Annotated in this window: 53 protein-coding genes (2 of these 53 only partly in view); 26 read left to right on the forward strand and 27 right to left on the reverse strand. The window is 63.5% G+C overall.

The annotated features are described in order from the left end of the window. Positions 1-180: the 3' end of an adenylate/guanylate cyclase domain-containing protein gene (locus tag C1A35_RS18790; RefSeq protein ID WP_104665775.1), read on the forward strand. 870 nt of this gene lie to the left of the window's left edge; the window shows 180 of its 1,050 coding nt (coding positions 871-1,050); its start codon lies beyond the left edge, outside the window; its stop codon occupies positions 178-180. 17 nt (positions 181-197) lie between these two features. On the opposite strand, the gene C1A35_RS18795 is transcribed toward C1A35_RS18790, so the two are convergent. Next, entirely contained in the window at positions 198-605 is a 408-nt protein-coding gene (locus C1A35_RS18795) for a DUF2000 family protein (protein WP_104665776.1), read from the reverse strand. Here C1A35_RS18795 and C1A35_RS18800 point away from each other — a divergent pair. Together C1A35_RS18800 and C1A35_RS18805 are read left to right on the forward strand one after the other, a co-directional pair. Further along, positions 604-1,500, forward strand: coding sequence for an AraC family transcriptional regulator (locus C1A35_RS18800; RefSeq protein ID WP_104665777.1), 897 nt, complete (start codon positions 604-606; stop codon positions 1,498-1,500). The genes C1A35_RS18795 and C1A35_RS18800 overlap by 2 nt on opposite strands. A 204-nt stretch (positions 1,501-1,704) precedes the next feature. Further along, entirely contained in the window at positions 1,705-3,063 is a 1,359-nt protein-coding gene (locus C1A35_RS18805; RefSeq protein WP_104665778.1) for an esterase-like activity of phytase family protein, read from the forward strand. Positions 3,064-3,138: 75 nt separating this feature from the next. Here C1A35_RS18805 and ppx read toward each other — a convergent pair whose 3' ends face one another. From ppx to C1A35_RS18825, 4 genes are all read right to left on the reverse strand, one after another. Further along, the gene (gene ppx, locus C1A35_RS18810) at positions 3,139-4,662 is read right to left on the reverse strand and encodes an exopolyphosphatase (protein ID WP_104665779.1); all 1,524 of its coding nucleotides are present in this window, start codon (positions 4,660-4,662) and stop codon (positions 3,139-3,141) included. Positions 4,663-4,673: 11 nt separating this feature from the next. Further along, positions 4,674-6,860 carry an RNA degradosome polyphosphate kinase gene (locus C1A35_RS18815; protein WP_104665780.1) on the reverse strand — a complete coding sequence of 729 codons (2,187 nt, stop codon included), beginning with the start codon at positions 6,858-6,860 and terminating at the stop codon, positions 4,674-4,676. Between the two features lie 65 nt (positions 6,861-6,925). Further along, a complete protein-coding gene (gene hdaA / locus C1A35_RS18820) occupies positions 6,926-7,615 on the reverse strand; it encodes a DnaA regulatory inactivator HdaA (RefSeq protein ID WP_104665781.1) in 690 nt (229 codons plus the stop codon). A 26-nt stretch (positions 7,616-7,641) separates the two neighbouring features. Then, complete coding sequence (locus tag C1A35_RS18825) at positions 7,642-8,763, reverse strand: AI-2E family transporter (protein WP_104665782.1); 1,122 nt, start codon at positions 8,761-8,763, stop codon at positions 7,642-7,644. Between the two features lie 258 nt (positions 8,764-9,021). On the opposite strand from C1A35_RS18825, the gene purM reads away from it, so the two are divergent. Both purM and purN read left to right on the forward strand, forming a co-directional pair. Beyond that, positions 9,022-10,092 carry a phosphoribosylformylglycinamidine cyclo-ligase gene (purM, locus tag C1A35_RS18830; protein ID WP_104665783.1) on the forward strand — a complete coding sequence of 357 codons (1,071 nt, stop codon included), beginning with the start codon at positions 9,022-9,024 and terminating at the stop codon, positions 10,090-10,092. Beyond that, the gene (gene purN, locus C1A35_RS18835) at positions 10,089-10,757 is read left to right on the forward strand and encodes a phosphoribosylglycinamide formyltransferase (RefSeq protein ID WP_104665784.1); all 669 of its coding nucleotides are present in this window, start codon (positions 10,089-10,091) and stop codon (positions 10,755-10,757) included. Before purM ends, purN begins: the two co-directional genes overlap by 4 nt. 45 nt (positions 10,758-10,802) lie before the next feature. On the opposite strand, the gene C1A35_RS18840 is transcribed toward purN, so the two are convergent. The 5 genes from C1A35_RS18840 to C1A35_RS18860 all read right to left on the reverse strand — a co-directional run bounded on the left by C1A35_RS18840 (position 10,803) and on the right by C1A35_RS18860 (position 18,599). Then, complete coding sequence (locus C1A35_RS18840; protein ID WP_104665785.1) at positions 10,803-12,188, reverse strand: virulence factor family protein; 1,386 nt, start codon at positions 12,186-12,188, stop codon at positions 10,803-10,805. After that, on the reverse strand, positions 12,185-14,794 hold the full coding sequence (gene mprF, locus C1A35_RS18845) for a bifunctional lysylphosphatidylglycerol flippase/synthetase MprF (RefSeq protein ID WP_104665786.1): 2,610 nt from the start codon (positions 14,792-14,794) through the stop codon (positions 12,185-12,187). Before mprF ends, C1A35_RS18840 begins: the two co-directional genes overlap by 4 nt. A 103-nt stretch (positions 14,795-14,897) precedes the next feature. Then, positions 14,898-15,494, reverse strand: coding sequence for an NUDIX domain-containing protein (locus tag C1A35_RS18850; protein WP_104665787.1), 597 nt, complete (start codon positions 15,492-15,494; stop codon positions 14,898-14,900). Positions 15,495-15,537: 43 nt separating this feature from the next. Then, a complete protein-coding gene (locus C1A35_RS18855; RefSeq protein ID WP_104665788.1) occupies positions 15,538-16,431 on the reverse strand; it encodes a cation diffusion facilitator family transporter in 894 nt (297 codons plus the stop codon). 32 nt (positions 16,432-16,463) lie between these two features. After that, positions 16,464-18,599, reverse strand: a complete 2,136-nt coding sequence (locus C1A35_RS18860; protein ID WP_104665789.1) for a molybdopterin-containing oxidoreductase family protein — start codon at positions 18,597-18,599, stop codon at positions 16,464-16,466. A 69-nt stretch (positions 18,600-18,668) separates the two neighbouring features. Between C1A35_RS18860 and C1A35_RS18865 the strand changes: the two genes are divergently transcribed. From C1A35_RS18865 to C1A35_RS18880, 4 genes are read left to right on the forward strand one after another with little or no spacing between them, the layout of a single operon-like run. Further along, positions 18,669-19,538: a 23S rRNA (adenine(2030)-N(6))-methyltransferase RlmJ gene (locus C1A35_RS18865; protein WP_104665790.1), complete on the forward strand. Its 870-nt coding sequence runs from the start codon at positions 18,669-18,671 to the stop codon at positions 19,536-19,538. A 51-nt stretch (positions 19,539-19,589) separates the two neighbouring features. Further along, on the forward strand, positions 19,590-20,030 hold the full coding sequence (locus tag C1A35_RS18870; RefSeq protein ID WP_104665791.1) for a hypothetical protein: 441 nt from the start codon (positions 19,590-19,592) through the stop codon (positions 20,028-20,030). A 2-nt stretch (positions 20,031-20,032) separates the two neighbouring features. Further along, positions 20,033-20,749: a ribonuclease T2 family protein gene (locus tag C1A35_RS18875; protein WP_104665792.1), complete on the forward strand. Its 717-nt coding sequence runs from the start codon at positions 20,033-20,035 to the stop codon at positions 20,747-20,749. 59 nt (positions 20,750-20,808) lie between these two features. Beyond that, positions 20,809-21,399: a glutathione S-transferase gene (locus C1A35_RS18880; RefSeq protein WP_104665793.1), complete on the forward strand. Its 591-nt coding sequence runs from the start codon at positions 20,809-20,811 to the stop codon at positions 21,397-21,399. A 60-nt stretch (positions 21,400-21,459) separates the two neighbouring features. Here C1A35_RS18880 and C1A35_RS18885 read toward each other — a convergent pair whose 3' ends face one another. After that, complete coding sequence (locus C1A35_RS18885) at positions 21,460-22,098, reverse strand: outer membrane protein (RefSeq protein WP_077961745.1); 639 nt, start codon at positions 22,096-22,098, stop codon at positions 21,460-21,462. A 369-nt stretch (positions 22,099-22,467) separates the two neighbouring features. On the opposite strand from C1A35_RS18885, the gene C1A35_RS18890 reads away from it, so the two are divergent. The 5 genes from C1A35_RS18890 to C1A35_RS18910 all read left to right on the forward strand — a co-directional run bounded on the left by C1A35_RS18890 (position 22,468) and on the right by C1A35_RS18910 (position 26,695). After that, positions 22,468-23,232: an SDR family oxidoreductase gene (locus C1A35_RS18890; RefSeq protein ID WP_104665794.1), complete on the forward strand. Its 765-nt coding sequence runs from the start codon at positions 22,468-22,470 to the stop codon at positions 23,230-23,232. Further along, positions 23,229-25,250 (forward strand): excinuclease ABC subunit UvrC, encoded by a 2,022-nt coding sequence (gene uvrC, locus C1A35_RS18895; protein WP_104665795.1) that lies wholly within the window; start codon positions 23,229-23,231, stop codon positions 25,248-25,250. Before C1A35_RS18890 ends, uvrC begins: the two co-directional genes overlap by 4 nt. Positions 25,251-25,378: 128 nt before the next feature. After that, complete coding sequence (gene pgsA, locus C1A35_RS18900; protein ID WP_104665796.1) at positions 25,379-25,966, forward strand: CDP-diacylglycerol--glycerol-3-phosphate 3-phosphatidyltransferase; 588 nt, start codon at positions 25,379-25,381, stop codon at positions 25,964-25,966. Next, positions 25,963-26,223: a molybdopterin converting factor subunit 1 gene (gene moaD / locus C1A35_RS18905; RefSeq protein ID WP_104665797.1), complete on the forward strand. Its 261-nt coding sequence runs from the start codon at positions 25,963-25,965 to the stop codon at positions 26,221-26,223. Before pgsA ends, moaD begins: the two co-directional genes overlap by 4 nt. Before the next feature lie 4 nt (positions 26,224-26,227). Next, complete coding sequence (locus tag C1A35_RS18910; RefSeq protein ID WP_104665798.1) at positions 26,228-26,695, forward strand: molybdenum cofactor biosynthesis protein MoaE; 468 nt, start codon at positions 26,228-26,230, stop codon at positions 26,693-26,695. Between the two features lie 17 nt (positions 26,696-26,712). On the opposite strand, the gene C1A35_RS18915 is transcribed toward C1A35_RS18910, so the two are convergent. Continuing rightward, positions 26,713-27,609, reverse strand: coding sequence for a branched-chain amino acid ABC transporter permease (locus tag C1A35_RS18915; RefSeq protein WP_104665799.1), 897 nt, complete (start codon positions 27,607-27,609; stop codon positions 26,713-26,715). A gap of 67 nt (positions 27,610-27,676) precedes the next feature. On the opposite strand from C1A35_RS18915, the gene C1A35_RS18920 reads away from it, so the two are divergent. Then, entirely contained in the window at positions 27,677-28,237 is a 561-nt protein-coding gene (locus tag C1A35_RS18920; protein WP_104665800.1) for a CGNR zinc finger domain-containing protein, read from the forward strand. A 5-nt stretch (positions 28,238-28,242) separates the two neighbouring features. Next, positions 28,243-28,743: a hypothetical protein gene (locus tag C1A35_RS18925; protein WP_440271542.1), complete on the forward strand. Its 501-nt coding sequence runs from the start codon at positions 28,243-28,245 to the stop codon at positions 28,741-28,743. Between the two features lie 91 nt (positions 28,744-28,834). Here the strand turns inward: C1A35_RS18925 and ndk are convergent, their stop codons facing one another. Beyond that, the gene (gene ndk, locus C1A35_RS18930) at positions 28,835-29,257 is read right to left on the reverse strand and encodes a nucleoside-diphosphate kinase (protein ID WP_034803877.1); all 423 of its coding nucleotides are present in this window, start codon (positions 29,255-29,257) and stop codon (positions 28,835-28,837) included. 102 nt (positions 29,258-29,359) lie between these two features. Then, a complete protein-coding gene (locus C1A35_RS18935; RefSeq protein WP_104665802.1) occupies positions 29,360-30,049 on the reverse strand; it encodes a glutathione S-transferase family protein in 690 nt (229 codons plus the stop codon). 136 nt (positions 30,050-30,185) lie between these two features. Here C1A35_RS18935 and C1A35_RS18940 point away from each other — a divergent pair, with 136 nt between their 5' ends. Then, positions 30,186-30,695 (forward strand): DinB family protein, encoded by a 510-nt coding sequence (locus tag C1A35_RS18940; protein WP_104665803.1) that lies wholly within the window; start codon positions 30,186-30,188, stop codon positions 30,693-30,695. On the opposite strand, the gene C1A35_RS18945 is transcribed toward C1A35_RS18940, so the two are convergent. Next, entirely contained in the window at positions 30,681-33,281 is a 2,601-nt protein-coding gene (locus C1A35_RS18945) for an AMP-binding protein (protein WP_104665804.1), read from the reverse strand. The genes C1A35_RS18940 and C1A35_RS18945 overlap by 15 nt on opposite strands. Positions 33,282-33,554: 273 nt before the next feature. Between C1A35_RS18945 and C1A35_RS18950 the strand changes: the two genes are divergently transcribed. Further along, positions 33,555-34,616: a GGDEF domain-containing protein gene (locus C1A35_RS18950; protein ID WP_158665096.1), complete on the forward strand. Its 1,062-nt coding sequence runs from the start codon at positions 33,555-33,557 to the stop codon at positions 34,614-34,616. 10 nt (positions 34,617-34,626) lie between these two features. On the opposite strand, the gene C1A35_RS18955 is transcribed toward C1A35_RS18950, so the two are convergent. The 3 genes from C1A35_RS18955 to C1A35_RS18965 all read right to left on the reverse strand — a co-directional run bounded on the left by C1A35_RS18955 (position 34,627) and on the right by C1A35_RS18965 (position 35,873). After that, positions 34,627-35,079: a MarR family winged helix-turn-helix transcriptional regulator gene (locus tag C1A35_RS18955; RefSeq protein WP_104665806.1), complete on the reverse strand. Its 453-nt coding sequence runs from the start codon at positions 35,077-35,079 to the stop codon at positions 34,627-34,629. Positions 35,080-35,167: 88 nt separating this feature from the next. Then, positions 35,168-35,446 (reverse strand): hypothetical protein, encoded by a 279-nt coding sequence (locus C1A35_RS18960; RefSeq protein WP_104665807.1) that lies wholly within the window; start codon positions 35,444-35,446, stop codon positions 35,168-35,170. 145 nt (positions 35,447-35,591) lie between these two features. After that, entirely contained in the window at positions 35,592-35,873 is a 282-nt protein-coding gene (locus C1A35_RS18965) for a hypothetical protein (protein ID WP_104665808.1), read from the reverse strand. 312 nt (positions 35,874-36,185) lie between these two features. On the opposite strand from C1A35_RS18965, the gene C1A35_RS18970 reads away from it, so the two are divergent. Then, positions 36,186-38,075 carry an ABC-F family ATP-binding cassette domain-containing protein gene (locus C1A35_RS18970; RefSeq protein ID WP_104665809.1) on the forward strand — a complete coding sequence of 630 codons (1,890 nt, stop codon included), beginning with the start codon at positions 36,186-36,188 and terminating at the stop codon, positions 38,073-38,075. Between the two features lie 24 nt (positions 38,076-38,099). Here the strand turns inward: C1A35_RS18970 and C1A35_RS18975 are convergent, their stop codons facing one another. After that, positions 38,100-38,942 carry a GNAT family N-acetyltransferase gene (locus C1A35_RS18975; RefSeq protein ID WP_104665810.1) on the reverse strand — a complete coding sequence of 281 codons (843 nt, stop codon included), beginning with the start codon at positions 38,940-38,942 and terminating at the stop codon, positions 38,100-38,102. A gap of 226 nt (positions 38,943-39,168) precedes the next feature. Here C1A35_RS18975 and C1A35_RS18980 point away from each other — a divergent pair, with 226 nt between their 5' ends. After that, positions 39,169-40,095 carry a Gfo/Idh/MocA family protein gene (locus tag C1A35_RS18980; RefSeq protein ID WP_104665811.1) on the forward strand — a complete coding sequence of 309 codons (927 nt, stop codon included), beginning with the start codon at positions 39,169-39,171 and terminating at the stop codon, positions 40,093-40,095. Between the two features lie 74 nt (positions 40,096-40,169). Here C1A35_RS18980 and C1A35_RS18985 read toward each other — a convergent pair whose 3' ends face one another. After that, entirely contained in the window at positions 40,170-40,619 is a 450-nt protein-coding gene (locus tag C1A35_RS18985) for a DNA polymerase III subunit chi (RefSeq protein ID WP_104665812.1), read from the reverse strand. Positions 40,620-40,660: 41 nt separating this feature from the next. Next, positions 40,661-42,154, reverse strand: a complete 1,494-nt coding sequence (locus tag C1A35_RS18990; protein ID WP_104665813.1) for a leucyl aminopeptidase — start codon at positions 42,152-42,154, stop codon at positions 40,661-40,663. Positions 42,155-42,576: 422 nt separating this feature from the next. Between C1A35_RS18990 and lptF the strand changes: the two genes are divergently transcribed. The 6 genes from lptF (at position 42,577) to rsmA (ending at position 50,160) form a co-directional block, all read left to right on the forward strand. Then, positions 42,577-43,746 carry an LPS export ABC transporter permease LptF gene (lptF, locus tag C1A35_RS19000; RefSeq protein ID WP_104665815.1) on the forward strand — a complete coding sequence of 390 codons (1,170 nt, stop codon included), beginning with the start codon at positions 42,577-42,579 and terminating at the stop codon, positions 43,744-43,746. Further along, positions 43,743-44,822, forward strand: a complete 1,080-nt coding sequence (gene lptG / locus C1A35_RS19005; RefSeq protein ID WP_104665816.1) for an LPS export ABC transporter permease LptG — start codon at positions 43,743-43,745, stop codon at positions 44,820-44,822. The genes lptF and lptG overlap by 4 nt, the downstream gene beginning before the upstream one ends. After that, entirely contained in the window at positions 44,822-47,167 is a 2,346-nt protein-coding gene (locus tag C1A35_RS19010) for an LPS-assembly protein LptD (RefSeq protein ID WP_104665817.1), read from the forward strand. Before lptG ends, C1A35_RS19010 begins: the two co-directional genes overlap by 1 nt. Positions 47,168-47,352: 185 nt before the next feature. Continuing rightward, entirely contained in the window at positions 47,353-48,291 is a 939-nt protein-coding gene (locus tag C1A35_RS19015) for a peptidylprolyl isomerase (protein WP_104665818.1), read from the forward strand. Positions 48,292-48,304: 13 nt separating this feature from the next. Next, positions 48,305-49,333, forward strand: a complete 1,029-nt coding sequence (gene pdxA / locus C1A35_RS19020; RefSeq protein ID WP_104665819.1) for a 4-hydroxythreonine-4-phosphate dehydrogenase PdxA — start codon at positions 48,305-48,307, stop codon at positions 49,331-49,333. Beyond that, a complete protein-coding gene (gene rsmA / locus C1A35_RS19025; protein WP_104665820.1) occupies positions 49,333-50,160 on the forward strand; it encodes a 16S rRNA (adenine(1518)-N(6)/adenine(1519)-N(6))-dimethyltransferase RsmA in 828 nt (275 codons plus the stop codon). Before pdxA ends, rsmA begins: the two co-directional genes overlap by 1 nt. 78 nt (positions 50,161-50,238) lie before the next feature. Here the strand turns inward: rsmA and gmk are convergent, their stop codons facing one another. From gmk to fabG, 6 genes are all read right to left on the reverse strand, one after another. Beyond that, positions 50,239-50,898, reverse strand: coding sequence for a guanylate kinase (gmk, locus tag C1A35_RS19030; RefSeq protein ID WP_104665821.1), 660 nt, complete (start codon positions 50,896-50,898; stop codon positions 50,239-50,241). Positions 50,899-50,901: 3 nt separating this feature from the next. After that, complete coding sequence (locus C1A35_RS19035) at positions 50,902-51,789, reverse strand: YicC/YloC family endoribonuclease (protein ID WP_104665908.1); 888 nt, start codon at positions 51,787-51,789, stop codon at positions 50,902-50,904. Positions 51,790-51,922: 133 nt separating this feature from the next. Continuing rightward, on the reverse strand, positions 51,923-53,122 hold the full coding sequence (mltG, locus tag C1A35_RS19040) for an endolytic transglycosylase MltG (protein WP_104665822.1): 1,200 nt from the start codon (positions 53,120-53,122) through the stop codon (positions 51,923-51,925). A gap of 462 nt (positions 53,123-53,584) precedes the next feature. Beyond that, a complete protein-coding gene (fabF, locus tag C1A35_RS19045) occupies positions 53,585-54,850 on the reverse strand; it encodes a beta-ketoacyl-ACP synthase II (protein WP_104665823.1) in 1,266 nt (421 codons plus the stop codon). Between the two features lie 220 nt (positions 54,851-55,070). Further along, positions 55,071-55,307 (reverse strand): acyl carrier protein, encoded by a 237-nt coding sequence (locus tag C1A35_RS19050; protein ID WP_003531676.1) that lies wholly within the window; start codon positions 55,305-55,307, stop codon positions 55,071-55,073. Positions 55,308-55,640: 333 nt separating this feature from the next. Continuing rightward, positions 55,641-56,319, reverse strand: partial view of a 3-oxoacyl-[acyl-carrier-protein] reductase gene (gene fabG, locus C1A35_RS19055; RefSeq protein WP_034803959.1) — the 3' portion only. 59 nt of this gene lie beyond the right edge of the window; 679 of the gene's 738 nt are visible here — the last part of the coding sequence; its start codon lies off the right edge, out of view — the gene reads right to left on this strand; it ends in the stop codon at positions 55,641-55,643.

The raw sequence follows: 56,319 nt of genomic DNA on the forward strand, positions 1-56,319 counted from the left end.
ACGCTCGGCCACCAAGTGCTGATCTCCACCGAGCTCGCCCGCAAGATGCGCCTGCCGCATTATGTCCGGGTCGAGGATCTCGGCGAGCACGCCATCAGGGGACGCGGGCAGAAGCTCGGCGTCCTGGCGTTGCGCGCTGGCAGCGCAGCGCCGGCTCTCGTCCCCAGCCCGGCCGAGTAGTCGGGTCGAACGACGCCTCAGCCGTGCAGTTTCGCACCCTTGGTGATCTTGTCGACCAGCTTCTTGTCCGCGTGGATGGCGATGCCGGCGACAGCGGCGTCATCGGGACGGGTCTCGGCGAAGACCGCCCGGTTGGCGTGGTCGTGACCGGTCGAGAACATGCCGTCGACATAGATTGAGGCTCTCACCTCTCTTTCGATCGCACGCCGTTGAATGTTGCCGAGCGTCTTCCCATCTGCGGCAAGCACGATGATCGGCTGCACACTCAAGGCGTTGTAGACGTTGCCGGCGCCGTCGCGATAGTCTTCGCCAATGATGCCGGGCTTCTGACCGGCAATACCGGTGGCGAGGAAGGCGGTAACGTTGAGCTTCTGCCAGGTGGCCAGGTCCTCGCGCAAGACGATTGCAAATTTGGTATCGAACATGACGGTCATCTCCATTTCAGCCCGACAGGGCGTGCCGGACGACGCATTATCGGAAGGTGCCGCGGTCGATCTTGAACGATTGTGCGGCGCGCCCGGCGACGGCATCCGGGTCGCACCCGCCGTCGACGGCATCGAACGCATCGAAGCGCGGCTGCATGGAAAATTCTTCGAGCCGCATCGACACGACACCTATGCGATCGGCGTGACGCTCGGCGGCGTCCAGACCTTCCAGTACCGGGGCGAAAGCCGTTTCAGCAATCCCGGAAGCATCATCATCCTCCACCCGGACGAGATCCACGATGGCGGCGCGGGAACGGAGATCGGTCTGCGCTACCGGATGATGTACCTGCAGCCGGAGCGGCTGCTCGCAGCACTCGACGAAACCGACCGCTCCCTGCCCTTCGTCGCGGCACCGGTCGTGGGCGACGAGGCCTTGCGGCAGGCGGTCGGGGAAGCCGTGATGGATCTCGACAATGGCATCGACGAACTGGCGCTCGACGACATCCTCGTGCGCATCGCAGAGGGCCTTTACCGCCATGCCGGCACGAAGCACATCAAGCCGGCAAAGGCCGACAAGCACGCCGTTCTCGAGGCAACCGAGTTCCTTCGCGCCAATCTCGAACGGCCCGTCGGTTCCCAGGAGCTGGAAGCCGTCAGCGGGCTCGATCGGTTCACGCTGGCGCGGCAGTTTCGCAAGGTTCTCGGCACCAGCCCCCACCGCTATCTGCTGATGCGCCGGCTGGAGCGGGCTCGCCAGATGATCGCCAAGGGCGAAAGCCTTGCCGGTGCTGCGCTTGAAACCGGCTTTGCCGACCAGGCGCATTTCACCCGTCATTTCAAGCGCGCCTATGGCCTGACGCCCGGGCGCTGGGCAAGCCTCGCCGTCGCGAGCTAATCCTGTCACCAAAGCTTCATCGGCCTGTAAAGCAAGCATCACCCAACCGTCATCTAAGCCGCCTATCGGATGGCCGACTACAGCGCCGCGCGCATTAAGACGCGCAAAGGTCGCTGTAGCACTTCGAATTGCTGCATGCCTTTCTCCATGGATCTAGGGCGATCCACGGAGACATGCAGAAGGCTCCAACCCAAGGTGAACTTCATGACGAAAACGCTTCTCGCCACCGCGGCTCTTTCTCTTTTGATGACGATGGCCGCCTCGGCCGAGGAAAAGTCCTTTACCGCGACGCTGAAGGGCCACGCGATCCTGCCGGCCAGCACGATCATCGCGGCGCCCGCGGACGCGCCTGCGTACCTGAAGACCTCCGGCAAGTTTACCACTGCGGACCGAAAGCGCGTCGAGGCGCTCGGCACCGTGCCCGGCAAGGACGGCGTTCGCCTGACCGGCCTGTCTCTGCCCTTCGACGGCCAGCCGATGCAGGGCTTTTCCGGCATCAAGGCGATGGACGACGGCACCTTCTGGAGCCTCTCCGACAACGGCTTCGGCAACAAGCTGAATTCCACCGACGCCATGCTGATGTTGCACCATGTGAAGATGGACTGGGACGCCGGCAAGGTCGAAGCGCTGAAGACGCTGTTCCTCACCGACCCGGACCGGAAGGCCCCCTTCCCGATCGTCATGGAAGGTTCCGACAAACGCTATCTGACCGGCGCCGACTTCGACGTCGAATCGATCCAGCCGGTTGCAGGCGGCTTCTGGGTCGGTGAAGAGTTCGGCCCCTACATCCTCAAGTTCGATCTCGACGGCAAGCTGACCGACGTGATTGCAACCACCGTCGACAGCAAGCCGGTGCTTTCGCCCGACAATCCGACATTGACGCTGCAGGGCGATCCCTCGAAGAAGACGCCCGTCTTCAACCTGAAGCGTTCCGGCGGCTACGAAGGCATGGCGCTCTCCAAGGACGGTTCCAAGCTTTACGGCTTGCTCGAAGGCCCGCTCTGGACCGACAGCGAAACGGTCGAGCAGGCCGATGGCCGCCCGGCGCTGCGCATCATCGAACTCGATGTTGCGAGCAAAACCTGGACCGGCCGCAGCTGGCTCTATCCGCTGGCTGAAGGCGGCGAGGCGATCGGCGACTTCAACATGCTCGACGAGAGAACCGCCCTGGTGATCGAGCGCGACAACGGCGCCGGCACGGTCGACAAGGCCTGCGCCGATCCGAAGGACCCGAAGCCGGACTGCTTCGCCACCGGCTCCAAGGTCAAGCGCATCTACAAGATCGCCTTCGACGACAGCAATGTCGGCAAGGCCGTGCGCAAGATCGGCTACGTCGATCTCTTGAAGATCGCCGATCCCGAGAACAAGAAGCGCCAGGGCGGCGGCGAAGGCTTCTACGACATGCCCTTCGTCACCATCGAGAACGTCGACCGCGTCGACGAGACCCACATCATCGTCGGCAACGACAACAATCTGCCGTTCTCGGCCGGCCGCTCGCTCGACAAGGCCGACGACAACGAGTTCGTGCTGCTCGAAGTCGGCGACTTCCTGAAGGCCGAATAAGCGAGCGGAATAAGCAAGAAGGGCGCGCGAACCGAAGTTCGCGCGCCCTTTAATCTGAACCGTATTTTGAAGGTTTCAGCTTTCGAAGTGGAATACGAGCCTTCTGCCGGTCAGCTTGCCAAGCTGCTGCAGGCGACCATCCAGCCGCTCCCCGGCGAACTCCGAATAGGCGGCCGGAACGACGATTTCCAAGTCCACGTCCGGCAGAGACGACTTGCGGAACGTCAGGCTCTGGGCAATGCCCGGCATCGATGCCGAGAAGAGATAGGCGACACGCAAGAGGCCGCCGAGCAGCTTTGCCAGTTCCAGCAGGCGCGGCGTGGTGATGCCGGCGAGCGCGTTCGTGGCACCGTCGTCGTTGAGCCCTTCGAAGCGGTAATAATTGGAAAGGGCGATATAGGCCCGGCCGGCATGGGTAATGCCGGAGAAGGTCGAGTGGGCGATGATGTTCAGCGCCTGCAGACCGCGATAATCCGGATGCGCGCGCCAGCTGATGTCGGCAAGCAGGCACGCAGCCTGACGGTAGCGACTCTCCTCTTCCGTCTCCTCGACGCCGAAGAACGGCACCATGCGGCCGGTCCAGTCGGCGAGCTCGCGCGCGTGCTCGGGCGAACGGGCGCGCAGGATGGCGATTTCGTTCGCCGCCGTCAGCAGCGGATCCTGGGCGCGCTCCTCGTCCTGCAACAGCGAGAACAGGTAGCCTTCACGCACGCCGAGCGCCGAAAACGAGATCCGCTCCGGCTTCATGATCTCCAGCGCCTCCTGCATGGCGATCGCCCCGAAGGGCAGCAGGCTGCGACGGCTCTTGGAGATCGTCTGATAGGCCGAAGGCTTGATGTTCTTCGGCTCGATCACCTCGGGCAAGAGCCCCATCGCCTCGTCAAAGGAAATCTCGTAGCCCTGCATCATGTGCAGCGGATAGTCGCGGATCTCCATGTGCAGCTTGGCGATCGAACGCCAGGTGCCGCCGACCGCGTAGAAGATGCGTCCCGTGCCGGTCTTCAGCACCGCCGAGTTCTTCATGAACTTGCGCACCCAGGTCCGTGCCTTGCTGAGCGAGCCGTTGCTGTGCTCGAACAGGCGGATACCGCCGAGCGGCAAGGTGATGCCCTTGCCGATCTTCGTGCCGGAGACCTCGACGAGTTCGAGCGAGCCGCCGCCAAGGTCGCCGACGACACCGTCGGGATCGTGGTAGCCGCTGACGATGCCCATCGCGGAATAGTAGGCTTCTTCCTCGCCCGTGAGGATGCGGACCTTGTGACCGAGGATCGCCTCAGCCTTCTCGATGAAGGCCGGACCGTTGCTCGCCTCGCGTGCTGCTGCCGTCGCCAGCACATACATCGACGTCGCACGCGCCTGCTTGGAGAGCGCGTGAAAGCGATGCAACGCCCTCAGCGCGCGCTCGACGCTGTCTTCGTCCATGCGCCCGGTGGCGTCGATGCCCTTGCCGAGACCGCACATCACCTTTTCGTTGAACAGCATGGCCGGCGAGCGGCTCAGGCCTTCGTAGACGACAAGGCGAATGGAGTTCGAACCGATATCGATAACGGAAACCGGGCGGATGCCGGGCAGACGCCCCTGCGCTTCAGATTCGACCATGCAATTCCAGTTTATTTGTGCCAGCCGCTCTTCCAGCCGGCTATGAGCTTCGGTGCGCTGGACTTCAGGGCCTCGCCCCGGCCGGAGAGGCTGGGATTGGTCATGAAATAGTGCTGTGCGTTGAAAGGCTCGGCGTCCTTGCCGACTTCCATCCGGCGAGAAGTGCCATCGGGAAGAATTTCGTAGCTCTGCTGGTTGTCGATGAGATTGCCCAGCATGATCTGCGACAGAACCTGTTCGTGCACAGTCCGGTTGATGAGAGGCACGAGCGTCTCGACCCGCCGGTCCAGATTGCGCGGCATCATATCCGCCGAGCCGATATAGACAAGGGCATTCTCCGATGGAAGCCCGTGGCCGTTGCCGAAGCAGAATATGCGGGAATGTTCGAGGAAACGGCCGACGATGGACTTGACACGGATATTGTCCGAAAGCCCCGGGACCTGCGGGCGCAGGCAGCAGATGCCGCGCACCACGAGATCGATCTCGACGCCGGCGCGGCTCGCCTTGTAGAGCGCGTCGATGATCTCGGGATCGACGAGCGAGTTCATCTTCATCCAGATTGCCGCCGGGCGCCCGGCCCTGGCGTGTTCGATCTCTTCGTCGATATGCCGGAGGATGCGCGGGCGCAGCGTGTGCGGCGAGACCGCCAGCTTCATGCCCGCCTCCGGCTCGCCGTAGCCGGTGATGAAATTGAAGATGTTCGCCATGTCGTGGGCGATGACAGGGTTGCAGGTGAAGAACGAAAGGTCAGTGTAGATCTTCGCCGTGACCGGGTGATAGTTGCCGGTGCCGAGATGGCAGTAGGTCCTGAGCTTGCCCTCCTCACGCCTGACCACCATCGACATCTTGGCGTGAGTCTTCAGTTCGATGAAGCCGAAGACGACCTGCACGCCGGCGCGTTCGAGGTCGCGCGCCCAGCGGATATTGGCCTCTTCGTCGAAACGGGCCTTGAGCTCGACCAGCGCCGTCACCGACTTGCCAGCCTCGGCGGCGTCGATCAGCGCGCGCACGATCGGGCTGTCGTTCGAGGTGCGGTAGAGCGTCTGCTTGATGGCGACGACGTCAGGATCACGCGCCGCCTGCAGCAGGAACTGCACCACGACGTCGAAGGACTCGTAGGGGTGGTGTACCACCATGTCCTTCTCGCGGATCGCTGCCAGGCAGTCGCCGGCGTGTTCGCGCACGCGCTCGGGAAAACGCGGATTGTACGGCTCGAAGCGCAGATCGTCGCGCGGAGCCTTGGTGATTTCGGACAAAGTGTTGAGCGCGAGCAGTCCCGGCAGGACGGCGATCCGGTTTTCCGGAACACCGAGCTCCTGCACGACGAACTGGCGCAGCGATGCCGGCATCTCCGAGTCGGTCTCGATGCGGATCACCGACCCGCGGCGGCGGCGCTTCAGTGCCGTCTCGAAGAAGCGCACGAGATCTTCGGCCTCTTCCTCCACTTCGATATCGCTGTCGCGGATGATGCGGAAGGTACCGGAGCCCTTCACCTCATAGCCCGGGAACAGCCTGTCGATGAACTGGCTGACCATGTCTTCGAGCGTGATGTAGCGGATCACGTTCTTGACGTCCGGCAGCCGGATGAAGCGGTCGAGCGCCACCGGCAGGCGCAGAAGTGCCGTCATCGGCTCGCGGCCGGTCTTGCTGACGAGCTGCAACCCCATCGAGAAGCCGAGGTTGGGAATGAACGGGAAAGGGTGGGCCGGATCGATCGACAGCGGCGTCAAGACCGGGAAGATCGACTGGTCGAACTCGTTGGCAAGCCAGCTCCTGTCCTGCGCCGACAGCGCCGCCGGACGCACGATCAGGATGTCTTCCTTGGCGAGATACTGCTGCAGCACGGCAAGCGAGGCCTGCTGCTCCATCTGCAGGTTGTCGATTTCCTTCAGGATATCCTCGAGCTGTTCGACCGGCGTCTTGCCGTCGGGCGATCGCATGGAGAGGCCCTGGCGCACCTGGCCCTCGAGGCCGGCGACGCGCACCATGAAGAACTCGTCGAGGTTGGCGGCCGAAATCGACAGGAAGCGCACACGTTCCAGCAGCGGATGCGCCGTGTTCAACGTTTCCTCGAGCACGCGGCGATTGAACTGCAGCCAGGAAAACTCGCGATTGATGAAGCGCTGCGGACTGGTCAGCAGGTCGACGTCCTCCACTGCTGCCTGGTTTCCATTCACCGCAGATAGCGCGTTATCCATTGCTTTTCTGATCCCATTGCTCCGGCTGCACCGGCTATCCCAGTTTGACGACGGTTCTGTGACAGTCAATCGGACCGGCGCTGATTTCCCAGTTCTTCGAGAACTTCGGAGGCGAGCGCGCGTGTCAGCTTCGTGCCGCGGGCAAGGGCGAGATGGTCGATGCGCTCGACGATCGTCTGGGCGGATTCGAGCGAGCGCTCCATGCGCTGGACGATGTAGCCGACGAGCCGCTCGTCGACAAAGAGCTGGCGGTCGGCGAAAAGCTTGATCAGCACCTGCGTCAGCAATTCGTCATCCGGTTCGCCGATCTCGACGACGGTCGCCGCCTTCAGGCGCGAGCGCAGATCCGGCAGCGTCACCGGCCAGGACATCGGCCAGAGGCGCGTCGTCATCAACAGCCCGGTGCCGTGCTGGCGCACATTGTTGATGACGTGGAAAAGTGTGGTGTCGTCAAAGCCGCTGCGGTCGGCATCCTCGAACAAGACGGGCCTTTCGGCAGCAATCAGCGCGGCATCGGAGCCGGCGACCGGGTGGATGGCCTCGGCTCCCGCCCGCTCCTTCCAGATGCTGGCAAGGTGCGATTTTCCCGAACCGACCGGGCCGGCGATGATGACCACCGGCGCCGGCCAGTCCGGCCAGTGGTCGACGATGGCGATCGCCGCGCTCAACCTGTCGGAGACGAGCAGATCCTCACGACCCGTCGCCGGGTCGTGGCCAAAAGCCAGGGGGATTTGTTCAAATGGGCGTTTTGTCATGCTGTACTCGGGACAATCGTCGGCAATCAGGCGGCCTTGTCGCTCTTCGCCTTCTTTTCCACGGCCTTGCCGTGCCCGTGATAGAGGTCGCTATCAAGGTACCTCTGGATGCCGAAGCGGACCAGCACGCCGATGGCGGCTGCTGCCGGAACCGCCACCAGAAGACCGACGAAACCGAACAGTGCACCGAAGGCAAGCAGCGCAAACATCAGCCAGACCGGATGCAGGCCGACACTTTTGCCCACCAGCTTCGGCTGGAGGATGTTGCCCTCCATGAACTGGCCGCTGAAGAATACCGCAAGTACGAGGCCGATCCAGAGATAGTCCGGCCAGAACTGTACCAGGGCCACGCCGATGGCTAGCACGAGGCCGACGAGCGATCCGACATAGGGAATGAAGCTGATCATGCCGGCGAAGAGGCCGATCAGCAGGCCGAAATTGAGACCAACCAGCGACAGGCCGATCCCGTAGTAAAGACCAAGGATGACGCAGAGCGAGCCCTGCCCGCGCACGAATCCGGCGATCGTCGCGTTCATGTCGCGGGCGATCTGGCGTACATCGGAGACGTAGTCGCGCGGAACCCAGCTGTCGACCTTCTCGACCATCCGGTCCCAGTCGAGCAGGATATAGAAGGCGACGACAGGGGTAACGACCAGCAGCGAGATGACGTCGAGCAACGCCACACCTGAGTTCCAGATCTGCTGGAAGAGCGTGCCGAGGAAGGCGGCGCCCTGTTCGAGCAGCTTGCCGGAGCTCTGCTTGAGCGACGGCATCTGGCTCGCCAGCCAATCGGGGATCAGCCGCGTCTGTGCTTCGTTGACGAGCACCTGCAGCTTGGCGGCATAGCCAGGAATGTTCGCGATGAAATCGGCCGCCTGGCTGACGACGACAGGAATGATGACCATGAGGGCCAGCACGAAGACGACGACAAAGCCGATCAGGATGACGACCGTCGCCATCAACCGGCTGAGACCTAGGCGCTCGAGGCGGTCGGCGACCGGATCGAGGAAATAGGCAAGCGCCATGCCGGCCAGGAACGGCAGCAGGATCGAGCTGAAGACCATGAGGAAGGCGATGAAGGCGGCAAGCACCAGCAGCCAGAAGATGACCTGGCGCTGTAACCCGGAACCGCTTACCTTGATATCCATGACACTCCTCGTGAGGCGCCGCTCGCCTGTTGCGTATCATAACCCTGCCAAGGAGATAGGGGGCGGTGCGCGCAACGGTCAAGTCCGACCCGGCACAGTCGTCCAGTTTAAAGCCGAGCAGACCGGCTTGCACCGTGGGATATGGGCAAAATGGTGAAAAAACGCCGCTAATGCCTGCTCTCGGCTTGCACTCCCTTGGCTCTCGTGCCAATCGCATCCGCAAAATATCTGTCGCACGACGAGCCTTGGAGAACGAGCATGAGCCAGTCGGGAAAGAACGGTCTCACCTATAGCGACGCGGGCGTGGATATCGACGCCGGTAACCTGATGGTCGAGAAGATCAAGCCGCATGTGCGCTCGACTCGGCGCCCCGGTGCCGACGGCGAGATCGGCGGTTTCGGCGGCCTCTTCGACCTGAAGGCTGCGGGCTTCACCGACCCGGTTCTCGTTGCCGCCAATGACGGCGTCGGTACCAAGCTGAAGATCGCGATCGACGCCAACAAGCACGACACGGTCGGCATCGACCTCGTCGCCATGTGCGTCAACGACCTCGTCGTCCAGGGCGCCGAGCCACTCTTCTTCCTCGACTATTTTGCGACCGGCAAGCTCGACCCGGATCAGGGTGCTGCGATCGTCGCCGGCATCGCGGCGGGCTGCCGTGAATCCGGTTGCGCGCTGATCGGCGGCGAGACCGCCGAGATGCCCGGCATGTATTCGGGCGGCGACTATGACCTCGCGGGCTTCGCCGTCGGCGCAGCCGAACGCGGGCAGCTGCTGCCGGCCGGCGACATCAAGGAAGGCGACGTCATTCTCGGCCTTGCCTCGTCCGGCGTTCATTCCAACGGCTATTCGCTCGTGCGCAAGATCGTCACGCTTTCGGGCCTTGCCTGGGACGCCCCTGCTCCCTTTGGCGAAGGCACGCTCGCCGACCTGCTGATGACACCGACGCGCATCTATGTGAAGCCGCTGCTCAAGGCGATCCGTCAGACCGGGTCGATCAAGGCGCTCGCCCACATCACCGGCGGCGGTTTCCCCGAGAACATTCCGCGCGTGCTGCCGAAGCACCTCGCCGCAGAGATCGACCTCGATGCGATCAAGGCGCCGAAGGTGTTCTCCTGGCTCGCCCAGACCGGCGGCGTTGCCGCCAATGAAATGCTGCGCACCTTCAACTGCGGCGTCGGCATGATCGTCGTCGTCCCGGCCGACAAGGCCGCGGAGGTTTCGGCAGTGCTGACCGGCGAAGGCGAGACCGTCTTTGCGCTCGGCCGCATGGTCGCACGCGCCGAAGGTGCCGCCGGCACGATCTACAAGGGCAACCTCGCCCTATGACGACCGAGGTCTCGACGGGCAGGAAGCGGGTCGTCGTCTTCATCTCTGGCGGCGGCTCCAACATGCTGGCGCTCGCAAAAGCGGCGGCAGTGCCGGATTTCCCGGCCGAGATCGTCGCCGTCATCGCCGACAAGGCGGATGCCGGAGGCCTCGCGAAAGCGGAAGCGCTCGGCATCCCCACCCGCGCTTTCCTGCGCAAGGATTTCGACAGCAAGGACGCCCACGAGGCGGCGATCCTCGCCGAGCTCGACCGCCTGTCGCCGGATATCATCTGCCTTGCCGGCTACATGCGGCTGCTTTCGGCAACCTTCATCCAGCGCCATGAAGGACGTATCCTCAACATCCATCCGTCACTGCTGCCGCTCTTTCCGGGTCTGCACACCCATCAGCGCGCGATCGATGCTGGCATGAAGGTTGCCGGCTGCACGGTGCATTTCGTCACCGAAGGCATGGACGAGGGCCCGATCCTGGCGCAGGCAGTGGTCCCGGTTCTGCCCGGCGACACGTCAGACAGCCTTGCAGCACGCGTGCTGACCGTCGAGCACCGCACCTATCCGATGGCGCTAAGGCTGATGGCCGAGGGCAAGGTGCGCATGGAAGGTGGCCGCGCGGTGAGTGTTGTCACCGGCGAAGTAACGGCTACGCTGGTTTCGCCGGCGCTCTGATTGCATCCCGCCCTGCACGGCGACACCCCGCCGCGCCCCAAGCTCCTACTTCGCTGACGCCAATCGCCGGTCGAGCGCGTCGAGCACGCGCCGTGTCAGCGCCGGATAGTCCTCGTCGAAGTGGTGGCCGCCATCGATGCCGATGACGTCGATGCCGGTGCCCTTCAGTTCGGGGCAGGCATCATCCTCTTCGTCCGTGCCGTAGATGCATTGCACGAGCGCCGGATCGATGCGCCTGATGTCGTCGAGCGGATCGCCGCCCTTGCCGTCGCCCGCAGCCCCGAGCCAGCCCAGCACCGAGACCTTGTAATCGACCATGTGCGACAGGGCCATCAAGGTCACCTGGCGAACATGGGCCTTTTCGCCTGCCGGCAGCAGGTTGAAGGTTCGCGGCAGGATGTCCGCTCCGAAGGAATAGCCGATCAGGAGCACGTTGCGCACGTTCCAGTGCTTGCGATAGTAGCTCATCACCTTGGCAAGGTCGTCCGCGGTTGCCTGGGGATCGCGCTCCGACCAGAAGTAATGCAGGGAATCAAAGCCGACGACCGGGACGCCCTGCTGCTGCAGCACGTCGCCGACCTGCTTGTCGATGTCGCGCCAGCCGCCGTCGCCCGAATAGATCACCGCCATCGTATCGCGCGTCGGCTTCGCCTCGAGGATGGTCAAGGGCAGGCCGAAGGGATTGCCAGCGTCGTTCTCGCTGTCGATGATATCGGTGAGATGGTCGGACAGCGTCGTGTAGGCGTCATCGTCGCTGTCTTCTTGGCTGATATCCGTATGTTTTGCGACGAGTGCTGCCACATGCGCCCGCCCGTCCACCGATGCCCGAGGCGAGAAGACGACCGAGACAGGGTCCGGCAAGGCGCCGTCGGTCAGGCCATAGACCATGCGGTCGCCCTTTTTCACCTTTTCGGCCGGGGTGCAGAGCTGTTTCTCAAGGGCGATCCCCTCCTCCGGGTCGACCGCCAGCGTCTGGCCGATGGTTGCCGGCGGCGTCTGGGCGGCGATTGCGAGGGCCAGTGCGCCCCCGGCACCGACGCCCGCGACAACAGGGAGCTGATAGGCGTCCGTGCCAACCGCCCGCTGTACCTGCTGGCTGAGCGACTCGATGTCCGAGACCATGTAGATGCAATCGCCGTCATCCTTGGCGAGCGAGGCGAGATAGGCCTTGAGATCGATGCCGATGACGACGGTCTTGTCGCCAGTAAGTGTATCGGCGACCGTCTGTTCCTTGTCCGTCCAGCCGTCGGCGTCCGACAGCAGTACGACGAGTGCCGCCGCCTTTTCCTTCGGAGCCATGATGCGCGGAGACGGGATCATCCCGGTGTCATAGCTCTTCGGCGCGTCTTCTGCGGCGGCGGGAAGAATGGAAGCCGAGAGCAGCAGCGCCGCCGACACAAGGCATCTCCAGGCGTTCGCGACACGGATCATTTCTTCACCACTCCCTTGAGACCGCCGCCGATCAGGAATGTTGCATCCATCAGGGCGAGGATCGGATTGATGCCGCCGCTGGCGACAAGATAGCGCGGTTGCCATTGCGGATGAAACTTCGACTTGAAGGCGCGCAACCCTTTGAAATTGTAGAAGCGCTCGCCGTGTTCGAAGAAGGTGCGGCCGGCCCGGTCCCACACCGGCGCGATCTGGCGCGTCGACATGCCCGAAAGTGGAGCCATGCCGAGGTTGAAGGCGCGGAAGCCTTCCGCCTTCAGGTACTCCATCACCTGGGCGAAGAGGAAATCCATGGCGCCCTTCGGCGCGTCCGGGGAGAAGCGCATCAGGTCGACGGTCCCCTCCTCCTTCGTCCCGGTCACGAGAATGTTGGTGAAGGCGACGATGCGGCCATTGCAGGTGAGGATCGCGACCGGCTGCTCGGCCAGATAGTCCGGATCGAAAGCGCCGAGCGAGAAGCCTTTCTCCTTGGCATTGTGATGCGCGAGCCAGGCATCGGAGACCGCCGTCAGATCATCCATGACGCCGGCAACGCTTTCGGGCGGCACGACCCGGAACTCGAGACCATCACGTTGGGCGCGGCTCACCTGCTGGCGCAGGTTTGCCCACTTGCCCCCTTTCATCTCGAAGCGCGCAAGATCGACCCGCGCGAGTTCGCCGAGCCGGAAGGCCCGTAGTCCGGCATCGGCATAGTATGCAAGGCCCTGGGGGGAAACCTGGTAGAAGACCGCCCGGCAGCCGGCCGCGCGCGCCCTCTCGATGAAGTGCCAGATGAGTTCCGGCCAGGCATCGATCGGGCCGACGGGATCGAAGAGCGCAATCCACGAGCGGGCGCGCTGGCCGTACATGATGAAGGCGCGGCCGTCGGCGGAAAACAGCAGGCTCTTGTCGCCCATGCGCACCAGATTGGCATCGGACATGTCCTGCGCCTCGACGATGGCCAGCGCCCTCTCCATCGCGTCGTCGGAGGCAGGCTCGGCCATTCCGGTCGCCGGACGCATCAGGCTCCAGATGGCGAGCATGCTCGCCCCGATCGTCACACCCAGAAGGGCACGCAGGCCGCGCGGCGCCTCGGCGGAGAATTCGAACTGCCACCAGAGTTCGTGGCTGTATTCGACATCGCGGTAGACGAAGAGCAGCACGATCAGCGCGCCAAGGCAGATGACGCCGAGCGCCGTCAGCCACGGCACCGTCAAGGCCTGCCCGAAGAGAGAGGCCGGGCGCACGAACAGGCGGCGGCTGACGACGAGCCCCAACAGGAAGAAGGCAAGCATGCCCGCTTCCACCACGGCGATCGCCTTGATCAGCGACAAGAGCAGCGCAGCGATCGCGATCACGATCGAGGCCCACCAGGCGCCGTCGAGCCTGAGCGCCAGCCCGCGCGAGACGACGACGAGAGCAAGGCCGAGCAGGCTTGCGAGGAAATGGGCGCCTTCGACGATCGGCAGGGGCAGTAGGCCTTCGAGGAACGCAAGGTTCTCGTCCGGCGTCGGCGTCACGCTCGAAAGAACCAGCATGATCGCCAGCACGATGCCGAGTGTCGCCAAAAGCAGCGGCGTCATGCGGCCGCCGATACGCCGCACGCTGGAGGCGACGGGATGACCGGAGAGCTGCCGGAGCTCGATGCCGATGACGACGGCGATCGCGATCACCAGCGGCAGCACGTGGTAGATGACACGGTAGAGCACCAGCGCGCCGAGAATGGTGTCGACATCGGCGTTATGGCCGAGCGTCGCGATGATGATCGTCTCGAAGACGCCCAGTCCGGCCGGAACGTGGCTGAGGACGCCGACGCCGACGGCGAGCGAATAGACCGCGAGGAAGGCCGGCCAGCCGATCGTGCCGGCGGGCAGAAGCACGTAGAGGACCGTTGCCGAAGCGGCGAGATCGAGCGCCGTCACCAGGAACTGGCGCGAAACGGTGCGCGAATCCGGGAGCCGAAGCGTCAGGCGACCGACGCTGACCTCCCGCCCGTCACGGGCAAGGAAGAACACGGTGAACAGACCGCCGAGGATCACGGCCGCGATCACGCGCAACACCAGGGGATCCATCCCGGTCATCGGCGCCACATACTCGCCGACTGCAAGCAGGCTGAGGCAGGTCACCGTCAAAAGCCCGAGCCCGAAGGCGAGCGTCACGAAGGCGATGATCCGGGCGATGTTTTCAGGTTCGATGCCGAGGCGCGAATAGGAGCGGTAGCGGATGGCGCCGCCGCTGAGCGCCCCGAACCCGGCCGTGTTGCCGACCGCATAGGCCGAGGCCGCCGTCAGCGCCACATCGGCATAGGGAAGCTTTCGCCTGACATAGTCGAGCGCGCTGACGTCATAGAAGGTGAGCGCGAGGAAGCTCAATGCGGTGAAGAACACCGCTGCCGCCACCGAGGTCCAGCTGGTATCCGCCAATGCCTGAACGACTTCGTCGTACTGAACTTCGGACGTCAGGTGAAAGATCGCAAAGCCGAAAAGCGCGATCACGAAGAGCGTACCGGCAGCCGAGAGATAGCGGCGATTGCGGCGCAGGAAGGAGATCCAGCCTCCCTCCGCCTGCTGCACGTCGTCGGTTGCACGTTCCGGTAGGGAGGATGTCATGAAGCGCCCATGTCGATAATGAGGACATCAGCGCTTTAGCTTACCCGATGCGGATCAAAAAGTGAAATATCCGTAATAAATTATACTCTTACAAAACAACTGCTTAGGCAAACAGCTGCTGCCGGTTGAGTTGCGCCCACTGCAAGAGCATGATCGTCTTGGCATCGCAGATCTCGCCGGTCGCAATCATAGCGACGGCTTCGTCGAAGGGGATTTCCAGAACTTCGATGTCTTCGCCCTCATGCGCGAGCCCTCCACCGTCACCGCGCTTCTCGGTGGCGTCGATGTGGCCGGCAAAGAAGCTCGTGCGCTCGGTCAGCGCGCCCGGGCTCATATAGACATCGAAAATGTGGATGACATCTTCGACGTGGTAGCCGGTTTCCTCCAGCGCCTCGCGGCAAATCGCCTCTTCCGGGGTATCGCCGTCGAGGAGCCCGGCGGCCGCCTCGATCAGATAGGCCGGGTCGTCCTGGAGCAGGACTGGGAGGCGGAACTGTCGCACCAGGATGACGCTTTGCCGTTTGGCGTCGACGAGCAGGATGGTCGCCGCATTGCCATGATCGTGGATCTCCCGCTTCAGCGTCACGGTCGCGCCATCGGACATCTTCTGCTCGAACGTCACCTCCTCCAGGTGCGCGAAACCCTTCCACAGGGTGCGGCGGCCGACGATCCTGACGCGTGGGTCATGGTGGGTGGTCATGCAACTTCCTTCTCCGGCGAATACGATCCCGCCATTTCAGCCATCAATGGCCATGTTCCGTTGCCGAGCGGTCTTCCCGCTCCATTTGCAGCGTCGTGTGATGCAGGTCGAAGCTCTCGCGCAACCGTTCCTCGATCGCCCGGCGCACCGTCTCGGCATCCGCGCCATCGGCAAGCACCGCATGGGCGGTCAGCGACGGCTGGCTCTGGGTAATCGCCCAGAGGTGCAGGTCGTGCACGGAGGCGACACCGGGAACGGCGGCGATCGTCGCCTGCACATCGGCAAGGCGCATGCCCGGCGGCACGCCTTCAAGCAGAATGTTGACGCATTCCTTGAGCAGCACCCAGGTGCGCGGGAAAACCATGAAGCCGATGCCGACGGCGAGCAGCGAATCGACCCATTGCCAGCCGGTCGCCCAGATGACCACTGCGCCGACGATGACGGCGAGCGATCCCAGCATGTCCGACCAGACCTCGAGATAGGCGCCCTTGACGTTGAGGCTCTCGTCCTTGTGGCCGGTCAGCAGCCGCATGGAGGCGAGATTGACGAGCAAGCCGATGACGGCGATCACCAGCATGCCGCCGGACTGGATTTCCTGCGGCTCGGACAGGCGTTTCCAGGCCTCGTAGAGGATATAGAAGGCAACACCAAGCAGGAGCAGCGCGTTGAAGGCGGCAGCGAGGATCTCGAAACGCGCATAGCCGTAGGTGCGCAAAAGGTCCGACGGGCGACGGCCGACATGAATGGCGACGAGGGCGATCGCGAGGGCTGCCGTATCGGTCAGCATGTGCATCGCATCGGATATCAGCGCCAGGCTGCCGGTCAGGATGCCGCCTATGACCTCGGCCAGCATGAAACCGCCGGTCAGGCCAAGCGAGGCCCAGAGCCTGGACACCGGCGTGCTCGCGACATCTGCGTGGTGGTGATCGCCGCCCATGGAAAGTTCCGTCTGCCGTTGAACAACCTGATTTAGCGCGCCAACCTTACCCAAACCCTGTTGTCGTGGAAGGCAGCGCCGCCATAGGGCGCCACGGCATCGGCACCGGTGAGCACATTGATACCCTCGCCGTCGAGATGGGCGCCGTTCGGCCACAGCCCCTCGGCTATGACCACGCCGCGCCGCGCTCCGCCGCCGATCTTCGCATGCAGACGCACTTCGCCGCGTTCGTTGCCGAGCTGGACGATGTCGCCATCGGCTATCCCGAGTGCTTCGGCATCTTCGGCATGGATCATGACTTCCGGGCGCACTTCCTTCTGGATCGAGGATGGCGTCTCGGCAAAGGTCGAGTTGAGGAAAGAACGGGCCGGAGAGGTTGCGAGCCGGAACGGATGCTTCGCGTCCGCGACTTCGATCAGGTCGACATGATCAGGAAACTCCGGCAGCGCCTGGTGCGGCCCCTGAATGCCCATCGACTTCGGCGGCCGGTTCGGCGCCGGCGTCCCGGTCCAGTCCGCTTTGAAGCGGAACTTGCCGTCAGGGTGGCCGAAACCCTTGAGGTAGTGTGCATCTTCAAAGGCCGGCTGACAGTCGAGCCACTTTTCTTGTCTCATCTCCTCGTAGCCGATGCTGTAATTGGCAAGCAGCCGGTCGATATGCTCACGCTCCGTCAGGCCGAAACCGGCATGATCGGCAACGCCCAGGCGCCTGGCCAGTTCCTCGATGACGAAGAGATTGGTGCGCACGGTCGAGGGCGGCTCCACGACCTTGGGGCCGATCAGGATGTGCTGGTGGCCGCCGCCGCGATAGAGATCGTCATGTTCCAGGAACATGGTGGCCGGCAGCACGATATCGGCGACAGCGGCCGTGTCGGTCATGAACTGCTCGTGCACGGCGACGAAAAGATCGTCGCGCAGGAAGCCACGCTTCACCAGCCGCTGTTCCGGCGCGACGTTCACCGGGTTGGTGTTCTGGATCAGCATCGCCGTTACCGGCCCGCGGTGGCGCAAGGCCTCGGCGTCGCCGGTCAGCACGCGGCCGATCTGCGACTGGTCGAGCATGCGGACATCGGGATCATGGAAGGCCGAGCCGATGAGCTCGCGCTTGTCGAGCTTGAAGATGTCGTTGTTGGAGTGGAAGGCGCCGCCGCCTTCGTGTTTCCAGGAGCCGAGTACGGTCGCGACGGAAGCGGCAGCATGGATCGCGACCGAACCGTTACGCTGGCGGGTAAAACCGTAGCCGAGGCGGAAGTAGGTGCGCGGCGTCGTGCCGACGAGCTTCGCGAAAGCTTCGATTTCATCAACAGAAAGGCCTGTTATGGCCGACGCCCATTCCGGCCCGCGCGACTTCAGATGCGCTTCGAGGCCGGCAGGATCGTCGGCGAATTTTGCCATGTAGGCCCGGTCGGCATAGCCGTCCCGAAAGGCGATATGCATCACGGCACAGGCGAGCGCCGCATCGGTGCCCGGCTTCAGCACGAGGCCCATGTCGGCCTGCTTGACCGTCGGGTTGTCGTAGATGTCGATGACGACGATCTTGGCGCCGTGGTCCTTGCGGGCTTTCACCGCATGGGTCATCACGTTGACCTGGGTCGCGACCGCGTTCGTACCCCAGATGACGACGCAATCGGCCTTGGCCATCTCGCGCGGGTCGGGGCCGCGCAAGGTGCCGGTCGCCATGGTGAAACCGGTCCAGGCCATGTTGGTGCAGATCGAGCCGAAGAAGCCCGAATAGCGCTTGGCGTGGCGCAGCCGATCGATCGAGTCCCGCTGCACCTGCCCCATGGTGCCGGCATAGAAATACGGCCAGATGGCCTCTGCGCCGTGCTTCTGCTCGGCACGAATGAACTGATCGGCGATCTCGTCGAGCGCCGCTTCCCAGCTCACGTCCTGCCAGGCGCCCTCGCCCTTGGCACCCTTGCGGCGCTGCGGCACCATCAGACGGCCCGGATGATAGATGCGCTCGGAATAGCGCGCCACCTTGGCGCAGATGACGCCGGCGGTGTAGGTATTGGCGGCGGCGCCGCGCACACGACCGATCCGCCCTTCGGCGGTCAGGTCGACTTCGAGCGCGCATGCGGAGGGACAGTCATGCGGACAGACCGAATGACCGATCGATTTTTGTGCATTGATGGGGGTCGCAACGTTCATGGCTTTTCTATATGGCATCGGCAATTCGGCTCAAAGAGCCAATCGCCCACCCATCGCAACTATTGATCACAGCCATCGGCGGCGCTCATGAACTATCGGCATATCTACCACGCGGGCAATTTCGCCGACGTCCTCAAGCACGCGGTGCTGGCGCGGCTCGTCACCTATCTCCAGCAGAAGGAGAAGGCGTTCCGCGTGCTCGATACCCATGCGGGCATCGGGCTCTACGACCTCTCCAGCGAAGAGGCGCAGAAGACCGGCGAATGGCGCGACGGCGTCGGCCGGCTCCTTGACGGTGAACTGCCGCCAGAGATCGCGGCGATCCTCGCTCCCTACCTTTCCTCCATCCGCACGCTGAACCCCGGCGCCGAGCTGACGCTCTATCCCGGCTCGCCGAAGCTTGCGCGCATGCTCTTTCGCCCGCAGGACCGGCTTTCGGCGATGGAGCTGCATCCGGACGACTACGAAACCCTGCACCGGCTCTTCGACGGCGATTTTCAGAGCCGCATCACCGAGCTCGACGGCTGGCTGGCGCTCGGCGCACACCTGCCGCCGAAGGAGAAGCGCGGGCTTATCCTCGTCGACCCACCCTTCGAGAAAGAGGGCGAATACGACCGCCTCGCCGATGGGCTTGCGCGCGGCTATCGCCGCTTTGCCAGCGGCGTCTATTGCCTATGGTATCCCTTGAAGCAGGGCGCACCGATCAAGGCCTTCCACGAGGCGCTGAAGGCGCTGGATATTCCGAAGATGCTCTGCGCCGAACTGTCGGTCAGAAGCGACCGCGAAACCACAGGGCTTTCCGGCTCCGGCCTCATCATCGTCAATCCGCCGTTCACGCTGAAGAGCGAACTCGACCTGCTCCTGCCGTTCCTGAAAACCCGGCTGGGCCAGGATCGTTTCGCGTCCAGCCGCTGCTTCTGGCTGCGCGGAGAAGAACAGGCAACCCGAGGGGCTTGACGGACGGGCGCGACGCACCGCAATCTCGTGTGACGACATAGGGAGACGCCCATGACTCGCACGCTCGCCGCCACGCTTCTCATTTCGCTTTCCCTCGCCGGCGCCACGGCGCCGGGCGCCGTTGCCGCCGACTATATCGGCAACGGTGGGGCACAGTCCTACAATGCAGGGGTCTGCAGCGAAGCCTCCGTTCTCGGCTTCATCACCTCCCGCTTTGAGTATCGGGATGCAAATTACCTGCACGCCAATCTGTCGATCGCCGAAATTCGCAACATGGGGCAGAACCGCCAGGAGTTCCGCGACGAGACGCATCTGGTCGAGCGCGAATACTGCTACGCGACCGCCGTCATGACCGACGGCGAGCAGCGCGCTCTCTACTACCTCATCGAACGCCCGTGGGGCTTTGCCGGTGTCGGCAGAAGCATCGAATTCTGCGTCGGCGGCCTTGACCCATGGTATGTCTACGGCGCGTACTGCGCCTCGCTCCGCTAATCATGAAAACATTCCGGAATGTGCGCCGGCTTCTGCCGGCGCTTTTCGTTGCGGCGGGCGTCGCCGCCTGCAGCGATCAGAACACTGAAAAGGCACCGACGGCGCCGGGAGCGCAGGCCACGAAAGCGGCCATTACGGTGCCGGTCGGCAGCGGCTTTGATTTCTACGTGCTCTCGCTCTCCTGGTCGCCGACCTGGTGCGGCGACAATGATCCGAACGGGAAATCGAGCCAATGCGAAGTCGGCCGCAATCGCGGCCTGATCGTGCATGGCCTCTGGCCGCAGAACGAACGCGGCTATCCGGACTTCTGCCCGACGCGACAGTCCGATCGCGTGCCCTCTTCGCTCGGCAGGCAATATCTCGACCTCATTCCCTCCATGGGCCTGATCGGCCACCAATGGCGCAAGCACGGAACCTGCTCCGGCCTCAGCCAGGAGGACTACTTCGCCGTGACGCGCGCGGCTCGGGACCGGTTGACGCTGCCGGCGGAGCTCGCACCGGCCCGACAGGAAAAAGGTCTGCGTGTCGCCGCAATCGAAGACGCGCTCGTCGCGAAAAACCCTGGAATGACGAAGGATGCGGTCGCCGTGACCTGTGAAGGCAATCGGCTCGAGGAGGTCCGGGTCTGTTTCGACAAGTCGCTCAATTTCCGCGCCTGCCCGGCGGTCGATCGCCAGGCGTGCCGAAAGGACACCGTGTCGTTGCCCCCGGCGCCCTAGTCGGCCGGATGGGGCGTGAATATGCTGGTTCAGAAACAATCCTGGAAAGAAGTCGTTCGATGAAGATCCTGTACTCGCCCGCCTCGCCCTATTCGAACAAGGTTCGCATGGCGGCGCACTATGCCGGCTATGCGGCCGAAAGCGTGCTGACCGACACCAATGCCAACCCGCCGGAACTGATCGACAACAATCCGCTCGGCAAGATCCCGACGCTGATCCTCGGCGACGGACGGGCGCTCTACGACAGCCGCACGATCATGCATTTCATCGACCGGGAAACCAAGGGCAAGCTCTACCCGAGGAATGCCGGCAAGCGCACCGACGTTGAACTGCTCGAAGCGCTCTGCGACGGTGTCTGCGACAGCCTGCTGGCGATCGTCTACGAGAAGCGCTCGCATCCGCCGGAAAAGGTGCATCAGCCCTGGATCGATCGGCAATGGGAAAAGGTCGAACGCAGCCTCGACTACCTGAATGCCAACCTGCCGAAGACCGGGGCCAAGCTGCACGCCGGCCATTTCGCGCTGGCGGCGGTGCTGCGCTATATCGAACTGCGCTTTGCCGGCGAATGGCAGAAGGGTCGCGCCAAACTCAAGAACTGGCCGGCGAAGTTCGAGAAGCACTTCCCCGACTACTCCAAGTTCAAGGCCTGAACGGCAGACACAAAAAAGGCCGGGTTTCCCCGGCCTTTTCGTTGATCTGGCGAAAGCCGATCAGAACTTCACGCCCATACCGACCTTGACGGCGTGCTCGTCGTAGCCCGACGAGACCTTGGTGCTGCCCATGCGGAAGTCCTTCGAGCCGTAGTCGGTGTAACGGTACTCGACGCGTGCGGTGATGTTGTCGGTGACGAAGGTTTCAGCACCGACACCTGCGGTCCAGCCGACCATGGTGTTCTTGTCGGAAGCGCCGCCGACGGTGCCCTTGGTCTGACCAACGGCGAGACCTGCGGTACCATAGACGAGGACCGGGTTCAGATCGACACCGACGCGGCCACGCAGCGAGCCGTTGACGCCCTGCTTCATACGCAGGTTGCCCTTGGTCGAATCCTGGCCGGAGTAACCGATGTCGGCTTCACCGCCGTATACCATCTGGCCGTCCTGAACGTTGTAGCCGCCATAGAGGCCGCCGCCGAAGCCGGCCGCGGTGTTGCTGCCGGTCGCATCGTGCTGGCCATGCTTCCAATCGGCGGTACCGCCGACATAGGCGCCCGACCAGTTCTTGGCTGCCGGCTCGGTGTATTCGGCCTGCGGAGCAGCCGGAACTTCGTCGATCGCGTCTGCAGCCTGGGCGGCCTGGAAGGCGATGAGGGTCATAGCCGAAGCCATGAGGGTGGTGGTGAGCGTACGCATTAACATTCTCCTTTATCGTCCCGATGTGCCGCGGGCTTGGGGGTCCCGCAGTGAAACATCGGGCAACTTTTAACTAACCCGCCCGGTTGTGCTGAAATTGGCCAGCAAATGCGGATTCACAAGAGCCAAAATGTGAAATTTTGGTGGCGCAAACGCGCCCAAAGTTTGATGTTGCTTTGGCGCCACAGGAGAATTGTTAACCATAATTCAAGATTAACGAAAGTTATACTATAAGCATGCAAAATAATACAATTTACGCCAATTCCATTAATTTTTGGGCAAGGAATCGTCAGGGAGTGTTTCAGCCCCGCGTTTCTTGCCTATATCTTCGTCCTTTGACGCGAAGATTCGAAAAAGCGGGATGAAACGTTGAAGAAAGCACTGAAGGCGGCACTCGTAACCGGGGGCGCCAAGCGGATCGGCAAAGCTATAGTGGAGGACCTCGCCACCCACGGCTTTGCGGTCGCCATTCACGCCGACGCCTCATTTGACGAAGCACAGGCCCTGGCAGAAACCCTCGTGAAATCAGGCACGAATGCCGTCGCGATTCGCGCCGACCTCACGGATACGGACGCGACATCGGCACTGATCGAGCGCGCAACCGCGGCGCTGGGGCCGATCGATTTGCTCGTCAACAATGCATCCTTGTTCAAGAAGGACAGCCTCGACGCCTTCGACGAACAGGTCTGGGACCAGCATTTCGCCCTGCATGTGAAGGCCCCTTCGCTGCTCGCACGCGACTTCGCGGCGCAGCTTCCGGCCGGTGCCAACGGCCTCATCATCAATGTGATCGATCAGCGCGTCTGGGCTCCCAATCCGCGCTTTTATTCCTATATGTTGTCCAAGTCGGCGCTTTGGACGGCAACCCGGACGATGGCGCAGGCGCTCGCCCCACGCATCCGCGTCAACGGCATCGGCCCCGGGCCGACCTTGCCGAACGAACGGCAGGACCCGAAGGATTTTGAGGCGCAGGTCGATGCGCTGATCTTGAAGCGCGGGCCGACGCTCGACGAATTCGGACGGACGATCCGCTTCCTGTTCGACACGCCGTCGATTACCGGGCAGATGATCGCGCTCGACGGGGGCCAGCACCTCGCCTGGGAAACGCCCGACATCAGGGAGATAGTGGAATGAACGGACGCGTGCCGAACGACGGCGGCATCCTCTATGACGGCAACGAAACGGAAGACGACGACGACCTGATCGAGGTGTCGGAAGGCGAAAGCCCTACGCCCGCCGTCGAATGGAACGAGAATCGCTCGGAGATGGAGGGCCTGAAGGGCGCGGAGCTGATCCAGGCCTTCGTCAAGCTGTTGCCGAACGGCCCCGGCGTCTATCGCATGTTCAACGAGGCCGGCGACGTTCTTTATGTCGGCAAGGCGCGCAGCCTGAAGAAGCGCGTCAGCAACTATGCCCAGGGGCGCGGCCACTCCAACCGCATCGCGCGCATGGTGCGCGAGACCGCGAACATGGAGTTCGTGACGACGCGCACCGAGATCGAGGCGCTGCTGCTCGAAGCGAACCTGATCAAGCGGCTCCGGCCGCGCTTCAACGTGCTTCTGCGCGACGACAAGTCGTTCCCCTATATCCTGGTGACGGGCGACAGTCGGGCGCCGGCGCTCTACAAGCATCGCGGAGCGCGCAGCCGCAAGGGCGACTTCTTCGGTCCGTTCGCTTCCGCCGGCGCGGTCGGCCGCACCATCAATTCGCTGCAGCGCGCCTTCCTGCTTAGAACGTGCACCGACAGCGTCTTCGAGACCCGCACGCGGCCCTGCCTGCTCTACCAGATCAAGCGCTGTTCGGCGCCCTGCACGGGCGAGATCAGCGATCAGGGCTATGCCGAGCTGGTGCAGGAGGCCAAGGACTTCCTCTCGGGCAAGAGCCAGGCGGTGAAGGCGACGATCGCTGCCGCCATGGGCGAGGCAGCCGAGAACCTGGACTTCGAACGGGCGGCGCTCTACCGCGACCGGTTGGCGGCGCTCAGCCACGTCCAGAGCCACCAGGGCATCAACCCCTCTGGCGTCGAGGAAGCGGATGTCTTTGCGATCCACCACGAGGGCGGCGTCTCCTGTATCCAGGTGTTCTTCTTCCGCACCGGCCAGAACTGGGGCAATCGCGCCTATTTCCCGAAGGCCGACCCGTCGCTGCCGACGGCCGAAGTGCTTTCGCAATTCCTCGCCCAGTTCTATGACGACAAGCCCTGTCCGCGGCAGATCCTGCTCTGCGAAGCCGTGGAAGAGCAGGAACTGCTCGGCCAGGCGCTCAGCGAAAAATCCGGTTACAAGGTCTTAATCCAGGTGCCGCAGCGCGGCGAAAAGAAAGACCTCGTCGACCATGCGCTTGCCAATGCGCGTGAGGCCCATGGCCGCAAGCTGGCGGAAACCGCGTCCCAGTCGCGGCTGCTCGAAGGCTTCTCGGAGACCTTCAAGCTGGAGCGCACGCCGCGCCGCATCGAGATCTACGACAACTCCCACATCATGGGCACCAATGCCGTCGGCGGCATGGTGGTGGCGGGGCCGGAGGGTTTCGTCAAAGGCCAGTACCGCAAGTTCAACATCAAATCGACCGACATCACGCCCGGCGACGACTTCGGCATGATGCGCGAGGTGATGACGCGGCGGTTCTCGCGGCTGCTCAAGGAAGAGGGCAAGCCGGACCGGAGCGTCGAGACCGATGACGGCGCCTTCCCTGCCTGGCCCGACGTCATCCTGATCGATGGCGGCCAGGGGCAGATGACCGCCGTGCGCGCTATTCTCAAGGAATTGGACGTGGAGGACTGCGTCACCGCGATCGGCGTCGCCAAGGGTGTCGACCGCGACGCGGGGCGCGAGCGCTTCTTTGCGCTCGGCCGCGACAGCTTCACGCTGCCGCCGCGCGATCCGGTGCTCTATTTCATCCAGCGGCTGCGCGACGAGGCCCACCGCTTCGCGATCGGCTCGCATCGCGCCCGTCGCAAGAAGGAGATGGTCAAGAACCCGCTCGACGAGATCGCCGGCATCGGTCCGACGCGCAAGCGCGCGCTGCTCACGCATTTCGGCACCGCAAAGGCCGTCTCGCGCGCCGGCATCAACGACCTGATGGCCGTCGCCGGCATTTCCGAAACGGTGGCCCGGCTGGTCTACGAACATTTCCACGACGATGCGGCGAAATGACAACCGGGCGTCACAATTCACCGGGCGTTCACATGCAATAGGGCAAATATGACAGTTGCCGACGATGACCTGTTGACCTCAGGCCAGCAAAGTCATTCTGTACCTGACGAACCAGAGAACACGAATCCATGCCCACGCCCGTCGCCTACAGCATCCCGAACCTGCTCACCTATTTCCGAATCCTGATCGTGCCGCTGATCGTCCTTTGCTTCTTCATTGAAGGACGGCTGCACAGTTCGGACTTTGCGCGCTGGACGGCGGTCACGCTCTTCGCCATCGCCTCGATCACCGATTTCTTCGACGGCTATCTCGCGCGCATCTGGAAGCAGACGTCGAACATCGGCAAGATGCTCGATCCGATCGCCGACAAGCTGCTGGTCGCGTCGATCCTGCTGCTCGTCGCTGCCGACGGCACGATCGCCGGCTGGTCGATCTGGGCCGCGATCATCATTCTCTGCCGCGAAATCCTGGTCTCCGGCCTGCGCGAATATCTGGCGGCGCTGAAGGTCAGCGTGCCCGTCACCCGCATCGCCAAGTGGAAGACGACGATCCAGATGGTTGCAATCGCCTTCCTGCTGGCAGGTCCTGCGGGCGACAAGGTTTTGCCCTACACGACCGAGGCTGGTATCGTACTGCTCTGGATCGCCGCCGCGATCACGCTCTATACGGGCTATGACTACTTCCGCGCCGGCCTCAAGCACGTGGTCAACGAATGAGCACCGTCAACCTCGTCTATTTCTCCTGGGTGCGCGAACGCATCGGCAAGGGCGAGGAAACGCTCGACCTTCCCGCCGGCGTCGTCACCATCGCCGACCTGCTCCGACACCTGAAGACGCTCGGCGAGGAATACGAGGCGGCGCTCGAACATGAGAACGTCATTCGCGCGGCGATCAACCAGGAACATGTCGACCACAAGGAGCCGATCGCCGGCGCCCGCGAGATTGCCCTGTTTCCGCCGATGACGGGCGGCTGAGGCCATGAACGCGCCGGTGACCGTGCGCGTCCAGCGCGACGACTTCGACCTCAACAGCGAAGTGGCGAAGCTTTCGGCAGGACGTGCCGACATCGGCGCCGTCGTCACCTTTTCCGGGCTTTGCCGCGACGAAGCGGGCACATTGGCGGCGCTCGAACTCGAACATTATCCCGGCATGGCCGAGGCGGAGATCGAGCGCATCTGCCGCGAAGCGATCGAACGCTTTTCGCTTGAGGCCGCCACCGCCATTCACCGCTACGGCAAGATCATGCCTGGCGAGAACATCGTGCTCGTCGTCACCGCGTCGCGGCACCGGCAGGCGGCCTTCGACGGCGCCAACTTCATCATGGATTTCCTGAAGACGTCCGCTCCGTTCTGGAAGAAGGAGCACCTGGGCGACGGGACCACCGGCGGCTGGGTCAGCGCCAAGGATGCCGACGACACGGCGCGGGACCGCTGGACGACGAAGTAGCCCCTTCCCTTGGGTGGTCAGGGAATGACCTTCTCCTTGCGCGTCACGGCCAGCACGATCACCAGAAAGCCGAAGATCACGAAATCGCGCCACAGGATCGGCCCGTAGGCGCTCCACAGCGTCTCCATCAGGCCGATCCCGGCTGCGCCCAGTGCGGCGTAGAGCGGCGAGGCCTGGCCGCCGATGGCGGCGATGAACAGCACCTTGACGCCGAAGGTCAGCCCCGTGCCGAAATCCATGTTGCCGTAGTAGGAGGCAGCCAGAATGCCGCAGACGGCAGCGATCAAGGACGCGGCGCCATAGGCGACGATGTAGACGGTTGCGGCGTCGACGCCGCAAAGGGCGGCGGCCTCCCGGTCCTCCGACACCGCCCGCCAGAACCGCCCTGCCCGCGAATGCGTCAGGAACCAGTGCCCGGCCGCCACGAGTGCCGCCATCAGCACCGTGTTGCCGAGCTGGATCACGGTCAGCGTCACCGGGAAGCGCGGATCATCCCAGAAGACGATGTTTGCGTTCAGGAACGGCGGCAGCCACAGGCTGCGCGTCTCCGACGCCAGACGCGCCGTTTCCATCAACACCAGCAGGCAGCCGAGCGACGCAACAACGACGGTGTTGGCCGAAGAGAAGGCAAGCGGCCGCATGACATAACGTCCCGCCACGAGCCCGGCGCCGAGGCTGAAACTGAGCGCCGCGGCTGCGCCGAGACCAAGGGAGGCAGGCAAGATCAGCCACAGCCGGTTCCAGCCGAAATCGGCAAACAGCACGAAGGTCTGGCCGGCAAAGGCAAAGAGCGCGCCATAGGTCAGATCGGCCCGGCGCGTCACGGCGAAGGCGATGGCATAGCCGAAGGCGAGCGCCGCATAGAGCGCTGCAACGGGGACGGCATTGGCGAGCTGCTGCAGAAAATAGAGCATGGCGCATCCGGAGCGTGACAAGATCAATATAACTGGTAAAATCAATTTTGCCAGTTAGGATTCTTGCATGACCTTCACCTGGACAGCCCATCGTTTTGCCGGCGGCGCGCTGGCGCTGGATGTCGCCAATTCGATCGTCCTGCGCTTCGATCCGGAACGCCGGATCGATCGCTTTGCCGATCCCACAGCGATGGATTCCTTTGCCGAGGCGGCCAACCGGTTTGGGGCGGAGAGCCCGCGCTTCGGCCCGCTGGCACCCGTCGCCGCTGAAAACCGTTCTCGGCTTCTGCGGTTGCGCGAAGCGACCGACCGGCATTTTCGCGCCGAGGTGTCGGACGCGGGACGACCTGAGTTTCTGGCGGATCTGCTCGAGGCGATCGCCGGCGTTCTGCGCGGTTCGAAGCACGAAGGCGGCCTGCTTCCGCTCGACACGGCGGCGGCGCAATCGGCGCTCACCCTTTCCGCCAACCCCGAGCCGGAGCGGCTGAAGATCTGCCCGAATTGCGGCTGGCTGTTTCTCGACCGCAGCCGCAACCGCAGCCGGACCTGGTGCGACATGGCCGTCTGCGGCAATCGCAACAAGGCGAGGCTCCACTACCATCGCAACAAGGAGGATGCGGCCCGATGACGAGGATGATTGGCCTATTGGCCACACTGGCGATTGCGCTCGCCGCCGTCGGCTGCCAACGCGAGACCGGGCCCGATCCGCTCAAGCTCACGGGCAAGATGTTCGTCTTCAACTATCGCCTCGCCTATGCGACCTACATGATCACGCTCGCCAAGATCGAGCCGGTGCCGGACGGCAGCGTTGTCGTTGCGCGCTTCGAAAACCCGGCTGGCGGCGACGCGCTGGTGCTGGAGCGCAAGCTGTTCCCGAAGCTGGAAAAGGTCGTGCTGGAAAGCCCCGATGTGACCTGCGTGAAGAAGGACCGCCCCTATGCGGTGTCGATCGAGGTCAGGGGGCCGGAGGGCCAGTCGTTGCAGAAGCTGGAGACCAGCGTCGTCTCCGACATCGATCAGGACATCATGCCGGCAAAGGCGCTGGTCGAAGGACCGGCCTATGACAAAAACCCGGAAGTGTTCCGGGGCGGCAAGGCGCCGGAGCACTTCGAGACGGCCAGCTGTCCGACTTAAAGACCTGCCAACAAAAAACCGGAGCGTTTCCGCTCCGGTCCAAATCCCCTAGTCAATTCAAGCCACTACGGCTCGAACCGAAGATTTTGAATCAGCCGACGATCTCGGTGCCCGAGAACCAGTAAGCGATTTCTTCAGCAGCGGTTTCCGGGGCGTCCGAACCGTGAACCGAGTTTTCGCCGATCGACAGAGCGTGAACCTTGCGGATCGTGCCTTCGTCAGCGTTTGCCGGGTTGGTGGCGCCCATGACTTCGCGGTTCTTGGCGATTGCGTTTTCGCCTTCGAGAACCTGAACGATGGTCGGGCCGGAGGACATGAACTCGACCAGTTCGCCGAAGAACGGACGTTCCTTGTGGACGGCGTAGAAGCCTTCGGCTTCGCGACGGCTCATCCAGACGCGCTTGGAGGCGACGACGCGCAGGCCGGCATCTTCGAGCATCTTGGTGATGGCGCCGGTCAGGTTGCGCTTGGTCGCGTCCGGCTTGATCATCGAGAAGGTACGTTCAATAGCCATTGGCTCAAATCCCTTGTTTCTTGAGAAGTGGCGGTTCATTAGCCGCCAATTCCGCGCAAAACAAGGGGGTTCACCGATGATTCGGCTTGGGCCGGGCGGGTTTCACGCAGCCGTCACACTGCGTCCGAGCCCACCATGCAGATCGAGGCAGCGTTCGAACCAGTCCGTGACCGGATCGCCCGAATGAAGCAGGCGCTGCGGCGAGACGATGCGCGCCCACTGAAACGCGCCGAAGACGATGTAATCGGCAAAGAGCGGTGTCGCGCCACCCAGGAAATCCTGAAACTTCAACATATGGCGCAGCGGCTCGAGCTTCTGCGCGAACGTCTCCAGCGACGCCGCGCCGCTTTCGGCCACCGCTTCCAGCGATGTGCCAAAACGTTTCTCGCGGCTCTCGCGGAAGTAGGCCTGATCGACCGGATCCAGCCGATCGTGAATGTCCCGGATGATGACGCGGGTAATGGCCGGATGCAGCGTCGTCTGCGACCAGCCCTCGACGAAACGGGCGATCGCCATCGCCCCATCGCCGCCAAAGAGCGTCGGGCGATCCGGATAATTCCGCTCGAGATACTGGGCGATCTCGAAGCTGTCCTTGACCAGCCGTTCGCCGTCCCTGAGCAGCGGCACCAGCCTTGTGGCCCCATCCTCGACCGCGGGGATCTCGGTAAAGCCGATCGGAACGGTGTCGAAGTCGAGCCCCTTGTGGGCGAGCGACATCGCCGTCTTCCACACATGCGGCGAGAACGGACGCGCCCTGTCGGATCCACACAGCGAATAGAGCTTTCTCGTCATCTGGACTCTCCGCGAGATTATTCTCCCCTTGAACGACATATGCACGCCGTCATCAAATCAGTAAATTTCATGAATGATATCAGCCACAGGAATGCGGTTCCGGGTTAGCGTCGCCGCCCCTTCCAAGGAGATACCGATGCTCGATTACTTTCGCATGTTCGCCGACTATAACCGCTGGGCGAACCGTCTCGTCTACGCCGCCGCTGCGGAACTGACCGATGCCGACTTGCGGGAAAACCGTGGCGCCTTTTTCGGCTCGCTGCTTTCGACCCTCAACCATGTCCTCGTTGCCGACCGCATCTGGATGAGGCGCTTCACGGGCCAGGGCGACACTCCGGCTTCGCTCGATGCGGTCCTTCATGACGACCTCGCCAGCCTTGCCGCCGCCCGGGCCGCCGAAGACGAGCGCATCATCACCTGGATCGGCAGCCTGAGTGACGATCGCCTCGGCGCCGTCCTCACCTATACGACACTCACGAACCCGACTGTCATCACGCAGAAGCTGGCCCCGACGCTCGCACACTTCTTCAACCACCAGACCCACCATCGCGGCCAGGCGCATGCGACGCTCACCGCGCTCGAACGCCCGTCCCTGGTACTGGACCTGGCGCATTTTCTGAGGACGCAAGGGTCACAGTGGGCGTAGCGGCGATCGCAGCACCCCGGAGCCGAGCAACCGCAGTGGCCGAACTTCACGCTCCCGCCACGCGGCGAGCGTCTTCAAAAGCTGACGCTGGCCGAGCCAGGCGACGAGGCCCACCGCGACGCCGCCGACGATCGACAGGACCGAGAACACCGATGCCGGCAATATCGGCTGCAGCGGCAACATCAGCAGTTCCGGCACGAAGCGGTGCAGGATGTAGATGTGGAACCCCGCCGCCGACAAAGGCAGGATCAGCTGTGCCCCCCAGCGCGACACGCTGATGCGCGGCAGATAGAGCAGCGCTGCCAGCACGGCAATCTGCAGGAGATACTTGATCTTCGTCCCGATCCAGACCCCTTCGTAGAGACCGAAGAACAGGAAAGCCCCCGTGCCGGAGAGCATCAGCAGTAGCCGCTGGCTGGTCGTTTCGGCGACGGCCGCGCACCAGCCGATGACGGCGAGATAGAAGATCCACGGCAGGGTAAAGATCTGGCGATTGCCGATCGGCCAGAGGAGCGGCAGCGCCAGCCGGGCAGCGAGTGCGGTGAGAAGCAAGGTCATGCCGGCGGCGAAGGGTTTGGCCGACACGAACCGTCGGAACTGCGGGATGGCGAACAGCCCGACGAAAACGAGCATCATCTGGCAGTAGGCTTCAATGAACCAGTAGAGATACGGCACCATGCCGTGCGTCTCCGGCAAGGCCAGGCCGAAATTGCCGACGAGGAAGACCGAGGCCCAGGGCACCTCCCCCCAGGCAACCGCGTACGCGGCAACGATCAGATAATAGGGGATCAGCACCTGCGCGAGTGGCCGCAGGATCGCCCGCCCATCCCCGGCAAGAAGCGGCCCCATCTGGAAACGCGCAAGGCTGAAGCCGGCAAGAACGACCATGGCCGCGGATCCGCCGGGGATCGGCCACAGGACCTCGTGATGCAGCACCACCAAAAGGATCGCCAGCGCGCGGATCAAAAGGTCCGTACCGATCCGTCGCGTGGGGGTCTCGCGCCGTTCCTGAAGCGATAGCTCGGCAATCGGTAAGGTCTCCCAGGCGTCCGGAACCTGCCCCAGCGCCTTTTCCAGACCGATCGAAAGCTGAACGAAGCGCAGGGAATCGCCGCCCAGCGACAGGAAACTGTCGGATCGCTTCACCCTTTTCGGGTAGAAGACCTGCGCAAAGAGGTCCTCGATGCCGCCGTTGTCGTCGTCACCGTTGGCCGCCGCCTGGCGCGCCGCCATGTTGAGCGCGTTGTAGTCCACCTTGCCGCTTGCCAGTCGCGGCATCTCGGCAAGCGGCGTCGCCTTCAGATGAGCCAGCGTCAGCCCGCTCGCCTGCGCCAGCAACCGCCTGATCTCTCCGGCGTCCCGGCCGCCGGCATAGAAGGTGTGAAGGCCGGCATCGTCACCGACGACGGCCGCGGTGATGCCGCGCCTTTCGAGCACCGCCTCCAGCACATCATGCGCGATCCGGAGACCGGCGATCTTGGAAATCCGCTTCATGCGGCCGACGATCTGAAACAGGCCGTCGGCGTGGCGCATGGCGAGGTCGCCGGTGCGCAACTCGGTCAGTTCGGCACCGCGGCAAAGATCGGCGCGCGATGTGGCGTAGCCCATCATCACGTTCGGGCCGCGATAGACGAGCTCGCCGGTCACGCCATCGCTTTCGATCGGCGCCCCGCTCTCGTTCTCGATCAGAAGGCGCCCACCGGGGATGGCGACGCCGATCCTGTCCTCGTTTCCGGCGAGTTGCGCCGGCGGCACATAGGCGACGCGTGCAGTGGCCTCGGTCTGGCCGTACATGGCGAAGAAGTCAGCGCCCTGGGCCCTGAGGTGGTCATTGTAGAGACGGATGACGTCCGGGGCCAGGCGGCCACCGGCGACGGTCATGAAGCGCAGGCTCGGGAACCGTCGCTCGCGGAAGCCGACCTTCTCCAGCAATTCGTAGGAATAGGGAACACCCGCAAGGTTCGTGCTGCCGCTTTCGGCCAGGCCATCGAGAAAACCGGCATCGAGGATCGATGCACCGGGAATGTAGAGGCTGGCGCCGACTGCCAGGTGGGAATTCAGCACCGACAGGCCATACGAATAATGCAGCGGCAGGATGAGACAGCCGCGATCTTCCGCCGTCAGGCCGAGATAGTCGGCGATGGAAGCGGCGTTTGCCGAGATGTTTTCCCGCGACAGGCGCACGGCCTTGCCGCAACCGGTACTGCCCGAGGTCGAGAGCATGACGGCGAGTTCGTCATGGGGCGCCCTGCCGTCCTCACGCAGACGCTCCGTGCGCCAGCGGCCATCGATCCTGCGGTAGCCAAAGTCGGGCTCGAAAGCATCGACCCAGGACCCGGCAGCGTCGTTCCTCGGGGCCTGCAGCGCCACGGCATGCCCGGCGGCGAGCGCTGCCAAATAGGCGATGATCGCATGTTCGCAAAGCTCGGCCTCGATCGCCACCAGCCCGCGCGGACCGCGAAACGCGAGCGCCTGGCGGGCAACACGCTCGCCGAGTTCGCGATAGGTGACGGTCCGCTGCCCGGAAAACACCAGCGCCGGTCGGTCGCGCCATTTTGCCAGATCCGCAATGAACGAGAGGGACATGCTTGACCGTCGCTGTTTGCCTCGGGCTCCGATGCCCGATTTAGCAGCGCCGAATATAATTGGTGACTAATGGCGTCAAGTATAAAGATCACCGTCGCTGACGGCCATCCATTGCCCTGCGACATGCGGTTGCGGACGACCGGAGACGGATGGAATTCAGCAACCATACCGGGCGGGATTCGCCCGCACCGCGAAATCTTCAGACTCCCTTAAATGCGGCTTTCCCATAGTGGCCGTCCATCGAGCCAGAGAGTGACCGGGGACCACGACAGAATGACCAGGCAAGTTCCAGCGGATGCCGGCCGATCGCAGGCGCGACAGGCGGCGATCATTCTGAAGGTGGCGCATGCGATGGCCTCGCACGGGATCGCGGCCCTGCCCCGCAACTACGAGCTATTCTACGAGGCGCTGTCGGGCCGCCTGCCGCAGCTCTCCCGGGAGCTCGCCGCCCTCGGGAGCAACCCGCAGCAGGATGCGCTGGATGCCCTGGGCCTCAAGCATCACCTCGTCTCGCACGCGGCGCTTGCCGCGGACCGGACGAGAGCCGCGGGCCAGGAAACCCTTGGCGAGATCGCCGGAAAGCTCAGGCTCGCCCTGCTGCAGAAGCAAGCCTTCAAGGACGAGCTCGATCATTTCGCCGGTCGCCTGGCCGCGGACCCCGTCGCAGCTCTGTCCGAGTTTGCCGACGACGCCGCGCGACTGAGGGACGCGGCTGGCCGATTGACGAATGAAGAGAGCGCTCTCCAGCATGCCCTCGAAACGAGCGCGCGACGTCTTGCCGAACTCGAAGGCGATCTCGCCGAAAGCCGCCGATCCCTGACTCGTGATCCCGCCACGGGCCTGCCGAACCGGCTGGCGCTGACGGCGAAACTCGACGCGATTCTCGAAACGGAGCGGACCGACCAGCCGGTCGCGCTGCTCCTTGCCTCGGTGGAAGGGCTTCGCGAAATGGCCGAGCACCACGGCGGCCCGGTTGCGGCCAAGGCGCTTGCCAAACTGTCGGCACTGTTTCGCAAGTCGATCAAGAAGAACGATTTCGTCGCGCGTGTGGGCCAGCAGGACTTTGCCTTCGTGTGCCGGGACGTCAGCGCCGAAAACGCCGAGGTTATAGCCCGACGCCTGCGGCAGTCCGTGACCGAACTGACGGTCACGCTCCCCGGACGGACGCACACCGCCGCGACGCTTTCGCTTGCAGCCGGTATCGCCATCGCGCAACCGGCATCGACGAGCGCCGATCTGTTGAGCCAGGCGGAACTGGCTCTTGCCGGTGCGCGCGATGGCACCGGCATCCTCTGCTATTCGGCCGCATTCGGCCGCGGACGGAGTGCCGCTTGACAACCTTGCATCAGGCGGCGACCGGCTGACGGCTCTCGTCGATCTCCGACGCCTTCTCGCGCAGGCAGCCAAGCAAGCGAAAGAGTTCGGTGCGTTCGCAATCGTCGAGCGCCGAAAACAACGCATCGATCGTGCGGTGGCGTGGCTGCAGTGCCGCCTCCAGCGCCAGCCGGCCACGGTCGGTGATCGAGATGATCTTCGCGCGGCGGTCTTCCGGATCCGGCTCGCGCAGGACCATGCCGTCCCGCTCCAAGCCGTCGATCGCTTCGGTCACGGTTCTTGCGGCAAAGCCGAGCGCCGATGCGATATCCGCACAGCGACAGGGGCCGAGCGTGTTCAGATAAAACAGGAACTTGCTGCGCGCGAGCGAAACGCCTTCCTCCGACATCGACGCGTTCACCAAGCGATGAACGCAGTGGTAGAGATCGAAGAGCCGCTCGGCGACTTCGACTTTTTCTGTCATGGCAATGTACCTCATGTGGCACGCCAAAACGAAACAACCCGGCCCCGCGCGGCGGGACCGGGTTGTTCGGTCAACCGTCTGGCGTGACTTACTGCTTGTTTTCGTCGGCCTGGCCGAAAGCCTTGGCGCCGCCATTGGCAATCGCGCCGGTTGCCGTCGTGTCGACGGACTTGTCGTCGATACCCGCGTAATAGTCGCCGCGGCTCGCAGTGCTCGCGGATACGCCGGCTCCGGCGGAGGCCTCGGCGCGGCCGGTAAAGAGCGGCGTGGAGCTCACACCCTCGTAGTAGCTGCCGCCTGCGACAGCGGCAGACGCACCGCCGAGCATGGCGGCCGCAACGAGGATTGCGGCAAAGGACTTCTTCATAGGTCAGTTCCTTGGTGGAGAGATGGGAGGTCGGGACCAGGGCCGAGCAGGCGCTTGGCTCGCCTCATTAAGGTCACGACGGTGATCGATCAAATCCCTTGAATTGGGGTGCGGGCGGAAACCCGCGCCCCTTCTTTCATCGCTGTTAGCGCGAAATGCCCTGGTAGTATTCGCCTTCGCCGCCGATCACGCTCTTCGGTGCAACACCGTAGCTTGCGATGGAGCCGGTGTTGGTGCGATCGACGTAGCCGGCTTCGGAATTGCCGATGGTGAAGGACGACTTGCCGGTGACGGCAGGCGTGCGTTCGGTATAGAGCGGCGTCGGGCTGACGCCTTCATAGTAGCTGCCGCCGGCGAAGGCAGCGGAAGCGCCACCGAGGATGGCGGTTGCAACGAGAGCGGCGGAAAGAGCGGTCTGGATCTTCATGGTCTTCACTCCTGGGAGGCTCGTTCGGCTGAACGAGGTTTCATCTAAAATGTCCGTGGCCGGATCGGTCGTCCCTCGGAACGCGGGGCCTTTGCCAATGGCGTTCGGTCGATCGAGGCGGTCAGAAGAGCGTTCCCCGCCCTTCCGATTATGAGATGGTCCCTCACGATGAGGATGTGTAGTATCGATTGCCGGAACGCCTTGTTCAAAAATCGATAACAATGACCTCTTGAATTTCCGGATCGCCACGGCGGTGGCAGCAGCACGCCCGCGCCTCTTGCCTTCCCGGCCAAGTCCGGGCAAAAGGCCGCAATGATCCAGATTTCCGGCCTTTCCGCCCGCATCGCGGGACGTCTCCTCATCGAAAACGCATCCGTGACGCTTCCGGCGGGCACGAAGGCGGGGCTCGTTGGCCGAAACGGTGCCGGCAAGTCGACGCTGTTTCGCATCATCACCGGCGATTTTGCCTCCGAGGCCGGCAGCATCACGCTGCCGAAGAACGCCCGCATCGGTCAGGTGGCGCAGGAAGCGCCCGGCACCGAGGAGCCGCTGATCGAGATCGTGCTCAAGGCCGACAAGGAGCGCTCGGCGCTGATCAGCGAAGCGGAAACCGCGACGGACCCGCACCGTATCGCCGAGATCCAGACGCGGCTTGCCGATATCGGTGCCCATTCGGCCGAATCCCGGGCGGCCAGCATCCTTGCCGGCCTCGGCTTCGACCACGAAGCGCAGCTTCGCCCGGCCTCGTCCTTCTCGGGCGGCTGGCGGATGCGCGTGGCGCTCGCCGCCGTGCTGTTCTCCGAGCCGGACCTGCTGCTGCTTGACGAGCCGACCAACTATCTCGACCTCGAAGGCACGCTGTGGCTCGAGGACTATGTGCGCCGTTACCCGCACACGGTCATCATCATCAGCCACGACCGCGATCTCCTGAACACCGCCGTCAACGCCATCGTGCACCTCGACCAGAAGAAGCTGACTTTCTACCGTGGTTCCTACGACCAGTTCGAGCGGCAGAAGGCGGAAGCCGACGAACTGCAGATGAAGGCAAAGGCGAAGAACGACGCTGCCCGCAAGCACCTGCAGAGCTTTATCGACCGGTTCCGCGCCAAGGCGACCAAGGCCCGCCAGGCGCAAAGCCGCATCAAGGCGCTGGAGCGCATGGGAACGGTGGCCGCCGTCATCGAGGACCATGTCCAGGGCTTCTCTTTCCCCGATCCGGAGAAGGAAGCGGCATCGCCGATCATCGCCGTCACCGGCGGTGCCGTCGGCTACGAGCCGGGCAAGCCGATCCTGAAGCGGCTGAACCTCAGGATCGATACGGACGACCGCATCGCGCTTCTCGGTTCGAACGGCAACGGCAAGTCCACCTTCGCCAAGTTCATCTCGGGCCGGCTGGCGCCGGAGGCAGGCGAACTGAAGGTCGCACCGGCCCTCAAGGTCGGCTTCTTCGCCCAGCACCAGCTCGACGACCTGATCCCGACGCAAAGTGCGGTCGAACATGTGCGCCGGCGCATGCCGGAGGCACCTGAAGCCAAGGTGCGTTCACGCGTGGCGCAGATGGGGCTTGCGACCGAGAAGATGGAAACGCCCGCCAAGGATCTCTCGGGCGGCGAAAAGGCACGGCTGCTGATGGGTCTTGCCGCCTTCGACGCGCCGAACCTTCTGATCCTCGACGAGCCGACCAACCACCTCGACATCGACAGCCGCAACGCGCTGATCACCGCGCTCAACGACTATTCCGGCGCCGTGATCCTGATCTCGCACGACCGGCACCTGATCGAGGCGACCGCCGACCGGCTGTGGCTGGTGCGCGACGGGACCGTGACGAGCTACGACGGCGACCTTGAGGACTACCGCAGCCTGATCGTCGGTGGTCCCAAGACGAAGGACGAGAAGCCGAGACCGAACGGCGTCGACGACAGCCTCTCGAAGGCGGACCAGCGCAAGGCCAATGCCGACAAGCGCGCCTCGCTGGCGCCGCTGCGCAAGAAGATCAATGAAATCGAATCCTTGACCGGGAAGCTGGAGAAACTGATTCAGGCACTTGATGTGGAACTTGCCGATCCGGCGCTCTACGAAAAGGCGCCGGCGAAGGCCGCACAGAAAGCCAAGGAACGCTCCGACGCGGCAGCGAAACTGGCGCAGGCCGAAGAGCAATGGCTTGAGCTTTCCTCCGAGTATGAAGAGGCGATGGCCGGCTGACGACGGTCATCGCTCCATTCACCGCTACCCCAGTTCGAAGGTGGTGATGCCATAGATGCGGGCGAGCGGCAGCCCCGGGTCCGGCCCGCGATACATCCGGGCGGTTTCAAAGACCGGCTTGAGATTGTAGCGATCGCAGAGCGCCTTGGCCGAGGCGTTCGGTTCGGGAACATCGAGATAGATTTCGCTGCCGTTGACACCGGCGGCGAGCTTGCGAAAGACGACGTCGGCCCCGGTCTCCGTGTCGGAAAAAAGCGGCCCGATCTTGAACCCGTTGCGGCATGCCCGGATCGTCCCATAGGCCGCGACCGTGCCGTCCCGCAGGAGCACAGCACTGCGCCGCCCATCGCTCGACTTCAGCCATTCGCGAAGGAAGACCTCACGCCGCGCCGGCACGAAGCGGCGATCATAATCGGTGAGCAGCGACATATGGACCGGCGCGACCTCGAGAAGGTCGGCGCCCGGCGGCTCGACGACATCGATGACGCCGCCGTAGCGGATGTTCGCGTGGGCGTAGACAAAGCCGGACCGGCGATAGTTGTCCTGCTGCGCGACCACGCCATCGAGACCGACGATGCGCCGATCGGCGGCCGACATTGCCTGTTGCCACAGTTGCCGGCCGATGCCCTGGCCGCGATGATCCGGCCGCGTGATGAAGAAGCCGAGAAAGGCGTAGCTGTCGTTGTATCGCACCAGCGAGACCGCTGCGATCGGCCCATCCTCTGCCTCCGCGACCCAGTAACCGTCAGGGTCGGCTGCCCAGAAAGGCCCAGCGTCACCGAGCCCGGGATTCCAGCCCTCCTCCGCCGCCCACTCGATCATGACGTCGAGCTCGGCACGGCTTGCGCGACGGATCTGCTGCTGCATCGTTCACTCCTCTTTGGGCGACCACATCGCCCCATGCCCAACCCGGTTGACGGGATGGCACGGCACGTCCGCTGGTAGAGCTAGTGCGGCGACGGCGAGAGGGAATGACAATCCGTCGATTTCGCCGACATCGATGCGGTAAACCGGGGACGGATCGGAGCCTTGCTCCCAGTGCGCAATCTGCTACAAGAACCGGCAATAAGTCATACAAATCGAGCGGAACACCATGGCCCCCATCAAAATTGCCCTTGTCGGCATCGGCAAGATCGTTCGCGACCAGCACCTGCCGGCGATTGCCAAGAACAGCGACTATCAGCTGATCGCCGCCGCAAGCCGGCACGGGACGGTCGACGGGATCGACAATTTCAAATCGATCGAGGCGATGCTCGATGCAGTGCCCGCGATCGAGGCCGTGTCGCTCTGCATGCCGCCGCAGTATCGCTACGAGGCGGCCCGCGTAGCGCTCGACGCCGGCAAGCACGTCTTCCTGGAAAAGCCGCCGGGCGCCACGCTCAGCGAAGTCGCAGACCTCGAAGCGCTGGCGGCGTCGAAGGGCCTGTCGCTGTTTGCAAGCTGGCATTCGCGCTATGCACCGGCGGTTGAGGCGGCAAAGTCGTTCCTGGCTTCCACGACGATCAACGATGTCCAGGTCATCTGGAAGGAAGATGTGCGCCACTGGCATCCGAACCAGGAATGGATCTGGGCGGCGGGCGGCCTCGGCGTCTTCGATCCCGGCATCAACGCATTGTCGATCGTCACCCATATCCTGCCGCGCCCGCTGTTCGTAACCAAGGCGGTGCTCGAATTCCCGGAGAACCGCGACGCGCCGATCGCCGCCAGCATCACCTTCACCGACGGGCAGAAGCTGCCGGTTGCAGCTGAATTCGACTGGCGCCAGACCGGCAAACAGAGCTGGGACATCGTCGCCCGCACGGCCGCCGGCGAGATGGTGCTGTCTGAAGGCGGCGCCAAGCTCTCGATCGACGGCAAGCTCGTGCACGAGGAGCCGGAGCAGGAATACCCGATGCTCTACCGGCGATTCGCCGAAATCGTCAAAGCGGGCAAGTCGGATGTCGATCTGGCGCCGCTGCGGCACGTCGCCGATGCCTTCATGCTCGGCAAGCGCAAGTTCGTCGAGGCCTTCCACGACTGATCTTCCGGACATGCCGGAAACACAAAAGCCCGCGGTCTCGGCCGCGGGCTTTTTCGTCGCAAGCTGCTGTAAACTCAGGCCTTCTTTTCCCAGCGGCCGTCGCGGTTCTGCTGCCAGTAGGTGAGCGTGTGCCCCTCCCCCTTCAGCCGCTTCCAATGGCCGCGCGCGCCTTCAAGCTGCTCCTGGTCGTAGCCGTCGAACATGAAGACGATGCGTTCATAAGCCGAGACGTCAGGCGGGCTGGCGCCATCGATGACGAAGCGGACCGTCGCCGCATTCGCATTGCCCTCGTCGGCGACGAGCAATACCGGCTGGTCCGCCGCGAAGTCGCCGGCGTCCGTTCCGTGCGGCAGGAAACTCTCATCCCGGTAAACCCAGAGATGCGTGTCGAGCGCATCGCGACGCTCGGCGTCGGTCGTCTGCACGACCACCCGCCAGCCGCGCTCGACACTCTTGTCGAGCAGCGGCGGAAGCGCGTCCTCGAGCTTCGATTCCGTCAGGTGATAGAACAGGATCTCGGTCATGCCGATCGTTTCCCGCCATTTTTCATGCCCGGCATTGCCGATCAGGCCTCGTAGCTCGCCCGCACCAGCTCGTCGAGCAGCCGCACGCCGAAGCCCGAGCCCCAGGACTGGTTGACCTCGTCGGTCGGCGCGCCCATGGCGGTGCCGGCGATATCGAGATGCGCCCAGGGCGTGTCCTTGACGAAGCGCTTGAGGAACTGCGCCGCGGTCACCGCGCCGCCGTGGCGGCCGCCGGTGTTCTTCATGTCGGCGAACTTGCTGTCGATCATCTTGTCGTATTCCTTGCCGAGCGGCATGCGCCACAAGGGCTCGTGCGTCGCGATGCCGGCGGCAAGAAGCTGCCCGGCCAGGCGGTCGTCGTTGGAAAACAGGCCGGCATGATGCGTCGCCAGTGCCACCATGATCGCGCCCGTCAGGGTCGCGAGGTCGATGATTGCCTGCGGCTTGAAGCGGTCGTTGCAGTACCAGAGCGCATCGCAGAGCACGAGACGGCCCTCGGCGTCGGTGTTGATCACCTCGATCGTCTGGCCCGACATCGAGGTCACGATATCGCCCGGGCGCTGGGCGCTTCCGTCAGGCATGTTTTCGACCAGGCCGATGATGCCGATGGCATTGACCTTGGCTTCGCGCGCGGCAAGCACATGCATGAGGCCGGTGACGGCGGCCGCACCACCCATGTCGCCCTTCATTTCCTCCATGCCGGCGGCCGGCTTGATCGAGATGCCACCGCTGTCGAAGACGACGCCCTTGCCGACGAAGGCGAGCGGGCGTTCCTTGGCCTTGCCGCCCTTCCACTGCATGATGACGAGGCGCGGCGGGCGGGTCGATCCCTGGGCGACGCCCAAGAGCGCGCCCATGCCGAGCTTCTTCATTTCCTTCTCGGTGAGGATCTCCACCTCGACGCCGAGCTTTTCCAGCTCCTTCGCCTTGGCGGCGAACTCGACCGGGCCGAGCACGTTTGCCGGTTCGTTGACGAGATCACGGGCCAGGAACACGCCTTGGGCAACCGCCTGTGCCGTCGCGAACGCCTTTTTCGCGGCGATCACCGTGCCGGTGACGATCGTCACCTTGGTCGGCTTGCCGGACGACTTCGCCTCGTCGTCGGCCTTCTTGGTCTTGTAGCTGTCGAAGGCATAGGCATTCATCTCCATGCCGAGCGCGAAGTCAGCGGCAGCCTTGCCGGTCACGTTGGCGTCGGGCGCGTCGATGAAGACCGTGACCTTGTCGACCGAACCAAGCTTGGCGGCAACGGCACCGCCTGCCTTCAGCCAGTCGTGGTCCGTCAGCGCGTCCGCATCGCCAAGGCCGAGCACGACGATTCGATCGGCAGGCGAACCATGCGGCGCGATGATGTCGAGGGAGGAGAACGCCTTGCCGGTAAACTTCTTGATCTTCGCCGCCTTTGCCACCACGTTCTCGGGATCGGCGACGTCGGCGCCGGCGGCGGCCTGCGCGCCCGCGGTCTTCAGCAGAACGGCGACACCGCCGCTCGGACGGTGGGACTTGGCAAAAGTGAACTCAAACTTCATCGACATTGAAAACTCCGGGTATTTCCTGTCCGGGCGCAACCCCTTGGATCGAGAGAATCTTTCCGCGGGGTCGAGCGCCAGGCCAAGATGATAGAGGCCGCACAACGCATCCGGGCGACACGGCTAGGCTCATGGGCAAGCCGCCTGTTACCGGCCGGTTACAGTGGCAAATATTCGCAACATTCGCCACCGTCAAAGCTGTGGTCGGCACCCTTCTCGCTTTTCAACCGCTTGGCAAGATGCTCGCAGATGTTTACATGCGGTTAACCGAGGTTCTTCGCCTTAAATTATCCCTGTTGCTACACAATTCGGGCAGCATGGGATGAGTTGGCTAAGAACCGGGCTTCGGTTTGCGGACACGGGAAAAGCCCGGTTCGATACCGCCGCCGGAGCAGAAACATGAGCAGGATTTTGGACCGGACACGGGCATGAAGCTGATCGAACGCTACATATTCCGGCGTGCCGTGATCATGTTCCTCGCGACGCTCCTGCCGTTGCTCGGCATCACCTGGACGACGCAGGCACTGACCAACGTCAACCTTGTAACGGACAACGGCCAGTCGGTGCTCGCCTTCGCCAAGCTCGCGACCCTCATCCTGCCTTCGGTCATCACCATCATCCTGCCGTTTGCCCTGGTCATCGGCGTCACGCAGACGCTGACGACCATGAACACCGATTCGGAGCTGACGGTGCTCAACGCCGCCGGCAGCTCGCGCATGGCGATCATCCGGCCGGTGCTCTTTCTGGCAGCCGGTCTCAGCGTGCTTTCCTTCGCGGTCGACAACTTCGTCGAACCCTATTCGCGCGTGGCGCTGCGCAAGATGGTGGCGACCGCCAACGCCGACCTCCTGTCGTCGGTCGTCCAGGAGAACACCTTCCGCAAGGTCGCAGACAATCTCTACGTCCAGGTCGGCGCGCGGCGGGGCGGCGGCGTGCTCCAGGGCATCTTCGTCGCCGATTCGCGCAATCCAAGCTTCGAACTCGTCTACTATGCCCGCGAGGGCGCCATTGACGACAAGAGCTCGGCGCTGGTGATGAAGGACGGGGAAGTGCAGCGCAAGCTGCCCGACGGCAGCGTGTCGATCATCAAGTTCGATTCCTATGCCTTCGACCTCGCCGACATGACAAGGACGACGCGCGAAGCGACCATCCGGGCGAAGGACCGCGACCTACCCGGCCTCCTCCATCCGGACCCGGAGGATCATGTCTACAAGAACAATCCCCTCGCGTTTACCGCCGAGCTCAACCGTCGCTTCACCGAATGGACCTTTCCGCTGCTGTTCGGCCTGATTGCGCTGGTCTTCAGCAGTGACGCACGCTCCCACCGCGAAGCGCGGGTCCACCCGCTGGTCAGTGCCCTCGGCGCGGCCCTGCTCATCCGCTGGATGACGTTTTATGCCGGCAACAGCGCCGAGGATTCGATCTGGTTCGTGCCGTTGATGTATGCCGTGCCGCTGATCGCAGGTGCGCTCTGCATTCACCAGCTCGTCAGCAACAAGCGGCTGGACATTCCGATGACCGGTCAGGAAAAGCTGCAGGAGCTGCTCGTTCGCCTGCGCCTGACACGGCCCGACGCAGAGAAAGGGCAGCCGTCATGATGGGCACGCTCGGCCGCTACTTCTTCATGCGCTATGTGATCACGACATTCTGGTTCCTTGTCGGGATCTTCTCGCTCGTCTTCATCATCGACTTCAGCGAACAGGCAAGCCGGCTGGCAAACCTGCCGCGCTACACCATTACCGGCGCTCTCCTGATGACTGCGCTCCGGATCCCGCTGATCCTGCAGCAGACAATACCGTTCGTGGCGCTGTTTTCGGCCATGGCGGCGCTGATCTCGCTCAACCGCCGCTACGAGCTGGTGGTGACCCGCGCGGCAGGCATCTCCGTCTGGCAGTTCCTGCGCCCCTTCGTGCTCGGTTCCTTCCTCTTCGGCGTGCTGGCGGTCGTGGCGCTCAACCCGCTTGCGGCCTGGGGAACGAAGCGCGGCGAGGCTCTGCTGGCCGAATGGGGCTCCACGCGCAACGCGGACGCCGGCTCGATCCCGTGGCTCAGGCAGATCTACAACGGCACGGACACGATCATCGGCGCACGCTCGGTTCAGGACAACGGCACGACGCTTCTCAACGTCACCGTCATCCACTTTGATCCACAGGGCACGATCATTCTGAGACAGGATGCGGCGTCGGCGAAACTCGAAGATGGTTACTGGCTTCTTAACGACGTCACGGAAACGCGCAACGGGCAGCTTCCGCAGCGTTTGAAAACAGCACAGCTGGCCACCAATCTTAAGCCGGAGTTTGTTCAGGAACGGCTTGCAAAGGCTGATTCCATTCAGTTTTTTGACCTGCCGCGCAAGATCGAAGTGGCCCGCTCCTTCGGGTTTTCGACCAACGGCATGGAAACTCAATTCCACTCAATGTTGTCGTTGCCGCTGCTGCTCGTCGCCATGACGCTGATCGCCGCTTGCGTGTCGCTGAAATTTAGCCGGTTTAACCAATCGCGCTCCGTAATTCTCGGTGGCATCCTGTCAGGCTTCGTGCTTTATGTCGTCACCGTGCTTGTCAAAGCATTCGGGAGCAGCGGCATTGTGCCTCCTTTCGTTGCAGCCTGGTTGCCAGTTGTTGTAGCGATGGCGCTGGGCTCGACGATTCTTTTAAATCAGGAGGATGGCTAGTGGCGGTAGTGAACCGCAAACGTATAAGGCTGATCAACGCTGCCCTGCTTGCAGGCGTGGCGCTGCAGACACTTGCCATGGGAATGAGCGCGCCTGCGATGGCGCAGCAGACTTCGGAGCGCCTCGATTCGTTGCGCCCGAACATGCCGGCAGATGCCAAGCTGCTTCTGTCCGCAAACGAGCTCGTCTACAACAAGGACGCCGAGAAGGTGATCGTGCGCGGCAACGTGCAGATCGACTACGGCGGCTACAAGATGGTGGCCCGTCAGGTCGAATACGACCAGAAGAATGGCCGCATCTACGCATCCGGGGACATTCAGTTCATCGAGCCGGGCGGCAATGTCGTCTATGCCGACAAGATGGATGTGACCGACGATTTCGGCGACGGTTTCCTCGACCAGATGCGCCTTGAAACCACCGATCTGACCCGGCTCGCTGCCACCAGCGGCGAGCGCCGGAACGGTGAAGAATTCATCCTGAACGAGGCGGTCTACACGGCCTGCACGCCCTGCACGACCAAGCCGGAGCATCGCTCGCTGTGGCATATCAAGGCCCAGCGCGTCATCCAGAATGGCCGCACGCGGACGATTCGCCTGGAGAACGCCCGCTTCGAACTGTTCGGCAAGCCGATCGCCTACATTCCGGTCATGGAGCTGCCCGACCATACGGTCAAGCGCAAGAGCGGCTTCCTGTTCCCGACGTTCCGCTCGGCCCAGAAGCTCGGTGTCGGCGTCGGCGTCCCCTACTACTGGGCGATCTCGCCCTATATGGACGCGACGGCAACGCTCACGGGCCTGACGCGGCAGGGTTTCCTGCTGGAGGGCGAGTTCCGCCAGCGGTTCCACAACGGCTTCCATACGCTGAACTTCGCCGGCATCAGCCAGCTCGACAAGGAGAAGTTCACGCCCGGCACCGTCGACGCGATGCATACGAATCGCGGCATGATCGCGTCGAAGGGCGAGTTCGAGATCAATCCGCGCTGGACCTTCGGCTGGAACGTGCTCGTCCAGTCCGACGCCAACTTCGCCAAGACCTACGAGCTGTCGACGTTCGACGGCACGACCTATACCAACCAGGCTTACCTGACGGGGCTCGGCAAGCGGAACTTTTTCGATCTGCGCGCCTTCTACTTCGACATTCAGGACGCCGATCCGAACAGCATCTCCGAGAACCAGCAGCCCGCAGCGCAGGTGCTCGACTACTCCTACAAGGCACCGGACTCGGTGTTCGGCGGCGAGCTTTCCGCCACGCTCAACTTCACCAACGTCAAGCGCAACCGGCTGGATGCGTTCACCCAGCCGGGCGTCACCCGATTCCGCGGCCTCGAAGGCACCTCGCACCGCCTGACCGGCGAACTCGAGTGGAAGCGCACCTTCATCGCCCCGGGCGGTCTGGTCCTCACCCCGTTGCTGGCTGCGCGCGGCGATGTCCTCGGGCTCAACATGGACGCCCCGGTCGGTTACACCGGCGACTACAACACGAGCGACGCAGCGACACGGCGCATGTTGACCGCCGGCCTTGAGGCCCGCTACCCGATCCTGTTTGTCGGAGAAAGCAGCAGCCACGTGCTCGAGCCGATCGCGCAGCTCTATGCGCGCCCGAACGAGCAATATGCCGGCGGCCTGCCGAACGAGGACGCGCAGAGCTTCGTGTTCGACGCGACGAACCTCTTCGACCGCGACAAGTTCTCCGGCTTCGACCGGATCGAGGGCGGCACGCGAGCCAATGTCGGCTTCCGCTATACCGGAACCTTCGACAGCGGCTACGGCCTGCGCGGCATCGTCGGCCAGTCGTTCCATCTGGGCGGCCTGAACTCGTTTGCGACCGACGATCTGGTCAAGGCCGGGGCGGATTCCGGTCTGGAGAGCAGGAGCTCGGATTACGTTGCCATGTTCGGCATCGACGCACCGTCCGGCCTGATGGCAAGCCTCTCCGGCCGTCTCGACGAGAAGGATCTGTCGCTTCGCCGTGCCGATGCCACCGTCGGCTATCTCGGCACGACCTGGCAGGCAGCGATGACCTACACCCGCATCGAAGCGCAGCCGCTCTACGGATCGCTGTCCAACCAGGACGAAATCCAGACGGCCGCAGCCTACCGGTTCCACGACTACTGGTCGGTGTTCGGCGCGATCACCTACGACATCAACAAGGATGTCATCTCGCGCAACGGCTTCGGCATCACCTATGACGACCAGGACACGTTGTTCTCGATCGTCTACAAGCAGGAACGCGACACCGACGCCAATCTGGCGAACGACTGGTCGATCGGAGCGAGAATCAGCTTCCGTACGCTCGGCGACGTGAACGTCGGCGACACCAAGTTCGAAGAGCTGGACTATTACTGATATCGTCACACGAGTGGGCGGGCCTGAAGTTCGCCCATTCGTCGATATCGACACGGTCAAACGGTCTTGTCATCGTTTGGCCGCATGTATTATGCATTCCCTCCGACAAGATAAGGCAGCGGCGCAAGGCCGACGGGCGGACAAAGCCTGTCGACGGTGATAGTCCGGGATATAGGGAAAAGATAATGGGCGGGAAAATGTCGATCTTGAGGACACTTTCGGTACTGGCCTTGGCCGGCACCTTGAGCGTTGCGGTATGTGCCGGGGCTCAGGCAGCAACCTCGGTCAAGGTAACGGTCAACAACACGGTGATCACCTCCGGCGACATAGCCAAGCGGGTAGCCTTCCTTCGTCTGCAGCGCCAGAAGGGCGGCCCCGACGAAGCCAAGAAGCAACTCGTCGACGAAGTTCTCAAGCGTGCCGAGATCGCGCGTATCGGCCAGTCCGTCAGCACGCAGGACGTCGAGGCCGCCTATGCCCGCTTTGCCGCTGGCAACAAGCTTTCGACCGAACAGCTCGGCAAGATCCTCGATCAGGCCGGCGTCGGCGCCGATCACTTCAAGCAGTTCATCGCCGTGCAGATGAGCTGGCCGCGGGCCGTCAACTTCCGCTACGGCACGTCCAACCGGCTCCAGGGCGCAGACCTCGTCAAGCGCATGATGGAAGGCGGCGGACAGAAGCCGGTAACCACGGAGTATTTCCTGCAGCAGGTGATCTTCGTCATTCCGGAAAAGAAGCGCGGCGCGATTACCGCGAAGCGGCAGGCAGAAGCCAATGCCTCGCGGGCGCAGTTCCCGGGCTGCGAGACCTCCAAGGTGTTTGCCGCCAACTATCGCGACGTGTCCATCCGCAACCTCGGCCGCATGCTGGCTCAGCAGTTGCCTGACGAATGGAAGCCGCTGATCGAGAAGGCCGGCGAGAACGGCACCACCGGCACCCGCGTGACGGAAAAGGGCGTCGAGTACCTGGCGATCTGCAAGAAGCGCGAGGTCAACGACGACACCGCTGCCGAAATCGTCTTCCGCGCCGAGGATATCGGCAAGAAGAAGGCCGAGGGCGAAGACCCGAACAGCGAAAAGTACCTCGAGGAACTGCGCAAGAAGGCGCAAATCGTCAACAAGTAATCACGACAGAACCATGCGCGAGACATCCGGCGGGCCCCTCGCCCTGACCATGGGCGACCCGGCCGGTATCGGGCCGGACATCAGCCTTTCGGCCTGGCTCGGCCGCCGCGACCATGCGACGGCCCCCTTCCTCTTCATCGGCGATCCCTCGGTGCTCGCCGCACGCGCATCGGTGCTCGGCTGTACCGTGCCCATCCGCGAGACGGATTGCGCCGGCGCCCTCTCCCTTTTCGATACGGCGCTGCCGGTGCTACCCCTTGCCTGCCCGGCCCCGGTCACTGCAGGCGCCCCCGAAACCACCAATGCCAGCGCCGTGATTGGCGCCATCGACACCGCAGTACGGCTGGTCACCGCCGGACAGGCATCCGCCGTGGTCACGAACCCGATCGCCAAGGCCGTCCTCTACGACGCCGGCTTCCGCTTTCCCGGCCACACGGAATATCTGGCGGATCTTGCCGAGAAGGCGACGGGGCAGCCCGTCCTGCCGGTGATGATGCTGGCAGGACCGAAGCTGCGCGCCGTTCCCGTCACCATCCACATCCCCTTGAAGGACGTGCCGGAGCACCTGACGCCCGAGCTCATCCATCGCACCTGTGCGATAACGGCTGCCGATCTGCGCAACCGCTTCGGACTGAAGCAGCCACGACTGGCGATCGCCGGGTTGAACCCGCATGCCGGGGAAAACGGCGCGCTCGGATTGGAAGATGATGCAATCATCCGCCCTGTCGTCGACCGGCTGCGTGCCGAAGGCATCGATGCGGTGGGGCCGCTGCCGGCCGACACGATGTTCCATGACCGCGCCCGCGCAACCTACGACGTGGCGATCTGCATGTATCACGATCAGGCGCTGATCCCGGCCAAGGCGCTCGGCTTCGACGACAGCGTCAACGTCACCCTTGGTCTTCCCTTCATTCGCACGTCGCCCGATCACGGCACGGCCTTCAGCCTTGCCGGCAAGGGCATCGCCCGCGACGACAGCCTTCGAGCCGCGCTCGACCTTGCCGCGACGCTTGCAGCCAATACGCCAGGAGATATCCACTGATGGCCGCCCTCGACGGTCTTCCTCCCTTACGTGACGTGATCCAGCGTCACGGCCTCGATGCCAAGAAGGCGCTGGGCCAAAACTTCCTGCTCGACCTCAACCTGACCCAGAAGATCGCCCGGACCGCCGGTTCGCTCGAGGGCGTGACGGTCATCGAGGTCGGTCCGGGACCGGGCGGCCTCACCCGCGCCATCCTCGCGCTCGGTGCAAAGAAGGTCATTGCGATCGAGCGGGACTCGCGCTGCCTGCCGGCGCTTGCCGAAATCGGTGCGCATTATCCAGGCCGGCTGCAGGTGATCGAGGGCGACGCCCTCAAGACCTCGTTCGAGACACTTGCCGACGACGGCCCGGTCAAGATCATCGCCAACCTGCCCTACAATGTCGGCACGCAACTGCTCGTCAACTGGCTGCTGCCCGGTCGCTGGCCGCCCTTCTGGCAGTCGCTGACGCTGATGTTCCAGCGCGAAGTGGGCTTGAGGATCGTTGCCGATGCGGATGACGACCACTACGGCCGCCTCGGTGTGCTCTGCGGTTGGCGCACAAGGGCGCGGATGGCCTTCGACGTCCCGCCGCAGGCCTTTACGCCACCACCGAAGGTAACGTCGTCCGTGGTCCATCTGGAACCGGTCGAGAACCCGATCCCCTGCTCCGTTTCAGCACTCGAGAAGGTCACGCACGCAGCCTTCGGCCAGCGCCGCAAGATGCTGCGCCAGAGCCTGAAGCCGCTCGGCGGCGAGGCTCTGCTTGCCAAGGCCGAAATCGACCCGCAGCGGCGGGCCGAGACGCTTTCGGTGGAGGAGTTCTGTCGCCTGGCAAACTGCCTCTAGCGACAAGCGGATCGCAAGGCGCCCGCTACATAGCGTGAATCAAAAATGGCTCCTCACGGAGCCATTTCTTTTGAAGCCTTAGAACGGGTTTTCCGTCAGGAGCCCGTTGACGAAATCGAACAGGCCAGGACGTCGGTCGCGGCGCAGGCGCTCGGCTTCGACGATTGCCCGCACGGACGCAAAGGCGCGGTCGAGATCGTCGTTGAGCACGATGTAATCATACTCCCGCCAATGCTCGATCTCGGCGCGCGAATTGGCGAGGCGCGTGGCGATCACCTCTTCGCTGTCTTCGGCGCGCCGATGCAGGCGCGACTGCAGTTCGGCCATCGACGGCGGCAGGATGAAGATCGAAACGACATCGCCCGCCATCTTCTCCTGAAGCTGCTGGGCGCCCTGCCAATCGATATCGAAGAGCATGTCCCGGCCGGCGGCCATGGCCGCCTCGACCGCATCACGCGGCGTGCCGTAGAAATTGCCGTGCACTTCCGCCCATTCGAGCAGCGAGTCAGTTGCCCTCATCGCCTCGAAATCGCGGATCGACTTGAAGTGATAGTGCCGCCCGTCGATCTCGCTCGGGCGCCGCTGGCGCGTCGTCACGCTGACCGAAATGCTCATCTCCGGATCGGCCTCCAGGAGATTGCGCGCAATCGTCGACTTGCCTGCGCCGGACGGCGAGGAAATGACGAGCATCAGCCCACGACGGGCGATCTTGATGGGCGAAGGGGTCGCCGGATTCATGCCTTACTCCAGATTCTGGACCTGTTCGCGGAACTGGTCGATGACGACCTTCAACTCGATGCCGGCCGCAGACACTGCGGCCGCGTTCGACTTGGAACAGATCGTATTCGATTCTCGGTTAAATTCCTGTGCGAGGAAATCGAGCTTGCGCCCGACGGGGCCGCCTCTCGACAAAAGCTCGCGGGCGGCAACGATATGGGAGCCGAGCCGGTCGATCTCCTCGCGAAGATCCGCCTTGGTGGCAAGCAGCGCCACTTCGGCATAAAGGCGCTCCCGCTCGAGCGAAGAGCCGTTGTCCATCACCAGGGCCACCTGTTGGGCAAGCCGATCGGCGATCGACGCAGCACTGCGCGAGGGGTCGGCCTCAACGGTCGCGGTCAGCGTCTCGATGGTCTCGACCTGGGCGAGCAGGATCTGACAGAGCGTTGTCCCCTCGTCCTCGCGCATCGAGCGCAGGTCGGAAAGCGCAAGCCTCAGCCCCTCAACGATGTTCGCATCGAGGGTGGCGCGCTCTTCCTCGCTTTCCTCCGGCTCGCGAAAGTCGACGATGCCGCGGATCGACAGAAGCGTGTCGAACTTCAACGGCGCCGGATCGACGAGATCGCCCAGTTGATCGCGCAGGTTCAGCACCGCCGTCAATGCCGCCTGGTTGACCACCGCCTCGACCGTCGCCTCGCCGCCGCTAACGGAGAGGCCGATCTGAAGATTGCCGCGGGAAAAATACTCGGCCGCAAGCCTGCGCACTTCGGGCTCGAAGCGCTCGAGCCCCTGCGGCAGACGGAGCCTGAGGTCGAGGCCCTTGCCGTTGACGGAGCGCAGCTCCCAGGCCCAGCGACGGCGGCCGCTGCTGCCTTCTCTCCGGGCAAAGCCGGTCATCGATTGGAGCGGCATCATCACCTCCGTTGCGGTTTCAGCAGAAGCAATAAGGCGACGGCGCGGCATCCCGCAAGGGATATCCGCGCCGTGATTCGTCCGTCCACAATGCAAGCATCGCTGCGCGGCCGTGGGCCGCCAGCAGGCGGCGTTATTGCGGCTGCGTGGCCGCCGGTTGCGCCGTCCCGGCGTCAGCGGCAGCCTTCGCTGCTTCTGCCGCCCGCTCCGCCTCGACCTTGCGCCAGCGGCGGACATTGGCATTGTGCTCATCCAGCGTCTCGGCAAAGACATGACCGCCCGTGCCGTCGGCGACGAAGTAGAGTTCCGGCGTGCGCGACGGATTGGCCACGGCTTCCAGCGCCGCCCGGCCGGGATTGGCGATCGGCGTCGGCGGCAGGCCCTTGATGATATAGGTGTTGTAAGGCGTCTGCTTGTCGATGTCGGACTTCAGGATCGGCCGGTCGGCAGGCTTACCGTCGCCGCCGAAGATGCCATAGATAATCGTCGGGTCGGACTGAAGCCGCATGCCCTTGTCGAGCCGGTTGATGAAGACGGAAGCCACGCGCGGGCGCTCGTCGGCGCGACCGGTTTCCTTCTCCACGATCGAGGCAAGTGTCACCAGTTCCTCCACCGTCGACACCGGGAGATTGGGATCGCGCTTTTCCCAGATCTGGCCGACCAGGACCTTCTGGGCTGCTGCCATCTGCTGGACGATCTCGCCGCGCTTGGTGCCACGCGTGAACTTGTAGGTGTCCGGCATCAGCGTGCCTTCCGGCGGCAGCTCCGTCGGCAGGTCACCGACGAGCACCGGATCGTCGGCCAGCCTGTGGAACATCTGCTTGACGGTCAGGCCTTCCGGCAGGGAAACGGAGTAGAGGATCGATTTGCCTGATTTCAGGAGCTGCATGACCTCCTGCATCGACGAGCCGGCCTTGATCTCGTATTCGCCGGCCTTCAGCGTCTCGTTGTCGAGGTAGGCTTCGGAGACGAAACGGAAGACGCGCGCATCGGTGATGATGTTGCTGCGCTCCAGCCCGCTCGCGATCTCGCTCATGCCGGCGCCGCCGCGAACGATAAAGTTCTGGTTGGCCTGCAGCGGACCCGGCTTTTCGTACTGGTGCATCGCATAATAGACCGTGCCCGCAGCGGCGAGCGCCGCAAAGACGATGACGGTCATGACGAAGTTCAGGAAGATCACCACCTGGCTGCGGGCCTTGCGCGATCGTTTCGGCGGTTGCGGCACCTTCTCCGGACGCAGCGCCTCGTTTGCCGATTTCGGAATGATCGGCCCGTTGCTCGCGTTTTCACTGCGGCCGAATTGCGCCGCGCCGTTATCGTTTGTCTCGCTCACGATTATCCCGAACCCGAAATTCGCGGCCTCATTCTCTTCCTGCTTCCGGTGCGAATTTCGGACTGGACCGTGGCAGGCATGGATCAAATTCAAAAAACGGCACCGACCAGATGGCCGGCGTACCGCAGTTACTCAAAAATCCGCAGCCGGTGCAATCTCACCGAAGAACCACAGAAATGTGTCGAATCACCGTCCGTTCAAGGGAACGTGGCGGGCGCCCGACATATTAATCCGGAACTTTCGGTCCGCGGCAAAAACCGGGCTGGCCGCAGTTCCGGGCAATAGCTGAAAGCAATCTGACAGATATGCCTTGCGCGAACATCGCGGTCGGCGCGCGCCGTCTTGCCTGACGACGACTCCTCCCAACACATGCTTGTAGCGAGCAATACGGCAAAAGCTGGATCATCGCGCCGCCTTTGGTCGTCGGCGCGATGATTGGCTCAGGTTACGTTTGGGGCGCGATCAGGCGCCGGTGTAGCGGCGAAGGACCAGCGAGGCGTTGGTGCCGCCAAAGCCGAAGGAGTTCGAGAGCGCCACGTTGATCTCACGCTTGCGCGCGACATGCGGCACCAGGTCGATCTTCGTCTCGACGGAGGGGTTGTCGAGGTTCAGCGTCGGCGGCGCGATGTTGTCGCGGATCGCCAGCGCCGAGAAGATCGCTTCCACCGCACCGGCAGCGCCGAGCAGGTGGCCGATGGCCGATTTTGTCGACGACATCGAGATCTTCGATGCGTGCTCGCCGACGAGGCGCTCGACGGCGCCAAGCTCGATCGTGTCGGCCATGGTGGAGGTGCCGTGGGCATTGATGTAGTCGATGTCGGCGGCCGTCAGACCAGCGCGCTTCAGCGCCATCTGCATGCAGCGATAGGCGCCATCGCCATCTTCCGACGGTGCGGTGATGTGGAAGGCATCGCCCGAAAGGCCGTAGCCGACGACTTCCGCATAGATCTTGGCGCCACGCGCCTTGGCATGCTCGAGCTCTTCGAGGATGACGACGCCGGCGCCCTCGCCCATGACGAAGCCGTCACGGTCAGTATCGTAGGGGCGCGAGGCCTTCTGCGGGTCCTCGTTATGCTGGGTCGACAACGCCTTGCAGGCGGCAAAGCCAGCAAGCGAGATCCGGCAGATCGGCGATTCCGCGCCGCCGGCCACCATGACGTCGGCATCACCGAGCGCGATCAGGCGGCTCGCGTCGCCGATCGCATGCGCGCCGGTCGAACAGGCGGTGACGACCGAATGGTTCGGGCCGCGCAGCTTGTGGCGGATCGACACCTGGCCGGAGGCAAGGTTGATGAGGCGGCCGGGAATGAAGAATGGCGAGATGCGACGGGGGCCCTTGTCGCGCAGCGTATAGCCGCCTTCGACGATGCCTTCGAGACCGCCGATGCCCGAACCGATCAGCACGCCGGTCGCGATCTGATCCTCGTCGCTCTCCGGCTTCCAGCCGGCATCGGCAAGCGCCATGTCGGCGGCAGCCATCGCGTAGACGATGAACGGATCGACCTTGCGCTGCTCCTTCGGCTCCATCCAGTCGTCGGCGTTGAAGGTGGCATCGGTGCCGTCGCCGAAGGGAATGCGGCAGGCGATCTTGGCAGGAAGGTCCTCGACCTCGAACTCGGTCACCTTGCGCGCGGCATTGTGCCCGGCAAGCAGCCGCGCCCACGTCGCCTCAGTTCCGCAACCCAAGGGAGATACCATGCCGGTACCGGTGATAACGACACGTCTCATAATCCGCGACCCACCCTGACTTTTCCATTTCAGAGCCGGATCGGACCACGTGTGACGAACCCGATCCGGGCATCCATTTTAAGGTTCTTATTCACGATCAGAGGGAAATGCGGGAAACGCTTGCTGATCGAATCCCCGCTCAGCGCGGGACAGCCCACTTCCCTGGGCTGAAACGGGCCGCTTTACGCGGCCCGTCCACGGCCGAAGCCGCTTTAAGATATTAGGCCTGAGCCTTTTCGATGAACTTGACGGCGTCGCCGACAGTCAGGATCGAGTCAGCAGCGTCGTCCGGGATTTCAACGCCGAATTCTTCTTCGAAAGCCATGACCAGTTCGACGGTGTCGAGCGAGTCCGCGCCGAGGTCATCGATGAAGCTTGCGCCTTCGCTGACCTTTTCGGCGTCGACGCCAAGATGATCAATAACAATTTTCTTTACGCGTTCTGCGATATCGCTCATGTCGGAGTTCCTCGACCTTCGTTTCTGTGGGCGCCAGTCCGGCACCGGTACTCTTAGTGTGAGCCTGATAGACCAAGACGGCCTACCCGGCAATCCATCCAACCGGAACTGCGGCAAACCCAAGGCAGCCAAGGCTGCCGGACACCTGGCGGGACCGGTCGACTGCTAACAGTCATGGCCCGATTAACACGGTTTAACGCTGTCGCAAAGTCCGAAAATGCCTGTCATTCGCTTGCTCAACATTGAATTTCAGGCATTTGGCAGGCGGCATCCCGGGACGTTGAAGATCGCCCGCCGCACAATCTCGGCGGGCGGCCCATCCCGGAAACCGGATCAGATCATGGCCATGCCGCCATTGACGTGAATCGTCTGGCCGGTGACGTAGCCCGCTTCGTTCGAGGCGAGGTAAACGACCGCGGAAGCGATTTCGGCGCCAGTGCCCATGCGCTTCATCGGGATCGCGCCCATGATCGCGTCCTTCTGCTTGTCGTTGAGCTTGCCGGTCATCGCGCTTTCGATGAAGCCCGGGGCCACGCAGTTGACCGTGACGTTGCGCGTCGCGATTTCCTGCGCCAGCGACTTGGAGAAGCCGATCATGCCGGCCTTGGAGGCGCAGTAGTTCGCCTGGCCGGGGTTGCCGGTAACGCCGACGATGGAGGTGATGTTGACGATGCGGCCGAAGCGGCGACGCATCATCGGATGGGTGAGCTCGCGCGTCAGGCGGAACACGGCCGTCAGGTTCACTTCGAGAACGGCATCCCAGTCCTCGTCGCTCATGCGCACGAAGAGGCCGTCCTTCGTGATGCCGGCGTTGTTGACGAGGATGTCGACGCCGCCGAGTTCGGCCTCGGCCTTTTCGCCGAGCGCCTTGACTTCGGCGCGGTCGGAAAGATTCGCCGGGAAGAGCTGCACACGATCGCCAAGTTCGTTGGCAAGCGCTTCCAGCTTTTCGACGCGGGTGCCGTGCAGACCGACGGTCGCGCCCTGGGCGTGGAGCATGCGGGCGATTTCT

Origin of the sequence: Ensifer adhaerens, from assembly GCF_002940685.1 — a bacterium.
In the GTDB taxonomy this organism is placed as follows: domain Bacteria; phylum Pseudomonadota; class Alphaproteobacteria; order Rhizobiales; family Rhizobiaceae; genus Ensifer; species Ensifer adhaerens_E.

What these genes read in the sequence shown, in the direction of transcription:
- C1A35_RS18800 (WP_104665777.1), top strand. Translation starts at nt 604, where the DNA reads ATGACGGTCATCTCCATTTCAGCCCGACAGGGCGTGCCGGACGACGCA.
- C1A35_RS18795 (WP_104665776.1), bottom strand. Translation starts at nt 605, where the DNA reads ATGTTCGATACCAAATTTGCAATCGTCTTGCGCGAGGACCTGGCCACC.
- C1A35_RS18805 (WP_104665778.1), top strand. Translation starts at nt 1,705, where the DNA reads ATGACGAAAACGCTTCTCGCCACCGCGGCTCTTTCTCTTTTGATGACG.
- ppx (WP_104665779.1), bottom strand. Translation starts at nt 4,662, where the DNA reads ATGGTCGAATCTGAAGCGCAGGGGCGTCTGCCCGGCATCCGCCCGGTT.
- C1A35_RS18815 (WP_104665780.1), bottom strand. Translation starts at nt 6,860, where the DNA reads ATGGATAACGCGCTATCTGCGGTGAATGGAAACCAGGCAGCAGTGGAG.
- hdaA (WP_104665781.1), bottom strand. Translation starts at nt 7,615, where the DNA reads ATGACAAAACGCCCATTTGAACAAATCCCCCTGGCTTTTGGCCACGAC.
- C1A35_RS18825 (WP_104665782.1), bottom strand. Translation starts at nt 8,763, where the DNA reads ATGGATATCAAGGTAAGCGGTTCCGGGTTACAGCGCCAGGTCATCTTC.
- purM (WP_104665783.1), top strand. Translation starts at nt 9,022, where the DNA reads ATGAGCCAGTCGGGAAAGAACGGTCTCACCTATAGCGACGCGGGCGTG.
- purN (WP_104665784.1), top strand. Translation starts at nt 10,089, where the DNA reads ATGACGACCGAGGTCTCGACGGGCAGGAAGCGGGTCGTCGTCTTCATC.
- C1A35_RS18840 (WP_104665785.1), bottom strand. Translation starts at nt 12,188, where the DNA reads ATGATCCGTGTCGCGAACGCCTGGAGATGCCTTGTGTCGGCGGCGCTG.
- mprF (WP_104665786.1), bottom strand. Translation starts at nt 14,794, where the DNA reads ATGACATCCTCCCTACCGGAACGTGCAACCGACGACGTGCAGCAGGCG.
- C1A35_RS18850 (WP_104665787.1), bottom strand. Translation starts at nt 15,494, where the DNA reads ATGACCACCCACCATGACCCACGCGTCAGGATCGTCGGCCGCCGCACC.
- C1A35_RS18855 (WP_104665788.1), bottom strand. Translation starts at nt 16,431, where the DNA reads ATGGGCGGCGATCACCACCACGCAGATGTCGCGAGCACGCCGGTGTCC.
- C1A35_RS18860 (WP_104665789.1), bottom strand. Translation starts at nt 18,599, where the DNA reads ATGCCATATAGAAAAGCCATGAACGTTGCGACCCCCATCAATGCACAA.
- C1A35_RS18865 (WP_104665790.1), top strand. Translation starts at nt 18,669, where the DNA reads ATGAACTATCGGCATATCTACCACGCGGGCAATTTCGCCGACGTCCTC.
- C1A35_RS18870 (WP_104665791.1), top strand. Translation starts at nt 19,590, where the DNA reads ATGACTCGCACGCTCGCCGCCACGCTTCTCATTTCGCTTTCCCTCGCC.
- C1A35_RS18875 (WP_104665792.1), top strand. Translation starts at nt 20,033, where the DNA reads ATGAAAACATTCCGGAATGTGCGCCGGCTTCTGCCGGCGCTTTTCGTT.
- C1A35_RS18880 (WP_104665793.1), top strand. Translation starts at nt 20,809, where the DNA reads ATGAAGATCCTGTACTCGCCCGCCTCGCCCTATTCGAACAAGGTTCGC.
- C1A35_RS18885 (WP_077961745.1), bottom strand. Translation starts at nt 22,098, where the DNA reads ATGCGTACGCTCACCACCACCCTCATGGCTTCGGCTATGACCCTCATC.
- uvrC (WP_104665795.1), top strand. Translation starts at nt 23,229, where the DNA reads ATGAACGGACGCGTGCCGAACGACGGCGGCATCCTCTATGACGGCAAC.
- pgsA (WP_104665796.1), top strand. Translation starts at nt 25,379, where the DNA reads ATGCCCACGCCCGTCGCCTACAGCATCCCGAACCTGCTCACCTATTTC.
- moaD (WP_104665797.1), top strand. Translation starts at nt 25,963, where the DNA reads ATGAGCACCGTCAACCTCGTCTATTTCTCCTGGGTGCGCGAACGCATC.
- C1A35_RS18910 (WP_104665798.1), top strand. Translation starts at nt 26,228, where the DNA reads ATGAACGCGCCGGTGACCGTGCGCGTCCAGCGCGACGACTTCGACCTC.
- C1A35_RS18915 (WP_104665799.1), bottom strand. Translation starts at nt 27,609, where the DNA reads ATGCTCTATTTTCTGCAGCAGCTCGCCAATGCCGTCCCCGTTGCAGCG.
- C1A35_RS18920 (WP_104665800.1), top strand. Translation starts at nt 27,677, where the DNA reads ATGACCTTCACCTGGACAGCCCATCGTTTTGCCGGCGGCGCGCTGGCG.
- C1A35_RS18925 (WP_440271542.1), top strand. Translation starts at nt 28,243, where the DNA reads ATGATTGGCCTATTGGCCACACTGGCGATTGCGCTCGCCGCCGTCGGC.
- ndk (WP_034803877.1), bottom strand. Translation starts at nt 29,257, where the DNA reads ATGGCTATTGAACGTACCTTCTCGATGATCAAGCCGGACGCGACCAAG.
- C1A35_RS18935 (WP_104665802.1), bottom strand. Translation starts at nt 30,049, where the DNA reads ATGACGAGAAAGCTCTATTCGCTGTGTGGATCCGACAGGGCGCGTCCG.
- C1A35_RS18940 (WP_104665803.1), top strand. Translation starts at nt 30,186, where the DNA reads ATGCTCGATTACTTTCGCATGTTCGCCGACTATAACCGCTGGGCGAAC.
- C1A35_RS18945 (WP_104665804.1), bottom strand. Translation starts at nt 33,281, where the DNA reads ATGTCCCTCTCGTTCATTGCGGATCTGGCAAAATGGCGCGACCGACCG.
- C1A35_RS18950 (WP_158665096.1), top strand. Translation starts at nt 33,555, where the DNA reads ATGACCAGGCAAGTTCCAGCGGATGCCGGCCGATCGCAGGCGCGACAG.
- C1A35_RS18955 (WP_104665806.1), bottom strand. Translation starts at nt 35,079, where the DNA reads ATGACAGAAAAAGTCGAAGTCGCCGAGCGGCTCTTCGATCTCTACCAC.
- C1A35_RS18960 (WP_104665807.1), bottom strand. Translation starts at nt 35,446, where the DNA reads ATGAAGAAGTCCTTTGCCGCAATCCTCGTTGCGGCCGCCATGCTCGGC.
- C1A35_RS18965 (WP_104665808.1), bottom strand. Translation starts at nt 35,873, where the DNA reads ATGAAGATCCAGACCGCTCTTTCCGCCGCTCTCGTTGCAACCGCCATC.
- C1A35_RS18970 (WP_104665809.1), top strand. Translation starts at nt 36,186, where the DNA reads ATGATCCAGATTTCCGGCCTTTCCGCCCGCATCGCGGGACGTCTCCTC.
- C1A35_RS18975 (WP_104665810.1), bottom strand. Translation starts at nt 38,942, where the DNA reads ATGCAGCAGCAGATCCGTCGCGCAAGCCGTGCCGAGCTCGACGTCATG.
- C1A35_RS18980 (WP_104665811.1), top strand. Translation starts at nt 39,169, where the DNA reads ATGGCCCCCATCAAAATTGCCCTTGTCGGCATCGGCAAGATCGTTCGC.
- C1A35_RS18985 (WP_104665812.1), bottom strand. Translation starts at nt 40,619, where the DNA reads ATGACCGAGATCCTGTTCTATCACCTGACGGAATCGAAGCTCGAGGAC.
- C1A35_RS18990 (WP_104665813.1), bottom strand. Translation starts at nt 42,154, where the DNA reads ATGTCGATGAAGTTTGAGTTCACTTTTGCCAAGTCCCACCGTCCGAGC.
- lptF (WP_104665815.1), top strand. Translation starts at nt 42,577, where the DNA reads ATGAAGCTGATCGAACGCTACATATTCCGGCGTGCCGTGATCATGTTC.
- lptG (WP_104665816.1), top strand. Translation starts at nt 43,743, where the DNA reads ATGATGGGCACGCTCGGCCGCTACTTCTTCATGCGCTATGTGATCACG.
- C1A35_RS19015 (WP_104665818.1), top strand. Translation starts at nt 47,353, where the DNA reads ATGGGCGGGAAAATGTCGATCTTGAGGACACTTTCGGTACTGGCCTTG.
- pdxA (WP_104665819.1), top strand. Translation starts at nt 48,305, where the DNA reads ATGCGCGAGACATCCGGCGGGCCCCTCGCCCTGACCATGGGCGACCCG.
- rsmA (WP_104665820.1), top strand. Translation starts at nt 49,333, where the DNA reads ATGGCCGCCCTCGACGGTCTTCCTCCCTTACGTGACGTGATCCAGCGT.
- gmk (WP_104665821.1), bottom strand. Translation starts at nt 50,898, where the DNA reads ATGAATCCGGCGACCCCTTCGCCCATCAAGATCGCCCGTCGTGGGCTG.
- C1A35_RS19035 (WP_104665908.1), bottom strand. Translation starts at nt 51,789, where the DNA reads ATGCCGCTCCAATCGATGACCGGCTTTGCCCGGAGAGAAGGCAGCAGC.
- fabF (WP_104665823.1), bottom strand. Translation starts at nt 54,850, where the DNA reads ATGAGACGTGTCGTTATCACCGGTACCGGCATGGTATCTCCCTTGGGT.
- C1A35_RS19050 (WP_003531676.1), bottom strand. Translation starts at nt 55,307, where the DNA reads ATGAGCGATATCGCAGAACGCGTAAAGAAAATTGTTATTGATCATCTT.